The sequence below is a fragment of the Deinococcus depolymerans genome (assembly GCF_039522025.1).
Lineage (GTDB): Bacteria > Deinococcota > Deinococci > Deinococcales > Deinococcaceae > Deinococcus > Deinococcus depolymerans.
The window spans coordinates 168,661-225,633 of record NZ_BAAADB010000030.1; the positions used below are offsets into that span (position 1 = coordinate 168,661).

Here is a 56,973-nt window from a genome sequence, read left to right on the forward strand (position 1 = left end):
CGCCGGGCCGCACGGCCGCCACGGCCGCCTGCTCGGCTTCCAGCACCGCGCGGTACACGCGGCGCATCTCGTCGCTGGGCGTGCCCACCGCGACCGTGCGGGTCATGTCGCTGTTGTACCCGTTCAGGCGCGCCCCCATGTCCACCGTGACCAGCTCGCCGTCCCCGATCACCCGCCCGGACGCGACGCCGTGCGGCATCGCCCCGCGCGGCCCGCTCGCCACGATGATGTCGAAGGCACTCTCGGCCCCGGCGCGGCGCAGCAGCGTCTCGATCTCGACGGCCACGTCCAGTTCCCGCACGCCCGCACGGATCATGGGACGCACCTGCGTGAACACCCGGTCCGCCAGCGCCTGCGCTTCCCGCACGGCCCGCACCTCGTCCGGCGTCTTCACCGTGCGCAGGTCGGCCAGCAGGCCCGCCGTGCTCACCAGGGTCGCGCCGGCCCAGCAGGCGCGCAGCTGCTCCAGGTCCGCCACGCTCAGGCTCTCGGCCTCGAAGCCCACGCGCAGGTCCCGCAGGGCCGGCGCGGCGTGCTCCAGGGTGGCGGGGGGGCGCGCGATGAAGAACGGCAGGCGGGACTCCTCCTGCGCCTGCACCGCGTAGCGCGCGTCGGTGTACAGCGTCTCGCCCTGTGGCGTGATGAGCACCTTGCCGTCCTTGCCTCCGGTGAAGCCGCTCACGTAGCGCACGTTCGCCGCCTCGCTGATCCACAGGGCGTCCACTCCGGCGCGGCGCATCGAGGCCCGCAACTGCTCAAGCTGAGTCATGAACGGAAAGGTAACACGCGCCCCCCCACCCCGTCCTCCCGGGGCGGGGGAGCGCACCCGCCAGGCGGCGCGCCCACCACCCCGGCTGTCCCCGTCCCGGAGACAGGGTGGCCGGGATACGCCACGCTGCGCTTATACTCCTCTATCGGGACAATCGACACGGCCTTTTTCAGGTCTGAAAGCCCCCCAAGGAGGGATCACCGTGAAACTTCACGAGTATCAGGGTAAGGAAATTCTGCGCCAATTCGGCGTCAACGTTCAGGACGGCAAGGTCGCCCGCACCCCCGACGAGGTGCGCCAGATCGCCCGCGAGTACGGTCAGCCCGTCGTCGTCAAGGCCCAGGTTCACGTGGGCGGACGCGGCAAGGCCGGCGGCGTGAAGTTCAGCCCCACCGAAGACAAGGCCTTCGAGAACGGCGAGAAGATCCTCGGCATGGACATCAAGGGCCTGACCGTCAACAAGGTCCTGGTCACCAAGGCCGTCGACATCGACGCCGGCGTCGAGTACTACGTCGGCATGATCGTGGACCGCAACGTGCAGAGCTACACCCTGATGGCCAGCGCCGAGGGTGGCATGGAAATCGAGGAAGTGGCCGCCGCCACCCCCGAGAAGATCATCAAGCACCGCGTCGATCCCGTCGCGGGCCTGCGCCCCTACGAGGCCCGTGAAGTCGCCATCAAGGCCGGCTTCAAGGGCAACCTGAACAAGATCGCCGACATGATGGTCAAGATGAGCAAGGCCGCGCTGGAGCGCGACGCCGTCCTCGTCGAGATCAACCCGCTGTTCGTCGGTCCCGACGGCATCCCGCTCGCGCTCGACACCAAGTTCGAGATCGACGACAACGCCATGTACCGTCACCAGGACCTCGCCGACTGGCGTGAACTGGAAGCCGAGCACCCCCTCGAGATCGAGGCCAGCAAGTACGGCTTCGCCTACGTGAAACTCGACGACGGCAACGTCGGCGTGCTGGGCAACGGCGCCGGGATCGTCATGACCAGCCTCGACGTGGTCAACCGCGCCGGCGCCAAACCCGCCAACTTCCTCGACATCGGCGGCGGCGCCAAGGCCGAGGTCGTGTACAACGCGGTCAAACTGGTCAGCAAGGACACCGACGTCAAGGCCATCTTCATCAACATCTTCGGCGGCATCACCCGCGCCGACGAGGTCGCCAAGGGCGTCATCCAGGCCCTCAAGGACGGCATCCTGACCAAGCCCGTGCGCATGCGCATTGCCGGCACGGCCGAGGATGAGGCCAAGGCGCTGCTCGCCGAGGTGGGCAGCCCCCTGATCCAGATGTACCCCACCATGTTCGAGGCCGCCGACGAGGCCGCCAAGGACGCCAACGCCGCGGAGGGCAAGTAATGGGCATTCTCGTTGACAACAACAGCCGCGTCATCGTGCAGGGCATGACCGGCCGCGAAGGCGCGAGCCACAGCCGCGCCATGAAGGAATTCGGCACGCAGGTCGTCGCGGGCGTCACGCCCGGCAAGGGCGGCACCGACTTCGAAGGCTGGCCCGTGTACAACAGCGTCGCCGAGGCGAAAGCCGCGCACGACGCGAACGTCAGCATCATCTTCGTGCCCCCGGCCGGCGCCGCGGACGCCGTGCTGGAAGCCGCGCACGCCGGCATGCCCCTGATCGTCCTGATCACCGAGGGCGTGCCCACCGTCGACATGATGAAGGCCGTGCAGGAAGTCAAGGCGCTCGACGCGGTCAGCCGCGCCGAGGGCGGCCAGGGCATCCGACTGATCGGTGGCAACTGCCCCGGTCTGGTCACCAACGGTCAGGCGAAGGTCGGCATCATGCCGAACAAGATCTACACCAACCCCGGCCGCATCGGCCTGATCAGCCGCTCCGGCACCCTGACCTACGAGGCCGCCAAGCTGCTGAACGACGCGGGCATGGGCACCAGCACCACCGTCGGCATCGGCGGCGACCCCGTGATCGGCACGACCTTCGCGGACGTGCTGCCCCTGTTCGAGGCTGACCCCGACACCGACGCCATCGTCGTGATCGGCGAGATCGGCGGCGCGGACGAGGAAGCCGCCGCCGAGTACATCGCCAAGCACATGAAGAAGCCCGTCGTGGCCTTCATCAGCGGCCGCTCGGCTCCCAAGGGCAAGCGCATGGGTCACGCCGGCGCGATCATCATGGGCGACGTGGGCACCCCGGAAAGCAAGCTGGCGGCCTTCGCCGCCGCGAACGTCCCGGTCGCCGACACCATGCCCGAGATCATCGAGCTGGTCAAGAAGGCCCTGAACAAGTAATCCGGCTGCGGGTGAGGCGGGCAGGCGAGCCGCGGCTTCCGGACGTGTTGACCCCCCGGCGTTCCGGCGGAGTGTGAACGCACCAGACGGAATCCGTCGCAGCCCCCCCCTCTCACAGTCAGCGGCCCGGCTTCACCTTCGTGGTGGGTCGGGCCGCTGACTGTGCCGGCGGATGTGCCGAGCATGAACGTCCACCTGACCTGCGGTCACACCGGCGTCAGCCTCGCGGGTAGACTGGGGGCATGAATCCCCGATCCTTCCTGACCACGATCGCCCTGCTGTCCGCCGGACAGTCGCTGGGCCTGACCATCCGGGGCAGCGTGGAGGGTGGCGGCGGCGCGGAGCTGCGTGTGGCCGGCTTCGTGGTGTCGCCGTTCGGGCAGGCGGTGGAGGAGATCAGCAGCGTGCCGGTCGAGGGCGGACGGTTCGTGCTCGAACTGCCGTTGACCCCCCCGACCGCGCGGGCGCAGGTGGACCTGACGCCGCAGAATGTCACGTGGCCGGGCGTGATCGATCCGGTGAAGGTCTCCGGGGCCGCGCGGGTGGCGGAGATGAAGTTCTTCGTGTACCGCGACGCCAACGGCAACGGTCGCCGCGACGATGCCGAGCCGCTGCGGGACGTCATGCCGAACGTGGACCGCGCCACGCTGTTCGTGGCCTGGGTGAACACCGACGTGACCGTCAAGGCCAGCAAGGGGTACGAGGCGACCCTGAAGCGGGGCTGGAACGCCCTGATCGTGGATGTGGGGCGCGCGGTGCGGGTGCAGCCCTTCGCCGACACGACCGTCGTCACGGTCCACCTGTCCCGCTGACCGCCGGGCCGGTGCGGCGCCTCCGCCTGGACCGGGTGGAGGCGCCCGCCCGACCCGGTTCCGGTTTGTGGACCCCGTCCGGGCCTGTGCGGGCAAACGGACCGAATCTGAAGACAATAAAACTGTCACGATCTGGCAAAATCGTGAAACTATTCACTTGGCTTGACTGATCGTCGTGGCCTCCAACCAGCTGGAAGCGGAAAGACCTGCCTATCACCCCCTCGGCGCACAGCCCCGGAGTGGTTCGCTCCGGGCCCGGCCCACCTTCAGGTCGTCAAGTCGTCAAGCCGAGCGCCGTGCGTTCGTAGGCGCGGATGTACTGCGGCACGATCCGGCTGGGATGAAACCGCCCCACCGCCGCCGCCCGGCCCGCCGCGCCCATCTGCAGGTACAGGTCCCGGTTGCGCAGGATCCGCAGCGCCGCGTCCGCCATGGTGTCCACGTCCCCCACGTCCGCCATGAACCCCGTCACGCCCTCCTCGACGACCTCGGGAATGCCCCCCGCGTTCGACGAAACCACCGGCACCTCGCAGCTCATGGCTTCCAGCGCGGCCAGGCCGAAACTCTCCTGCCGGCTGGGCAGCAGGAACAGGTCGCTGATGCCCAGGACCGTCTCCACGTCCGGGAACGATCCCAGGAAGTGCGTGCGGCCGATCACGCCGAGCTGCTGCGCCAGTTCCACGGCGCGCGGCCGCTCCGGACCGTCCCCGATCATCAGCAGCCGCGCCGGGATCTCACTGGCCACCCGCGCGAACACCTGCACCACATCCTCCGGGCGTTTCACCGGCCGGAAGTTACTCACGTGCACCAGCAGCGCCTCGTCCGGATGCGCGAACCGCGCCCGCACCGCCGGATCCGTCACCCGCACGAAGCGGTCACTGTCCACGAAATTGTGAATCACCTCGATCTCGCGCTCCACGCCGAACACCTCCCGCGTGTGCTGCGCCAGATACCGGGACACGGCCGTCACGTGGTCACTCTTCTCGATGGCGTGCCGGGTCGTGTGCCGGAAGGCGGGTTCCAGCCCCACCAGCGTGACGTCCGTGCCGTGCAACGTGGTCATCACCCGCGTCCGGCCCGTGATGGCCCGCGCGTGAATGGCCGCCGTGGCGTGCGGAATGGCGTAGTGCGCGTGCGACAGTTCCACTCCCTGCTCCAGGATCACCTCGGTCAGGGTGTTCGCGGCCGCCAGCTCCGGGTACGGCTGATCGAACAGCGCGTACGCGTAGGCGCTCACCTGATGAAAGTACGGGCCGCGCATGCCGCCGTGCCCACCCAGCCGGAACGGCTGCGCCGAGCCCACGAAATGCACCTCGTGCCCCGCGCGGGCCACCTGCAGGCCCAGTTCGGTCGCCACCACACCCGACCCGCCCGCGCTGGCGTGACACAGCACCGCGACCTTCATGCCCGCCTCCCGCGAATTCCACTGCTGTCATCCTGGTTCATGACTGCGGAGTATAGAGGCCCGGCGTCGGGGAAAAAGTCGCTCCCGGTGCCATTCGGCACCCTGCCCGGCAACCTTGCGTAACCCTGACAATTCCATGTATGAAGGGAGACTTCCCCCGTCAAGCCGAAAAAATCACAGAGACGCCTTCGCGAAACGCTTAGAACACGCTCATATGATTGCCGTTGTCACCGACTCAACCTGCGACCTGCACCCCGACAGTGCCCGGCAACTCGGCATTCACGTCGTTCCGCTCCAGGTACAGCTGCGTGAACGCACCCTGCTCGACTGGCAGGAAATCGACCCGGACGCCGTCTACGACCACATGCGTGCCGGCGGCAGCGTCACCACCAGCCCCATCTCTGCCGAGACGTTCGCCGCCCGCTACCGCGAACTGCTGGCCACCCACGACCAGATCCTGAGCGTGCACCTGTCCGGTAAGCTCTCCGAGACCTTCCGCAACGCCCAGCGCGCCGCCGAGAGCACGGGCGAGGGCCGCCGCATTCTCGTCGTGGACAGCGAACTCGCCAGCGGCCCGCTGGCCGAGGCGGTCATGGCCGCCCGCGACGCCGTCTGGGCTGGCGCGGACCTCCAGGCGGCCGCGCAGGCTCTCCACGCGGCCCGCGCCCGGATGCACTCGGAACTCAGCGTCGCGTCACTCGACTACCTGCGCCGCAGCGGCCGCATCAGCCGCGCCCAGGCCTTCCTGGGCAGCGTTCTGAGCGTGCGCCCCGTCCTGAACTTCGAGAACGGAGAACTCAAGGCCGTGCGGCGCGTCCGGGTCGATCAGGCCGCCAGCGACATGCTCGCCAACCTCCGCACCCGTTTCGGCACGATGCCCCTGAGCGTCACGATCATGCACGCCGGCCGCGACGCCGCCCGCATCAACGCCCTGCGCGAGGCCATGAACGCCAGCGGCCTGAACGTCCAGAAAGGCCGCGTGCAACTCATGGGACCCGTCATCGGCGCGCACGTCGGACCGGGCACCTACGGATTCACGGCCATACCCCTGGAGAACTGACCCGGACGGCCGCCTGTACCGTTGACAGATCGGACCTTCACCGGGTTGCCAACGCCACGCCCGGAACCCGCTTTGCTCTTCCCACTGCGCAGCGGCGCTCCGGGTCGCATCCGCTCCGGTTGGAAGGTTCTGCAGACCTTCCAACCCGAGTCCGGATCAGTTGTGACTGGTGGTCGCCAGGCGTTCCAGGTACGCCTTCCCGCCTTCCACGTCCGCCTCGAAGCCGCCGGCCGCGCCGAAGACCAGCGTCTCGGCGAGCGTCTCGCTCATCAGGTATTCCTGCCACGCCTCGGCGGCCTCGCGGGCGTCGCCCTGCAGGTCGAGGTGGAGGGCGATGCGGTCCTGCACCTCGAAGCCGGCCTTCTTGCGGGCGTCCTGCACGCCGCGCACGAGGTCGCGGGCGAGACCCTCGAGTTCCAGTTCGCGGGTGAGGGTGGTGTCGAACGCGACGAGGTACCCGGCTTCCTCCTGCGCGGCGAAGCCTTCGGGGGACTGGGCGTCCACGAGGACCTCGTCCGGCCCGAGTTCGAAGCGTTCACCGGTCGGTGCCACGACCTCGAACTGCTTGCCGTCGCGCACCGCGCGGGCGACCTCGCTGGCGTCGGCGGCGGCCAGCGCGGCGCGCACCTGCGGGACGGCCTTCCCGAACTTCTTGCCCAGCACCGGGAGGTTGGGGCGCAGCACGTAGCTGACGAGTTCCGCGTACTGGTCGATCAGTTCGACCTCCTTGACGTTCAGTTCCTCCTTGAGCTGCTCGGCGAAGCGGCCCAGCGCCTGGGTCTGGTCGGCGGTGCGGGCGCGGACCATGACCTTCGGGAGCGGCTGACGCTGACGCATGCCGGTCTGTCCGCGGACGGCGCGGCCCAGGCTGACGACGCGCAGCACGGCGTCCATCTCGCCCACCAGGGTCGGCGCGGCCAGCGCCTCGTCCACCTTCGGCCAGGGGGTGAGGTGCACGCTGTCGGGCGCGTCCGGGACCAGCGAGCGCACGAGGTTCCCGTACAGCGTCTCGGCGAGGAACGGCGTGAACGGCGCGGTGAGCTGCGTGACGGTCACGAGCGCGTAGTGCAGCGTGGCGTACGCGTCATTGTCCGCGCCGTCGTCCCCGGCCCAGAAGCGGCGGCGGTTGCGGCGCACGTACCAGTTGCTCAGGTCCTCGGTCACGAAGTCCTGCAGGGCGCGGCTGGCCCCGGTCGGGTCGTAGTTCTCCAGGGCGGTCGTGACCGTGGCGATCAGGGCCTGCACCTTGGCGAGCAGCCAGCGGTCCACCTCGGGGCGCTCCCCCGCGGGCGCGGCGGCCTTCAGGTCCGGCTGGTCGAGGTTCGCGTACAGCACGAAGAACGAGTAGGTGTTCCACAGCGTCAGGAAGTAGCTGCGGAACGCCTCGCCGACGAGGTTCATGCCGAAGCGGCGGCTCAGTTCGGGCGGCGCGCTGACGTACATGTACCAGCGGGCGGCGTCCGCGCCGTACTGCTCGAACACGTCCCAGGGGTTCACGACGTTCCCCTTGCTCTTGCTCATCTTCGCGCCCTTCTCGTCCAGGATGTGCCCGGAGCAGATGACGCTCTTGTACGCCACGGAGTCGAACACCATCGTGCCGATCTGGTGCAGGCTGTTGAACCAGCCGCGCGTCTGGTCGATGGCCTCCGCGATGAAGTCGGCCGGGAAGCCCCCGTTCTCGAACTTCTCCCTGTTCTCGAAGGGATAGTGGTGCTGCGCGAACGGCATGGAACCGCTGTCGTACCAGACGTCCATCACGTACGGCACGCGCCGGAAGGTCTTCCCGCCGTCCTCGAAGGTGATGTCGTCCACAAAGGGCCGGTGCGGGTCGAAGTCCGGGCCCGTCAGTTCGGGGCGGCCGCTCAGTTCGGCCAGTTCGGCGTAGCTGCCGATCACGCGGTACTCGCCGTCCTCGGCCTCCCACACGGGCAGCGGCGTGCCCCAGTAGCGGCTGCGGGACAGGTTCCAGTCGATCAGGTTCTCCAGCCACCCGCCGTAGCGGCCGTTCTTGATGTGCGGCGGGTGCCAGTCGATCGTCTGGTTCAGTTCGATCAGGCGCTCCTTGAGGCGGGTGTTGTTCAGGTACCAGCTCTCGGTGGCGTAGTACATCAGCGGGGTGCCGCAGCGCCAGCAGTGCGGGTAGGCGTGCAGGAAGTTCTTTTCCTTCCACATCAGGCCGCGTGCGCGCAGGTCACGGACGATCTCGGTGTTCGCGTCGCGGAAGAACACGCCCTGCCACGGCCCGAAGCGGTGCTTGCCCTCGCCGTCCACGCCCACGATCACCGGGAAGCCGTAGTTGCGGGCCAGACGCATGTCGTCCTCACCGAACGCGGGCGCGGTGTGCACGATGCCGGTGCCGTCACTGTCGGACACGTAGGTGTCCAGACCTGACATCCACACGGGCTTGCCCTCACCCTCGGCCTCGTAGGCTTCCGTGAAGAGGGGCTGGTACGCCACGCGTTCCAGTTCGCTGCCCTTGAAGGTCCTGACGACCTCGGCGTCCTCGCCCAGCACCTCGGTCTTCAGGCTGGCGGCCAGGATCAGCACGTTGCCGTCCCTGTCGCGCGCGGCCACGTACTCGAAGTCCGGGTGGATGGCGACGCCCACGTTGTACGGCAGCGTCCAGGGCGTGGTCGTCCACACCAGGAACGCCGCGCCGTCCTCCAGGCCCAGGCTGGCCGGGTCGGTCAGGCGGAACGGCACATACACGCTGGGATCCTGGATGTCCTTGTAGCCCTCGCTGACCTCGGCGTTGCTCAGGGTCGTGCCGTCCTTCGGGCAGTACGGCGCGACGCGGAAGCCCTTGTACAGCAGGCCCTTCTCACTGAGGTTCTTGACGCTCCACCAGATGCTCTCGATGTAGTCCTTGTGCAGCGTCATGTACGCGTCGTCCAGGTCCACCCAGTAGCCCATGCGCTCGGTGAATTTGCGCCACTCGGCCTCGTACTCGAACACGCTGGCGCGGCACTCGGCGTTGAACTTGTCGATGCCGTACGCCTCGACCTCACGTTTACTGTTCAGGCCGAGTTTCTTCTCGACGCCCAGCTCGACCGGCAGGCCGTGCGTGTCCCAGCCGGCCTTGCGCGGCACGTGGAAGCCCTGCATGGTCCGGAAGCGCGGGAAGAGGTCCTTGAACGAGCGGGCCTGGACGTGGTGCACGCCGGGCTGCCCGTTCGCGGTGGGCGGGCCCTCGAAGAACGTGAACACGGGGCCGCCCCGCGTCTGCTCCAGCGAGCGTTCGAACACGCGTTCGCGCTTCCAGAAGTCGAGGATGCCCTGCTCCAGCGCGGGGAAGTTCGGGTTGCCCTGCACGGGCGTGAAGAGGGTCTGCTTGTCGGTCATGGGATCTCCAGTTGGGATGGGGTGGGGGCTGTGGGTCGGGCGTGGGAGGCGGGGGTCACCCGCATCCGAATCGGCCGTCCGGGCCGGGCGGGGCAGGGGAGCAGAGGGCGGAACAGTCGGGTGCGGGGCATGGTCACGTCCGGGGTGCGGGTCGGGATGGGGGCTAGTCGACGATGAACAGCGTGGCCCCCACGGCGGTACTCGACCGGTGCGCTTCGGCGTGGTCGGCCACCTGGTACGACTCGCCGGGCCGCAGGGTGAAGGTGCGCCCGTCGACCAGTTCGGTGTCCAGCTGCCCGGCCAGCACGAGCAGGACGTGGCCCTTCTCGCACCAGTGGTCGGCCAGATACCCGGGGGAGTATTCGACCATCCGCACGCGCACGGGTCCACCCGGCCCGGTGCCGAACTGCTGCGTGCGCCACACGGCCACGCCGCGCTCGCCGGGGTGTTCGGTGGCGGGCACGTCGGCCCAGGTGGTCACCCCGAAGGGAATGTCGCTCAGGTGCATGGTTCGGGCCTCCGGGAGACAGGAAACGGCGGAATGGAAGAAGGGGGCGGCGGGTCTCAGCGGTCACGCCCCCGTGCGGGGGACGGTGCTGGGACGCGCCGCCCCCCTGTGGGGAGCTGGTGCGTGGTACCACCCAACTTCACCGGACGCAGGGTCCGGCCTTCGTTGCGGCCCTCTGACGGGGGGCGTCCGGACGGGTCTAGTCGGCCTGTGGGCCTTTCTTCCGTCAGCGCGGGAGGTGATGTTCGGCCGGCGCGGCCCGCGTCAGGCTCTCACCGTCCCTGACTCGCTCGTGCGTTCCGCTGCTGCCCGCGTACTGTCCTCTCGTTCGCTGCGTGGTTGTCTCACCCCAGTGTGGGGCTGCGCTCATGGTAGAGCGGCAGGCTACGTCGGTCAACGTGGGCAGAGCGCGTGGACGCCGGCGGGGTATGCTGAGACCCGCTCCGTTCCATTCCGTCCTCTCAAAGCGATCTGCGCGTCACCTCCGTGAGCCTGCAGGTGTTTACAATGACTGCCAGGGAGAACCTTAATGAAACTCTGTATCCATACCCTCATCACCCGGCCCGGCGGCACGCGACCCTGCGTGGCGTTCCTGGCCGCCGGGCGTGAGGTCCGCGCGTGACGGACCCCACCCTGCACAGCCTGCCGTTCCATGAACTGCAGCAGAAGATCCTGCCCGAACTGCACCTGATCGCGGCCGGGTACGGCATCGAGAACTACCGCAAACTGAAGAAAGACGCCCTGGCGCTCGCCATCATGGAGCACCAGGCGGACGCCGAGGGGCAGCTGCTGGCGCGCGGATTCCTGGAGATCAGCGCCGACGGGTACGGCTTCTTGCAGGCCGACCTGCTCGACCCGAACAGCCGCACGGTGCTGATCACCGCCGGCCTGATCAAGCAGTTCCACCTGCGGACCGGTGACGAGATCATCGGCCGGGCCCGCAAACCCCGCGAGAACGAACGCTTCGGGTCGCTCGTGCAGGTGGAGGCCGTGAACGGACTCGATCCGGAAACGGCGCGCCGCCGCCCGCGCTTCGACGACCTGACCCCCACCTTCCCGGACGCGCAACTGGTCCTGGAAGACCCCACCATGGACGACGGCCTGAGCCTGCGCGTCGTGGACCTGCTCGTTCCCATCGGGCGGGGTCAGCGCGCCCTGATCGTCGCGCCGCCCAAGGCCGGGAAGACCAGCCTGCTGAAGAAGATCGCGAACTCCATCGTGAAGAACTACCCGGACGTGACCGTCATGGTCCTGCTCGTCGACGAGCGCCCGGAGGAGGTCACGGACTTCCGCGAGAGCGTGCAGGGCGCGCAGGTCATCGCCAGTACCTTCGACGAGCCGCCCCAGCATCACGTGCGCGTCGCGGAGTTCGTGCACGAACGCGCCCGCCGCATCGTGGAGGAAGGCGGTCATGTGGTGATCCTGCTGGACTCGATCACCCGACTCGCCCGCGCGAACAACCTCGTGACCCCACCCACCGGCCGCACGCTCTCGGGCGGTCTGGACAGCAACGCGCTGCACTGGCCCAAACGCTTCCTGGGTGCGGCCCGCAACATCCGCGAGGGCGGCAGCCTGACCATCCTGGCCACCGCGCTCGTCGAGACCGGCAGCCGCATGGACGACGTGATCTTCGAGGAATTCAAGGGCACCGGCAACGCGGAACTCGTGCTGTCGCGCCGCCTCGAGGAGCGCCGCATCTTCCCGGCGCTGGACATCCTGAAGTCCGGCACGCGCCGCGAGGAACTGCTGCTGCAACCCGAGGTGCTGCGCAAGATGTGGCTGCTGCGCAAGGTGATCAGCGATATGGACCCGGCCGACGCCATGGAAATGCTGCTGTCGCGCATGGGTAAAACCCGGAACAACGTCGAATTCCTTCAGGGGCTCGCTGGCGGTTGACGTTGTCTATTCTCGTTTCTGGAGTTCACACTTGTCCTTTCCCTTTCCCCGCGGCCTGACCTTCCGGGCTGCCGTCACTGCCGCGCTGCTGCTGGCCGCTCAGGCCGGCGCGCAGCAGGCCACTCCCCTCGAACAGCTCACCGCGCCGCTGCAACCCAACCTGCAGGCCCCGGCGGACCTGGTGCTCGACCGCGTGCCGGGCCGCGTGCTGGAGGTCGTCACGGACGGCCGCACCTCGCCGGGTGACGTGGCCCGCCGTTACGGCGTCACGCCGGGCGCCGTGCGCGTCCTGGAACGACGGGACGGACTGCGGCTGCTGCAGCTGTCCCTGCCGGCCCGCGAGGCCGCCGCGCGGCCCCAGCGGCCCGCGTCGGTCCGCACGTACGTCGTGCGTGCCGGTGACACCATGGGGCGCGTCGCGCGCCGGTTCGGGCTGACGCTGGTGGACCTGCTGAGCGTGAACCTGGACCGCACCAGCCTCGACGACCTGCCGGTGGGGTCCACCCTGAACGTGCCCACGGGCCAGCCGGGGCTGCTGGTGCGCATCAAGCCCGGTCAGTCGGCGCTGTCGCTGATCGCCGGGTACGGCGCGGACCTCGTGGAGACCGCCCGCGCCAATGACGTGCTGCCCACGCAGCTGCAGGTCGGTGACGAGCTGCTGCTGCCGGGCATCCGCGCCGAGAGCTTCGTGGAGGTCCTCGCGCAGCGGCGGGAGGCCGAGCGGCAGGCGCGTCTGGCGCAGCAGCGGCAGCTGAAGTACGAGCGGTTCCTGGCCTGGAAGAAACAGAAGGAACGGGAGCGGCTGGAGGCGAAGTACGAGGCGCAGGCCCGCTACGAGAAGTTCCTGGCCTGGAAGAACAGCCCGGAACGCCGCGCGCAGGTCGAGGCCTACGAGCGGCAGGCGCAGTTCGAGGCGGCGCAGGCGGCTGCCCGGGCGCGTCAGACGGCGTCCGCGCAGCGGACCTCCATCCGGGCGGCCAGCGCCTCGGATGGCGGGCGTTCCGGGCTGGCGTGGCCGATGCGCAGCTACCGCCTGACCAGCCGCTTCGCAGAGCGTGATATCGCGTTCCACCAGCAGGTGTTCCACGGTGGGATCGACCTGGCCGCCCCGTACGGCACGCCGATCTACTCGGCGTCGGCGGGAACGGTCACGCAGAGCGGGTACGGTGCGTTCGGCCTGAACGTCTGGACGACCGGTGGGAACTCCACCCTGATCTACGGGCACATGAGCCGCGCGGCGGTGTCGGTCGGTCAGCGGGTCGAGCAGGGCCAGCTGCTGGGGTACGTGGGCTGCACCGGCGTGTGTACCGGCCCGCACCTGCACTTCGAGGTCCGGATCGGCGGCGAGCCGGTCGATCCGCTGGGGCTGCTGCCGTGACCTATCCCGGGGCGCGCCTGAACCTGCTGGTGGTGGACGACGAGGAGCAGATCCTTGAGCTGCTTGACCTGACGCTGAGCATGCAGGGGTTTCAGGTGTTCCCGGCCGCCAACGGGCCGGCTGCCCTCGCGCAGCTGGCCCGTCATCCGGTGGACGTGATCGTCATGGACGTCCTGATGGCCCCCTGGGACGGGTTTGACACGGTGCGGCGCATGTACGATGTGCGCGGGGCGACCCTGCCGCCCGTGGTGTTCCTTTCCGGGCTGGCGCGTCCGGCGGTCATGCCGGAACTGGGCGACGGGGTGGTCAGCGAGTACGTCGTCAAGCCGTTCCGGCCGTCGCAGCTGGTCGAGGTGATCGAGCGGGTGCACCTGCGGGCGCAGGGCGGGAGCGGCTGACCCGGCCTGCCGGTCTGACCCCATCAACTTCACGAATCTGACCCTTTAACTGGGGTCAGATTTCTTCTATGGTGCGGCCATGAGTGAAGTCACGACCGGAACCCCCGCCCTGAAGCAGGGCTTCGCCGAAATGTTCAAGGGCGGCGTCATCATGGACGTCGTCACCGCCGAGCAGGCGCGCATCGCCGAAGCGGCCGGCGCGACCGCCGTGATGGCCCTCGAGCGCGTACCCGCCGACATCCGCAAGGACGGCGGCGTGGCCCGCATGAGCGACCCCAAGATGATCAAGGAGATCATCGGCGCCGTCAGCATCCCGGTGATGGCCAAGGTCCGCATCGGCCACATCGTGGAGGCGCAGATCCTGCAGGCGCTCGGCGTGGACTTCATCGACGAGTCCGAGGTCCTGACCCCCGCCGACGATCAGTACCACATCCTGAAAACTGACTTCAAGGTCCCGTTCGTGTGCGGCGCCAAGAACCTCGGCGAGGCGCTGCGCCGCGTCGGTGAGGGTGCCAGCATGATCCGCACCAAGGGCGAGGCCGGCACCGGCAACGTCATCGAGGCCGTCCGTCACGCCCGCACCGTCCTGGGTGAGATCCGCGCCATCCAGGCCCGCCCGGCCGAGGAACTCATGACCGTCGCCCGCGACCTCCAGGCGCCGTACGAACTGGTGCGCTACGTGCACGAGCACGGCAAGCTGCCGGTCGTGAACTTCGCTGCGGGTGGCGTCGCCACGCCCGCCGACGCCGCTCTGATGATGCACCTCGGCCTCGACGGCGTGTTCGTCGGCAGCGGGATCTTCAAGAGTGACAACCCGGAGCGCCGCGCTCGCGCCATCGTGAAGGCCGTCACCCACTACCAGAACCCGGAGGTGCTGGCCGAGATCAGCGAGGACCTGGGCGCGCCCATGACCGGCATCAACATCGACGACCTGATTCCGGCCGAGCGTCTCGCCAGCCGGGGCTGGTAAGCCGTGCGTGCGCCCCGCATCGGCGTGCTGGCGCTGCAGGGCGCGTTCCGTGAGCACCGCCAGCGCCTGGAAAGCCTGGGCGCGGCTGTCACGGAAGTCCGCCTGGGCAGCGACCTGGAGGGCCTGCACGGCCTGATCCTGCCCGGAGGGGAGAGCACCACCATGGCCCGCCTGATGACCGAGTACGCCCTGTGGGAGCCCGTGCGTGCCTTCCACGCCGCGGGCGGTCACCTGTGGGGGACCTGCGCCGGCGCGATCCTGCTGTCCCGCGACGTGCTGGGTGCGCCCCCGCAGTTCGGGCGTCAGGACAGCCTGAACCTGCTGGACGTGACGGTGCAGCGCAATGCCTTCGGCCGACAGATCGATTCGTTCACGACGGACCTGGCGGTGCGCGGCCTGGAGGGTGTGTTCCCGGCGGTGTTCATCCGCGCGCCGGCCTTCACGCGGGTCGGTGGGGGCGTCGAGGTCCTGGCCGGGTACCGGGGACAGGCGGTGATGGTGCAGGCGGACCGCGTGCTGGCCAGCGCCTTCCATCCCGAACTGACCGGGGATACCCGGCTGCACGCCCTGTTCGTGCGGCAGTGTGCGGTGGTGTCGGCCTGATACGGACCCCGATCGAGTCGTTTCTGCAAACCATGTCGTGCGGCGGGGGTCGGAGGGGAAGGGTTCCCTCTGTGACCCCCGCGCTCCTGTGGCCGGGTCTGGAGATTGACATCCAGCACGAAAATTCAATAAGCATTTCACGATCTGATTTAATCGTGAATACTTTCACTTATGGATCTGCGTAGTCCCAGATCCCCCAGGGTTCCCGAAAGGTCCGCCCAATGCGCCCGGCAGCCCACTCACCTATGCTGCTCAGGTGAGTTCCAGTACTTTCAAGCAGGGCGACCGATACCTGCATGTGACCGCCAGCGGCGAGGGCCCGCCTGTGGTCCTCGTCCACGGCCTGAGCGGCTCGCGTGGCTGGTGGCGTTACAACATCCCGGCGTTACGGCCTTCGCACCGGGTGTACAGTCTCGAACTCAGCGGGTACGGGTACGCGCGACGGCAACGTTCGCTGGGCGTGCGGGACATGGCGGGCCTGATCACCGCATGGATGGACGCCGAACAGCTGCAGGACGTCACGCTCGTCGGCCACTCCATGGGCGGACACATCTGCATGCACGTGGCGGCCATGGCCCCCGGGCGCGTCCGGAACCTGGTCCTGGTGTGCGCGAGCGGACTGCTGCGCGCGCAGTCCTACCGGACAGCCCTGCACCTGCCGCGCGCCGCCCTGATCGGCCGGAAGGGCTTCCTGGGCCGGGTCCTCACGGACGCCGTGCGCGCCGGCCCGCGTAACCTGTGGCGGAACGCCGTGGATCTGCTGAGTGACTCCGTGCAGGACAGCCTTCCCCGCATCCGGGCGCGGACCCTGATCATCTGGGGTGAGCGGGACGTGCTCGTGCCACTCACGCTGGGGCAACTGCTGCATGCGTCGATTCCGCACTCCCGGCTGGAAGTGATCAGCCGGGCCGGCCACATCGTGATGGTGGACGCCCCGCGCCGCTTCAACGCGCTGTTGCTCGAGTTCATGGCGGCCACGCCGGACGGAACCGCCCGTGGGTAGGGTGCCGCCCGCAGCCGCTCATGCCTCGTACCTGCCGGTCCGGGGACTGAGCACCCACGCCTGGATTCGCGGGCAGGGGAGACCGCTGGTCATCGTGCCGGGCTTGGGCTGCGCGTCGTGGATGTACGCCCGGCTGGGCCGCGAACTGGCTCGGGAACGGCGGGTGTTCGTGTACGATCCGCCGGGCCACGGGTTCAGTGAGGGGCGCCCGGCGTATCCGGCCTGCATCTCGCACCTGACCGATCACCTCGCGGCGTGGCTGGAGCGGGCGGGTCTGGTGGGCGTGCCGGTGCTGGGTCACTCGCTGGGGGGAGAGGTGATCATCGACCTCGCCGCGCGTTATCCGTCGCACGTGTCGGCGTTGATCGCGTGTGCGCCGACCGGGATCCCGGAGAACCCCAGTGTGCGGATGCAGCTGCTGCGGCTGTTGCGGGACCTGCCGCGCGAGCGACTGGCGTTGCTGTGGCCGGGCCTGCGGGCGTACTGGCGGTGTGGGGGTGTCTGCATGGTACGGCTGGCCCGCGACCAGGAGGCCCACATGACCGGCCCGCTGCTGGGGCAGGTGAGGGTGCCGACCCTGCTGCTCGACGGTCTGGCGGATCCGGTGATCCGGTCGTGGACGGTCCGCCGGATTCAGGAGGTCCTGCCGGACGCGGTTGTGCGGCAGATTCCTGACGCTCCCCATGCCCTGACGGATACCCACCCGCGGGCAGTCGCGGCGTACACCCTGAATTTCCTGAAGGACCTTGATCTGTAGGACCCTGACCTTTGTGAGACTGGGCAGGAAAGCGATTTTTCACGACCAAGGCAAATCGTGAATGATTTCACTAGCGCTGAATAGTCTCCATTTACCCTCGGATCCCTTCTCCCTGATTGATGGGGGGATGGCTGGAACGAGTATCACAGCCATCCCCCCCCACGCCGCGCGATTTCGATCAGGCTGTCGGGTCCGCCGCCTGCGTTGCCAGGTCCAGGCCCACCTCGGCCAGCTGCGCGGCGTCGACGGGGGAGGGGGCCTGGGCCATCAGGTCCACCCCGCGGTTGTTTTTCGGGAAGGCGATGACCTCGCGGATGCTGCTGGCGCCGCTCATGACCATGATCAGACGGTCGAAGCCCCAGGCGATGCCGCCGTGCGGGGGCGTGCCGTACTCGAGGGCGTCCATGAAGAACCCGAACTTGTCGCGGGCCTGCTCCTCGCTGAAGCCGATCGCGGCGAACATCTTCGCCTGCACGGCCGGGTCGTGAATCCGGACGCTGCCGCCGCCGATCTCGAAGCCGTTGAGGACGAGGTCGTAGGCCTGTGCGCGGATCTCGCCCTGACGGTCCGTGCCGAAGAGGGCCAGGTCGTCCGGGTGGGGGGCGGTGAAGGGGTGGTGCATGTACGTCCAGGTGCCGCTGTCCTCGTCGAATTCCAGTTGCGGGAAGTCCGTGACCCAGGAGATGTGGAACTGCGGGCCGCCAGCGGTCAGGTCGAACAGGTCGCGCAGGGCGAGGCGGACGGCGCCGAGGGCCGAGACGGCCTTCTTCCAGTCGCCGGCGGCGAACAGCAGGGTGCCGCCCTGGCCGACGCCGGTGCGGGCGAGCAGTTCGGCCCCCACAGCGGTCACGAACTTGCTGATCCCGCCGGTGAAGCCGTCGCCGTCGCGTTTGAGCCACGCGAGGCCGCGCGCGCCGTTCTGCTTGGCGACACGTTCGAGTTCGTCGATCTGTTTGCGGGTCAGTTCCGGCGCGGCGATGACCTTGACCGTCTGGGCGTCCGCGAAGGCCTTGAAATCCCCACCCTGGAACAGGTCGGTCACGTCCACGAATTTATGGTCGAACCGCAGATCCGGCTTGTCGCTGCCGTAGTCGTTCATGGCGTCGAAGTACGGCAGGCGCGGGAACGGCACGGGCAGTTCCACGCCCAGCGTCTCGCGGAACACGTGCGCCATCAGCTGCTCCTGGATGGCGAGCACGTCGTCCTGCTCCACGAAGCTCAGTTCCATGTCCAGCTGCGTGAAGTCCGGCTGACGGTCGGCACGCAGGTCCTCGTCACGGAAGCAGCGGGCCAGCTGGTAGTAGCGGTCGTACCCGGCGATCATCAGCATCTGCTTGAACAGCTGCGGGCTCTGCGGCAGCGCGTAGAACTCGCCGGGGTTCTGGCGGCTGGGCACCAGGAAGTCGCGGGCGCCTTCCGGCGTGGACTTGGTGAGCATGGGCGTCTCGACCTGCACGAAACCCTCGCGGTCCAGGAAGGCCGTGACGGCCGCCACGGCGCGGCTGCGGAGCATGAGGTTGCGCTGCATCTCGGGTCGGCGCAGGTCCAGGTACCGGAACTTCATGCGGATGTCCTCGGAGACGCTGTCTCCCTTGTCCAGCTCGAAGGGCGGGGTCTTGGCGGTGTTCAGGACGCGCACGCGGGTGGCGATCACCTCGAAGTCGGCGGCGCCGCCCTTGCGCTGCGCTTCCGGGCGGGGCTGGTACGTGCCCTCGATCTCCGCGACGTACTCGGCGCGCAGGCGGTCGGCTTCCGCGAAGGCCGGGGAGTCGGGTTCGACCTGCACCTGCACCAGTCCGCTGCGGTCGCGCAGTTCCAGGAAGATCAGGCCGCCCAGGTCGCGGCGGCGGTTCACCCAGCCCTGCAGCGTGACGGTCTGGTGGGCGTGCGTGTCGTTCAGGTGGCCGATCAGGGCGGTGCGTTTCATGCGTTCTCCAGAGGGGTCAGGTGCGCCCGCTCCTGCTCGTGCAGGAAGGCGGGCAGGTCGGACAGCAGGACCGTGAACTGCTCGGCGCTGCGGAGGTTCTTCAGCTGCACGGTGCCGGCCCCGGCCTCGTCGGACCCGATCAGGCCCGCGAACAGCGCGCCGCGCCGCTCGGCGTCCCGGAAGGCGGTTCCGGGTTTCAGGGCGCGGTACGCGAACTCGGCCCGCACCGTCGTGCGCGCGGCCAGGGCGGCCGCGGCCGCTGCCGGCACGAGGCTCTCCTCGAGCGCCGCGAGGTACACGACCGGTCCCGCCTGGGCGGGCAGGGCGCGGCCCTCGGCTTCCAGCGCGATCAGCAGGCGCTCCACGCCGAACGCCCAGCCGATGCCCGGCACGGCCTGCGCGCCGATCTGCTCGGCCAGTCCGTCGTAGCGGCCCCCGCCGCCCAGCGCGGATTTCGCGCCGACACCCTCGTGGTGCAGTTCCCAGGCGGTGCGGCGGTAGTAGTCCAGGCCGCGCACGATGCTGGGGTCCACGTCGAATTCCACGCCCCAGTCGCGCAGGTGGCCCTGTACCGCGTCGAAGTTCGCGCGGGCCTCGTCACCCAGGAAGTCCAGCATGGGTTTCACGTTCAGCTGCGCGATCAGGGTCTGGTCGTCCTCGCTCTTGCTGTCCAGGATCCGCATGGGGTTGCGGGTCAGGCGGTCGCGGGAATCGTCGCTCAGGCGCTCCAGGTGCGGCGTGAACAGCTCGCGCAGGTACGTGTTGTACGCCTCGCGGTCCTCGGGGTCGCCGATGCTGCCCAGTTTCACGCGCACGCCCGTCAGGCCCAGTTCCCGCACGACGCCCACCATCAGGGCGATCGCCTCGGCGTCCACCAGGGCGTCCGAGCTGCCCAGCACCTCATAATCCACCTGATGGAACTGCCGCAACCGCCCGCGCTGCTGCCGCTCGGCGCGGAACATCGGACCGTGCGTCCACAGTTTCAGCGGAGAGGGCAGCTGCTTGAGGCCGTTCTGCAGGAACGCACGCACGATGCTCGCCGTGCCCTCGGGCCGCAGGATGTACCCGCCGTGATCCCCGAAGTAGTACACCGTGAACATCTCCTTGCGGACGATGTCGGTGCTGCCGCCCACGCCGCGCTTCACGAGGTCCGCTTCCTCGAACAGCGGCGTGTCGATCCGCTGCGCGCCCGCGCGTTCCAGCACGCGCCGCGCCGTCTCCACCACCCAGCCGTGCGCCTGCGCCGAAACGTCCAGCGTGAGTTTCGGACTGCCGGCCGGCAGGTGGTCCTCTGTGCCCTTGGGGCGCTTAATCGCCATAACCCGAGGAGTTTACAGCATTCCCCCCGCGGCCCTCACCGTGCCGAACGGCAAAAACCGGCGATCAGGACAGCTGAACGCCCCGCCCCGTCGGAACGGACAGGGGAGGGGGCAGTCCGCCAGCGACGGACTGCCCCCTCCGGAAAGCCCCGGCCGTTACTGACGGACGCTGTACGGCAGGCCGGTGGACTGACGGCCCGCGACCTCCACGAACAGCCAGCTCGCACCGACCGGCGCGTCGGAAGGCACGGTCAGCACAATCTGACTGTCCGTCCACGACTGCACCGCCGACGCCGGGAACAGGAACCCTCCCTGGCCGCGCTCGTCCGCCCCCAGACGCACCCGGCCCGTGGCGGGTCCGCCCAGGTAGCGGCCCTGAATGGTGACGGTCCCGCCACGCGCGGCGGCCTCCGACACCTTGATCAACACGGGGGTGACCGTCACCATCCGCTCGGAACCCTGCTGGGCTGGCGCGCAGGACGCCAGAACCCCTGACAACAGTAAAGAAGCAACCAAGAAACGCCGCATAGCCAAAGCCTCCGTGCCGGCAGTCTAATGCATTTGATGACCGCCGACCCCCGCACCACCAGCGCCCCCCAGGACACCCATCGCCTGAACGGAAAACGCATTCTCGTCATCTTCAATCCCAAGAGCGGCAGCGGTGACAGTGAACTCCCGGAGTTCCTGCGCCTGCTGCGGGACGCCGGGGCCGAGGTCACGGAACGCGAACTGCAGAAGGACACACCCATGTCCGACTACGTGCGTGACCTTGACCACTACCAGTACCTCGTCGGGGCCGGCGGGGACGGCACGGTCAGCAGCCTCGCGTACGCCGCGCGTTACCGGAACGTGCCCATGCTGGCCTTCCCGGCCGGGACCGCCAACCTGATCGCGCAGAACCTGGACCTGCCCACGGACGCCGCCTCGCTGCTGCGCGTCGTGGAGGAAGGACACAGCCTGCGCCTCGACATGGGCGAGGTGGAAGTGAAAGGCGAGACCAGCGGCTTCTGCATGCTCGCCGGCGCCGGGGCGGACGCCACCATGATCCGGGACAGCGAGGAACTCAAGGGCCGTTTCGGGGCGATGGCCTACGTCATGAGCGCCATGAAGCAACTCAACCCCAAGAAGACCACCTTCCACCTGACCATCGACGGGCAGCCGCGCGAATTCGAGGGGATCGGCGTGATGGTCGCGAACTTCGGCATGGCCAACTACCGCCTGCCCATCACCAGTGACATCAGCCCCAGCGACGGGCGCTTCACGGTCATCCTGATGAAGGCCGGGAACCTCGTGCGGCTCATTCCCAACCTGATCGATTCCGTGCGTGCCAAGCTCAATCTGGGCGACCCGATGTTCAGCGGTAACCTGGAGACCCTCGAGGCCCGCACAGTCACCGTGGACGCCGTCGACCCGTTCCCCCTGCAGTACGACGGTGAACTGCACGTCGAGACGACCCCGTTCGAGGCGCGCATCCTGCCCGGCGCGGTGAGGTTCCTGACTGCCGCGAAGAAAGACGACGTCGAAACCTGAACCCACCGCTCCCCGCAACCGCCAGCGCACCTGTGCTGGCGGTCATTTGGTGCATGCGAAAAAACGCTGTCCAGCACGCACAAAATCACACAAGCCCACAGGAGCGCCAGGAAGGGGCCAGCAACGCGCGCCGAGGGGGTGGTATACCTGCCCCTGAGGACTGCCTAGCGGAACCCCTCGACCACATCATCAAGGTCATCCTCCGGCAACTCCACGTACCGCCGTGTCGTGTCCACCTGCTCGTGCCCCAGGAACCCCGCCACCCGCGTGAAATCCTTGACGGCCGCGTACAGCTGAGTCCCGGCGTACTTCCGCCCGGCATGAAATCCCCGGAACTCCTGCACCATCCCGCACCGCAGCGCCAGCCGCTGCAGCCGCTCGTACGCCGTCGAGTACGCCCGGAACGACAGTACCCGGCCCGACTCCGGTGCGACCACCCGCTCGGCCTGTAACGCCCCCAGCGCCTCCCGCAGCCGCGCACTGAGCGGCACGATCCGAGCCTTGTCACCCTTACCGTGCGCGACGAGCAGTCGCCGCCGCCCCAGGTCCACGTGCGCCCACTCGACCGCCAGCGCCTCCGCGATCCGCAGCCCGGCGTGCGTGAGCAGCAGCAGCAGCACCTGCTCCTGCACGTCTGCCTCCGCCAGCATCGCCTGCACGAAGTCCGCCCGGTACGGTGGGTTCTTCACCACGCCCTTCGTGCGGTCCTTCGGGCGTTTCACGTCCGCGAACGGATCGGCGTCGGTCGCGCCGGCCCAGCGCAGCGCCCGGTACAGCGCGCCCGCCGCTGCCACCCGCGCCTGCACCGTCGCCGGTTTCAGGCCCGAGGCGGTCAGGGACGCCACGAACAGCGACGGTTCACGCCGCCCGGGATGCAGCAGATTCCAGGCGTTCGTGCCCGCGTGCTCGACCAGCACCTGCACGCCCTTACGGTAGGCGCGCAGCGTGTGCGGGCTGAGTTTCACGCCGGCGCTGGTGTCGCTGCTGAGGTACGCGAGCGTGAGTGCCCACAGGTCCTCGAAGGCCTTGTCGCGCGCGGCGGTGATGGCGCGGACACGCAGGGCCTCGTCGGTCAGGCCGGCGAGGGCGCGGGCCTGGGTGAGGCGGTCGCCGGTGTACGCCTGGATGTTCTGGGTCATGTGCGCCGATGATAACATGCATTATCAACGGATGCCGATCTGAGGATCAAAGCCGCAGTGCCTGCGCCCCCAGCCGGGTATTCAACTCGGGCGGTCGTTCCGGCGACGGTCCTGCCGGACCCCGTACGCCACCATCAGCGCCGCCAGCGCCAGCGCGGGCCAGTCTCCCAGGCGCATGTAGACGGTGGTGCCGGTCAGGAGTTTCGGGCGGACGTCGAGTGCCTGGAGTTCCTGGCCGCTGTCCACGGTCTGCGCGGGTTGCCCGAGGTCGTTCACGGTCCCGGCGACGCCGAGGTTCACGCTGCGCACCACCCAGCGGCGCGTTTCGATGGCGCGGACGCGGCCCATGTTGAAGTGCTGCTGCACGCCCCATCCCTGGTACCAGCCGTCGTTGCTGGGGTTCACGAGCACCTGCGCACCCTGGTTTGCCAGCGCACGGGCGACCCAGGGGAACACGCTGTCGTAGCAGATGTACGCGCCGTACAGCACGCCGTTCAGGGTGAGCGGCGTGGGCCTGGGGTTGGGGGTCATGCGGGCCAGCGTGAAGCCGAGCGAGGTTTCGATAAGGCGGTAGACGGGGTCGAGGATGGGCCGGAACGGGAATTCCTCGCCGAACGGGACGAGGCGGGCCTTGGCGTTCACGCTCTGGACGGTGCCGGCGGCGTCCAGGCTGGTGACCGTGTTGATTTCCTGGTAGGTGGCGGGTTGCCGGATGGGGTCCGGGCCGGGCGGGGTGAGTTGCTCGTACCCGCCGACGCCGCTGATGCCGGGGCCGGGGAACGCGGGGATGGTCTGGCCGGGGGTGGGCCGGGTGCCGCGTGAGCTGATGGCACCCTCGCTCCAGACGATGACGCTGCCGGGTGGGCGGTTCAGGCTGGCGGCGGTCTGCGCGGCCAACTGCTTCTGGGAGGTCAGGTCGCCGCTGGCACGTTCGAACGCGTCGAAGGTGACGCGCAGGACGCGCATGGGTTGTTCGGGGCCGTCGCCGGGCGTGCGGGTGACGCCGTAGCCGAGCGCGGCGGCCCAGGCGACGGCGGCCAGGACGGCCGGGGCGAGGGGGCGTCTCCCCTGCTCCTGCCGGTTCAGTGAGTGTCGGTTGGTCCAGGCGTGGGCGAGACTGGCGGCGGTGAACGTGACGAGTACGCTGCCGAGCAGCACGCCGCCCAGGTCCGCGATCTGAATGGCGGGCGTGGGCAGCAGCGTGTATCCCAGGGTGGGCCACGGGAATGCGAGCGGCCCGAGGAAACGCAGCCATTCCAGGATGACCCACCCGCCGGCGAGGGCCCAGATGCGGCCGGTGGGCGTGCGGGTCAGGGTCACGGCGATGGTGGCCATGCCGGCCAGGAACGCGGCTTCCAGCGCGTAGAGGACGGTGACCAGCGGCGCCGCCCCGAGCAGATGGTGCAGGAACGCGCCGAGCCACCACAGGTGCAGTGCGAAGTACCCGAACCCGGCCCAGAACAGGCGGGCCGTCACAGCCCGGCGGGTGGGTGCGGCGGCGGCGTGCGCGAGGATGGCGGCCAGCGGCAGGGCGGACAGGAAACTCCACGGGAGTGGCAGGCCGCACGCGGCGAGGGTCAGTCCGAGCAGGGCGGCTATGGCGGGGGCGGGCATCCGGCCCATGATAGGGGGGTTGCGGGTACGGCGGGCGGGGTTTTGCTCTAGGATGGTGGGACCTTGCGACTGGCCTTCATCAGCGATCTTCATGGGAACGTTCACGCCTTGACTGCGGTCAAGCGTTTTCTGTCGGAACACATCGTCAATCAGGTGATCGTGGTGGGCGACCTCGTCGGGTACGGCGCGAGTCCGGGTCCGGTCATCGATTTCGTGAAACGCGAGGGCTGGGTGACGGGCCTGGGATCCAGTGACATGCGCGTGGCGATGGAACTCGGGGACCGCGCCGACCGCAAGGGCGTGGCGGATCAGGTGCTGGGCTGGACGAAGAAGATGTTGACGCCCGAGCAGGTGGATTTCCTGCGTCGCCTGCCGCCGGGCGGGCGGATCGTCACGCCGATCGGGCGGGTGAGGTACTTCCACGGCAGTCCGCACGATCCGGAGGCGCGGCTGGACCTGATGGCGCAGGAACGGGAACTCGAGGCGCTGGCCGAGACGCTGGGCGCGCGGGTGGTCGTGGTGGGCGGGTCGCACGTGCCGTTCGTGCGGGTGGTCGGCGAGACGACGTTCGTGGATCCCGGCAGCGTGGGCCTGACCCTGAACCACGAGCCGGGCGCGGACGTGGCGATCGTGGACTGCGTGGGCCGGAAGCCGAAGGTGTCGCTGCACAAGGTCACGTACGACTTCGCGTCCTCTGCGTTTGACATCATGGCGTGGAACCTGCCGCCCGTGATCGCGGACGTGATCCGGACCGGCCGCATGGGCTGAAGCGGGCGTCCGGATGGACGGAAGGCGGGGAACCCCATATGAGGTTCCCCGCCTTCCTGCTGCCGTGTGCCGTCGTGCTCGGTGCGTTCAGGCGGGAACGGGTTCCAGTGCCTCGTTGAAGCGTTCGGTCAGGCCCTGCACGCCGAGCAGGTCTTCCAGGGCGTTCATCAGGGCGCGGTAGGGGGCGGGGCGGGCCGTTTCGCCCATCAGGCCCAGTCGCCAGATCAGTCCGGCGGTCGCCCCGAGGCCACCCGTGACGCTGATCTGCCGCTGGCGCAGCGCGTGGCGGACGCCCGCGTCGTCGAAGCCGTCCGGGAGGCGCAGCGCGAGGACGGTGGGCAGGCGGTCTTCGGGGCGTTGCACGTACGGCGTGAAGCCCAGCGGGGCCAGCGCCGTCTGGATGGCCTGCCCGACGTGTTGCACGCGGGCCTTGCGGTTCAGCATGCCCTCGTCCAGTGCGGCGCGCAGGGCGGCGTGCAGGGCGTAGTGCAGGTTCACGGGGACGGTGTGGTGGTAGGTGTGGCGTTCCCAGTAGTCACGCAGGCCCTCGAAATCGCAGTACCACAGGGGGGTGGGGGTGCGGCGGGCGTGGTAGCGGGCCATGGCGCGGTCGCTGATGGCGACGGGGGCCAGGCCGGGGGGGGCGCTGAGGCACTTCTGCGCGCCGGTGTAGGCATAGTCCACGCCCCACTCGGCCATGTGGAAGGGTTCCATCCCGGCGGTGGTGACGGCGTCCACGGTCAGCAGGGCGCCGTGCTGCCGGGCAATCTGCGCGATCTGCGGGACGGGGTTCAGGACGCCGGTGCTGGTCTCGCCGTGGACGACGGCGACCATCTGCACGCCGTTCATCTGCGCGGCCACGTCGTCGGGGTTGATGGCCTCGCCGAGCGGGGCGGTGACGAGGCGGACGTTGGCGCCGTAGCGGGCGGCCATGTCGGCCATGCGCCGCCCGAACGAGCCGTTGGCGCACACCAGGACCTCGTCGCCGCTCTCGACGAGGTTGGCGAAGCCGGCTTCCATGCCGAGGCTGCCGGTTCCGGCGAGCAGGGCGGTGAAGGTGGTGTCGGTCGTGCCGTACATGGCGCGCAGGTCCGCCTGGATTTCGGTGTTCAGTGCGAAGATTTCGGGGTCCATGTGGCCGAGCATGGGTCGCATGAGGGCCTGCTGGGCGCGGGGGTGGATGGGGGTGGGGCCGGGCGTCAGCAGGACGTGCTCGGTGTAGGGGTCCTCGAACATGCGCTCAGCCTAGCGCAGGACCACGGGTTTAGCAATCCTGTTGCGCCTACCTGCCACGGACGAGGCTAGACACGCTAATTATTGCTCGTATTTTCAGACTGGGCACTTTGATTGCGCGGAATCGCCCGAAGCCTTGGTTTCCGTTCAGGCTCCCCCCTGCCTGCCGCAAGGCCCAGCGTTCACGCCGGCCCCGCACACCGTCACGTTCTTCCGCCCCTCAGGGCCTAGCATGTCCGGCATGACCAGTCAGCCCCCGCTGCGCGCCGTTCTGTTCGACCGGGACGACACCATCGCCTACACCGACCCCGGCGTGTACCGCGAGGCCGCCCTGTGGGCCGCCCAGACCTTCGGCCTCGACCCGCGCGAGGTCGGCGCGGGCATGCAGGCCCAGTGGCAGGAACGGGCCTTCACGTGGTGGCACCTGCGCACCCAGGCGCAGGAGGACGCCTTCTGGCAGGAGTACAGCCTCGAACTGGCCGACCGGCTGAACCTCACGCACGCCCAGGCCGCGCAACTCTCGGACCGCTACCCGTACGAGGCGTTCATGAAACCCGTCCCGGCCGCCCGCGCCGTCCTGACCGAACTGCGCGGCCGCGGCCTGCGCCTGGGCGTGCTGAGCAACACCCTGCCCAGCATCGACCGCACCCTGGCATTCCTGGGCCTGCACGACCTGATCGACGTGGCCGTCGCCACCTGCACGGTCGGCATTCACAAACCCGAACCCGGCGCGTACCGGCACGCCCTCGGCGCCCTGGGCCTGGACGCCCCCGAGGTCCTGTTCATCGACGACAAGCAGGAGAACGTGGACGCCGCCCTCGCCCTGGGCATGCACGCCGCGCTGATCGACCTGAGCGGCGAAACCCCGGACGCCCTGCACGACCTCGGCGACGTGCTCGGACTGGTGGACCGCCTCGGCGTCGCCTCTCCGGCCGGGGTCCCGTGACAGTGACAGGCAGGCACCTGCTGATCGACGGGCACCTGGATCTCGCCATGAACGCCCTGGACGGCCGCGACCTCACCCTCCCCCTGGACGCCCTGCGCGCCGCCGACCCCGTGCCGGACCAGACGGCCAACGTGACCCTGCCGGAACTGAGGGACGCGCAGGTCCGCGTGTGCTTCGGCACGCTGTTCGCCCTGCCCCGCAGCCCTGACACGCCCGGCGGGTACACCGACCACGCGGGCGCCCGCGCGCAGGCCCTGGCGCAACTGGACGAGTACCACCGCCTGCAGGACGCCGGGCACCTGACGCTGCTCACCTCGGCCGCCGGGGTGACGGCACACCTCGACTCCCCGGACGCGCCGCTGGGCGTGGTCCTGCTGATGGAAGGCGCCGACCCCATCCGCGACGCCGCCGACCTGCCCTTCTGGGTCGAGCGGGGCGTGCGCGTCATCGGCCCGGCCTGGGGCCGCACCCGCTACGCCGGAGGCACCGACGCGCCCGGACCACTCACGCCCGCCGGAGTGGACCTCGTGACCGCCATGCGGGACCTGAACGTCACGCTGGACGCCTCGCACCTCGACGATCACGCCTTCTGGGACGCCACGCAGATCGGGCCGCGACTGATCGCCACGCACGCCAACAGCCGCGCCGTGGTGCCCGGCAACCGCCACCTGACCGACGACATGGCCCGCGCCATCGCCGCAGCGGACGGCGTGATCGGACTGGTCCTCCTGAACCGCTTCATCCGCCCACTCCCGGAAGGCAGCCTGGACCGCGTGCCCCTGACCGCGCTGGCCGACCACGCCCGCCACTACGCCGACCTGATCGGCTGGGACCGCGTGGCCCTCGGCACCGACCTGGACGGAGGCTTCGGCGCCGAGAAGACCCCCGCCGGTATCGACCGCTACGCGCACGTGCCCCGGGTGCTGGACGAACTGCCCGCCGGGGTCCGTCAGGGCGTGGCGTGGGAGAACTGGGCGCGCTGGCTCACCACGCACCTGTAGGCACTGGCCTGCACCACCTGCGCCCCTGTGGGCGTGTTGGGGGCTTAGGCTGTGGGGCGTGAGTCCCACTGATGTCGTTCTGGATGCGCGTGTGCACGCGTTCGATCCGGCCATGCGCGTGGCCGAGGAGGCCCTGCGGGGCCAGCTGGAGGGAGCCGGGTGGCGGTTCGTGCAGCCGGTGGCGGCCGTGACGGGCCGCTCGCGCCTGAGCCTGCGCGCGGCTCCCGACGCCGATTCGGCGCAGGTGAGCGAGGCCCTGCCGGGCGAGCTGCTGGAGTTGCTGTGGGAGGACGGGACCGGCTGGGCGCGCGTGCGGACCGTACATGACGGCTACCTGGGTTGGGCGCGGGCGGACGGATTACTGCCGCGCGGGCCGTCCGGCAATGGCGAGTTGACGGTCACGGCGCTGCGGGCACATGCTTTCGCGGGGCCGCGCATCAGCCGGCCGGTCCTGACGGAACTGGCGCTGGGGGCGCGTCTCACGCGGGCGTTCGGGGAGGTCGTCGAGGAGGAGCACCGCCGCTGGGTGCCGGTGTTGCTGCCGGATGGGCAGGACGCCTGGGTGCAGGAGGTGGCCCTGAGCGCCCGGCCGGACGTGGACGTGGCCGAACTGGCGCTGCGGTTCGTGGAGACGCCGTACCTGTGGGGCGGCCGCAGTGCATGGGGGCTGGACTGCTCGGGCCTGACGCAACTCGTGTACGGCGCGTTCGGGCGGGCCCTGCCGCGTGACGCGGACCAGCAGCAGGCGGCCCTGACGCCCGTGCAGACGGCGCGGCGCGGCGATCTGGTGTTCTTCCCCGGTCACGTTGGCCTGATGCTGGACGACCGTACGCTGGTCCACGCGAACGCCACGCACATGCGCGTGACCGTCGAGACGCTCGGCGAGGGCGAGTACGGCACGCGGCTCCAGGCGGACCTGAGCGGTTTCGGGCGGTGGACGCAGTGACCTCCGCCCACCTGACCGCCCCCACCCTGACCTGGGAGACGCTGGACCTGCACACGGCGCAGCCGTTCGGGATTGCCCGCTGGACGCACAGCACGTACCCGCGCACCTTCGTCACGCTGACGCACGCGGGCCTGACCGGGCAGGGCGAGGCCGCCCCGAACGCCTTCTACGGCGAGACGCGCGGCACGGTCGAGGCCGTCCTGCCGCTCCTCGCGGACGCCCTGACCGACCCGTGGGACTGGGACGGTCTGCACGCCCGACTGTCCGCGCGGATGCCGCACGACCACCCCAGCGTGAAGTGCGCGCTGGAGATGGCGGCCGTCGAGTGGTGCGCGCAGGCGGCGGGCGTCCCGGTCTGGCGGCTGCTGGGCCTGAGCCCCGCGCCGCTGCCCGAGAGCAGTTACACGGTCAGCATCGCCGATACCGCTGCCATGCGCGAGCAGGCGCGGGACGCCGTGGCACGCGGGCACGGCGTCCTGAAGGTCAAGCTCGGCACGGACCGCGACGAGGCGATCCTCGAGGCGCTGCGCGAGGAAGCGCCGCACGTCGCGCTGCGCGTGGACGCGAACGCCGCCTGGACGCGCACGCAGGCCCGCCGGATGCTGGGCGTGCTGGACGCCGCCCGCGTGGAATTCGTGGAGCAACCCCTGGCCGCCGGGGACCTCGACGGGCACGCGGCGCTGCGGGCCGTGTCCACCGTGCCCATCGTCGCGGACGAGAGCCTGCACCACGTCCCGGACGTGATCGCGCTGGCCCGCGCGTTCGACGGCGTGAACCTGAAACTCGCCAAGCTGGGCGGCCCCCTCCAGGCGCTCGCGGCCATGCGTCTGGCGCGCGCGCACGGCCTTCAGGTCATGATGGGCTGCATGATCGAGAGCAGCCTCGGCATCGCCGCCGCCGCGCACCTCGCCGGAGCGTGCGACTGGGCCGACCTGGACGGCGCACTCCTGCTGGCCGACGACCCCTTCACGGGACTGGACTGGCAGGCCGGGCACCTGACCCGCCCGCAGGAAAGCGGCTGGGGCGTGCGCCGCACATGAAGCCCGTACGCGTGGCGATCATCGGTTGCGGAAACCGGGGTGCGGACGTGTACGCCCGGTATCTGTCCGCGCAGGGCGCCGTGATCACGCACGTGGTCGAACCGCACCCTGCGCGCCTCGCGGAGGTCGCCGCGCGCCACGCCCTGCCAAGAGAAGCGCAGTTCACTCACTGGGACGCCTTCCTCGCGCAGGGACGCGTGACCGACGCCGTCGTGATCGCCACGCCCGACCACGACCACGTGCGCCCCTGCCTGCAGGCCCTCGCCCTCGGGTACGACGTGCTGCTGGAAAAACCCATCTGCCTGCACCCCCACGAACTCGACCTGCTCCTGACCGCCGAGGCCGCCTCGACCGGCACCGTCACCGTCTGCCACGTCCTGCGTACCGCGCCGTTCTTCCAGGAGGTCCTGCGCGTCCGGGACAGCGGCCGCCTCGGCACCCTGATCGGCGTCCAGCACGCCGAGAACGTCGCCCACTGGCACTACGCGCACTCGTACGTGCGCGGTAACTGGCGCGCCAGCCCGCCCGCCGCGCCGTTCCTGCTCGCCAAGAGCTGCCACGACCTCGACCTGCTCCGCGCCCTGGCCGCCAGTCCACCGGACCGCGTGAGCAGCGAGGGCGGCCTGCATCATTTCCGGCCCGAACACGCCCCGCCCGGCGCGACCGAACGCTGCGTCACCTGCCCCGTCCAGGGGTGCCCGTCCGACGCGCGCCGCATCTACCGTACCCGCGACCCTCACCGCTGGCCCGTCACGGTCCTCACCGCTGGTGGCGACACCCTCGACGAGGCCCTGCGGGTCGGCCCCTACGGTGAGTGCGTGTACCTGGGCCGCAACAACGTCGCCGACCACCAGGCCGTCACCATCGGATTCCGGGGAGGCGTGACCGCCCAGCTGACGGTCAGCGCGTTCACGCACAACAACACCCGCACCCTGAAAATCCTCGGCACGCACGGCGAACTGCGCGCCCACATGGAACGCGGCGAACTGGAACTCCACGACTTCCGCACCGGCCACAGCGAACGCTGGACGGTCGCCGCCGCCGGCAACCACGGCGGCGGCGACCAGGGCCTCGTGCAGGGCTGGCTGGCGTTCCTGCGCGGCCAGTCTCCCCCACCCACCCCGCTCGCCGAGTCGCTCGACTCTCACCGCCTGGCGTTCGCCGCCGAGGAGTCCCGCCGGACGGGGCGGACCGTGGTGTTCTGACCCTCTGCCCCGACTCGTATCGGCGCGGATGGAACGGTAGCTGATCCGATATCGGAATGTAAGTGAATAGTTTCACGATCTAACCAACTCGTGAAAAGGTTGTTTGCTTTGCCGGACAGACTGTGCCCCCGCGCCTGCGGAAGAGTCCCCGCCCAGCTCAGCCGGCGACGGTCGCCGCCCTCCGCTCGGCCCGCCAGCCTCCCGCGCTCCGCTCCAGCACGGTGTAATCGGTGTTCCCGTGAACCAGCTGCCCCCCCGCCCACACCGCCCCGATGTCCAGGCCCAGCAGCGCCGCCAGCCCGATTCGGATGATCCCGCCATGAGACACCAGCGCGGCGTCCGTGCCGTCCGGCAGGGCATTCACGTCCGAGGCGAAGCGGGCGGCGATCCCGTCGAAGGTCTCCCCTCCGGTGAAGCCCAGGCGTCCGCCGGGCAGACGCAGCTTCTCCGGGTGGGCGTTCAGGGCCGAGTACGGCTGCCCGGCCCAGTCGCCGCAGTCCACCTCGTGAATACCGTTCAGGACCTGAACCGGCACGCCCAGCGCCTCTGCCAGGGGCGCGGCGGTCTGCTGCGCGCGCCGGTAACGGCTGGCGTACACCGCCTGCGGACGCTGCGGCTGGCGTAGCAGGTGCGCGGCCAGCGCGCGGGCCTGCGCGTGCCCGGTGTCGTTCAGTTCGTCGTCCGCGCTGACCGGTCCGCGCAGGATGCCCGCCTCGTTCCCGCTGGTTTCACCGTGCCGGATGATCCATACCCGCGCGCCGCGCTTCGTGCCTGTCATGCCCGGCAGTGTAGCGACCCCGGCCACGGTCCCGGGGTTGAATTCAGCCGTTCAGGGCTTCCGCGACCGACGAGCTGACCGGCGTGGTGGGGCGGCCGATCAGGGTGGTCAGGTCGCGGCTGGCGCTGAACAGTTCGCCGCGCGCGATGCCGGTGTCCACGTCGGCCAGGGTGTGCGCGAATCCTTCCGGAACACCGAAGCTCTGCAGGGTCGCGGCGTACTCTGCCTGCGGCAGGTCGTGGTACTCGACGGGCTGGCCGCTCTGCCGGGCGTACTCGGCGGCCAGGTCGCGCATGGTCACGCTCTCATCCCCGGCGAGTTCGTAGGCGCGGCCACTCTGCCCGACCGGGATGTGCCCGTCGGTGGCGAGGACGGCGGCGGCCGCCTCGGCGTAGTCGCGGCGCGCGGCGAGGTTCAGCTGGCCGGTGCCGGCCGCGCCGAGCAGCGCGCCGCTCTGGATGGCCTGCGCGGCGCTGCCGGTGTAGTTCTCGGTGTACCAGCCGTTGCGCAGCAGGATGAACGGCAGGCCGGAGTCCCGCAGGACCTGCTCGGTCACCTGGTGGTCGGCGGCCAGTCCGAAGGTGGCGGTGTCGGCGTTCAGGATGCTGGTGTACGCGACCTGTTTCACGCCTGCGGTGCGGGCGGCGTTGATGACGTTGCGGTGCTGGCCGACGCGGTCGTCGAAGTCGTTGCTGGAGATCAGAAGGAGTTTCTCGACGCCCTGCAACGCGGTGCCCAGGGTGTCGGGCTGGTGGTAGTCGGCGTGGCGGACCTGCACGCCCTGCGCGGCGAGTGCGGCGGCCTTCGCGGGGGTGCGGACCAGCGCGGCGATCTGGGTGGCGGGCACGCCCCGGTCGAGGAGGGCCTGGATGACGAGCTGGCCGAGCTGGCCGGTGGCGGCGGTGATTCCGATCATGGTGGGTCTCCTGCGTGGAATGAGGGTGGGCGAGGCTGCCTGTCACTGTTTTACTGACATGTCAGGGAAAAAAATGGGTCGATTCCTACCCGGCGCGCGAGACGAGGTCCGACGTCACGTCGGCCAGGGTCGTGCGGGCCAGTTCGGCCTCCATGGCCGCCTGCGCGCGGCCGAACCGGGCTTCCAGCGTCGCCTGGATGTTCGCGCCGACCGGGCAGTTCGGGTGCGGCCGCTCGTGCAGGCGGAACACACTGTCCTCGCCGTTCACGGCGCGGTACACGTCCAGCAGGGTGATCTGGTCGGCGGGGCGGGTCAGGCTCGCGCCCGCCACGCCCTGCCGCGTGCAGATCAGCCCGGCGCGGCGCAACTGCCCCGCGACGGTGCGGATCACGACCGGGTTCGTGCCGACGCTGGCGGCCATGTCGGCGGAACTGCTGTGCTCCGGGAACCGACTGATCAGGGACAGCACATGCACAGCCACGGCGTACTGGCTGTTCATGCGACCCACCCTTCTCTCGACATGTAAGGAGTCTAGTGACAGGCCGGGGCAGGTGTCAAGGCCGCGGGCAGACAGCGCCTCCCGTCACGGAACACGCCGCTCCTCTCCCCTATGCTGGGCAGGTGCATCCAGACGACCTGCCCGTGCTGCCCACCACGCCCGGCGTGTACATCTTCCGCAAGGGGGGCACGCCCATCTACATCGGGAAGGCCAAGAACCTGCGCAGCCGGGTCGGACAGCACTTCAAGGCCGGCGGCAAGAGCGGCAAATTCACGGCGCTGGCCGACACGCTGGAATTCATCACGGCCCGCAACGAGGTCGAGGCGCTCGTCCTCGAAGCGAACCTCATCAAGCAGCACCGCCCGCACTACAACGTCACCCTCAAAGACGACAAGCACTACCCGTTCCTGAAACTCACCAACGAGGCCTTCCCGATGCTGGTCGTCACGCGGCGCGTCATCAAGGACGGCGGCCGGTACTACGGACCGTACCCGGACTCGTCGGCGGTGCGGCGCGTGAAGAACCTGATCGACACCATGTTCCCGCTGCGCAAGAACAGCGGCCTGCCCATGCAGAAGAAGGCGCGGCCCTGCCTGAACTTCCACATGAATCGCTGCCTGGGCCCCTGCGTGGACCGCGCCGACCCCGGCGAGTACGCCCGCACGGTCGAGGACGTGACCAGCCTGCTGGAGGGCCGCGCCGCGCCCGTCATCGCCCGGCTGAAGGGAGACATGAAAGTCGCCGCGCAGGGCCAGGACTTCGAGCAGGCCGCCCGCGTGCGCGACCGCGTGCAGGCCGTCGAGAAACTGTTCGGCACCGAACAGCACGCCTTCGTCAGCGACGAGACCGACCTGGACTTCCTGGGCGCCGCGCAGGCCGGCGAGTACGCCATGGTGCAACTGTTCCGCATGCGCGGCGGGCGCGTCGTGGGCCGCGACAAACGCTTCCTGACCGGCACCGAGGACGCCCCGCTCGGCGAGATCGTGGAGGCGTTCGTGCAGGACTACTACACGCAGGCCACGCACGTCCCCCCGCTGATCCTGCTGCCCGCCGACTTCGACGACGCGCCGGTCTGGAGCGAGTTCCTCTCGGAGAAGGCCGGGCGGCGCATCGAGATGCGCACCCCCAAACGCGGCGACAAGGTCGACCTGATCGACATGGCGCAGCGCAACGCGCAGAACGGCCTGGACTCCGAGATGGCGCTGCTGGAACGCCGCGGCGACCACCCGGGCCTGGACGCCCTGCGGGAAGTGCTGGCCCTCGGGGACCGCCCGTGGCGCATCGAGGGATACGACAACAGCAACCTGTTCGGCACGAACATCGTGTCCGGCATGGTCGTGTTCGAGGGCGGCCGCGCCCGCCGCGGCGAGCACCGCCGCTTCAAGGTGCGCGGCCTGGACCACCCGGACGACTACACCAGCATGAAACAGACCATCGTGCGCCGCTTCACCGGCAGCCTCTCGGACAAGCTGCCGCTCCCGGACCTGCTGTTGATCGACGGGGGACGCGGACAGGTGAACGCCGCGCTGGACGCCCTGAAGGAGGCGGACGTGCGCGTGCCCGTCGTGGGCCTCGCCAAGCGCGAGGAACGCCTGATCCTGCCCGGCCGCTACGGCGCGCAGTGGTGGCTGGACACCGGCACCGAGGTCGGCGTGGACCGCGAACTGCTGCTGCCGCACACGCACCCGGCCCTGCGGATGCTGATCGGTGTGCGCGACGAGGTGCACAACTACGCCGTCACGTACCACCGCAAACTGCGCGGCGAATCCATGCTGCGCAGCGTGTTCGACGACCTGCCGGGCATCGGGCAGAAACGCCGGGACGCGCTTCTGGAGCACTTCACCAGCCTCGAGGACCTGGGCAGCGCCCCGGTCGAGCAGATCGCCGCGGTGCCCGGCATGAACACCCGCGCCGCGCAGAGCGTCAAGGATTTCCTCGCGCAGCGCGAGGCGAACAGCCAGCCCGTCACCGGCTGACGCTGGCCCACGCAAGGCGCCGCTCCCGGTTCAGGAAGCGGCGCTGTTCTGTTCGGCGGACGGAATCCGGGATTGAACGCCGGGGCCCGTGGTATCGCCCGGACTCACGCGAGGTGCAGTCGGCGCAGGGCCAGCCGGAAGAGGTTCAGGCGGTCCGGGTTCGGGTGCAGCCCAGCCTGGGCGCGTGCGGCGGCCTGCGCGAGCCGGACCTGCCGGGCCTGCGCGGCCTCGTTCAGGAGGGCCTGGGCGCGGACTGCGCCGGGATGGGCGGGAAGGTGTTGCATGTCGGTCTCCGGGCAGGTGCGCCGCCGCCCCACTGGCAGCCCGTACTGGCGATCCTGACGCCCCCATGGTGCGCCCGGAGCCCCGGTGAGCACATGCGGCACGTGGCGCACCCGCCCCTCCGCCATTGCACCTACGGCCCGCCGTCCGTTCAGCGGGTGTCCCGGACCCCGCCGGGCGATTTGCGCAGGTTCGGCCAGCGGCGCTGCATGACGACGTGCAGTCCGTACACCCACGCGGTGCTCGACAGGAACCCGACCAGCACGTCCGACGGGTAGTGCACGCCCAGGTAGTTGCGACTGACGCCGACGGTCACGCCCCACAGAATGCCGAACACGGCGACGGGCCACCCGGCGCGGGAACGCCAGAACACCAGCGCCAGCGCGAGACCGAAGGCGGCGTTCGCCATGGCGTGCCCACTGGGGAAACTGAAGCCGGGCTCGGCCAGGACGGCGAGCAGCTCGTCCGGACGGGGACGCTGGAACACGACCTTCGCGGCCACGTTCAGGAGCGTGGCGCCCGCCACGCCCAAGATCAGGAACCAGCCGTGCGCGCGGGCGTGCGCGCGGGCCAGCAGCAGCGCGATGACGGCCGTGACGACCGGCAGCACGAGCGGGCCGCCCAGCGTGGCCAGGGTCCGGGCCGTGGCGGTCAGGGCCGGGGTGCGGCGCGCGCGGTACCAGTCGAGGATCGCCTGATCCCAGGCATACCCCCCCTCCCGGAAGATCTCATGCGTGAAGTGCGTGACCAGCAGCAGGGGAATCAGGACGCTGAGACTCAGCAGCAGCAGCGAGCGCCAGTGGTCCCGGACGAAGGGCAGGAATTCCTGACGTGAACGCGGAAACATCCTCTCATTACACGCGCTGTGCGATCGGCGCGTCAGCGGGGCCACTTGCTGTTCACTTAACGTCCACCAGTCGCCGGGCGGAGGGAAGAATCATTAAGTGAAATGATTCACGATTACGCCGGATTGTGAAATTCAGATCCTCTCTTCTCGACGATCACTGGCTCCCGCCTGTCTCCAGGTCCCAGGTGTGGCCGGCCCGCACCGGCCCACCGGGCGGGGGTCAACGCCACGCCCGGAACCCGTTGCGCTCCGACGCTGCGGCGCAGCTCTCCGGGTCGCCTCCGCTCGGACTGAACGGTTGGGGCAACCCGTTCAGTCCGGGTCCGGATCAGGCGTCGCCGGCCGTCTCGCCCAGGCGGAACGCCGCGTGAACCGCGCGGGTCGCGTCGTCCACATGCTCGGCCTCGACCGCCACGCTGACGTTCAGCTCGCTGCTGCCCTGCGAGATCATCAGGATGTTCACGTCCTGCGCCGCGAGCGCGGTGAACATCCGCGCCGACACGCCCTTCTGCCCGCGCATCCCGCTTCCCACGATGGCCAGCACCGCCACGTTGTCCTGCTGCTCGACCTTCAGTTCCAGGCTCACCCCGGCCCGCAGGGCGTTCAGGGTGCGTTCGGCGTCGGTCGTCTGCACCGCCAGCGACACGTTGCTCATGCTGGAACTCTGCGACACCATCAGCAGCGTCACGTTCTCACGGGCAATCGCGTCGAACACGCTGGCGATCACCTCCGGGATGCCCAGCACGCCCGCACCGCTCACGTTGATGATGCTGACGTTGCGGATGGCCGTCACGGCCTTGACCGGGTGCCCGGCCTCGTCGCGCGGCTCGGCCTGCACCAGCGTCCCCGGGAAGTCCGGGTCGGCGGAGTTCTTCAGGCGCAGCGGAATGCCGCTCTCCTGCAGCGGCGTCACGGCCAGCGGGTGCAGGACCTTCGCGCCGAAGTACGCGAGTTCCATGACCTCGCCGTAACTCAGGACGTCCACGTTACGGGCGTCCTTCACGACGCGCGGGTCGGCGCTCATGACGCCGTCCACGTCCTTCCAGCCCCAGACCTCGGTGGCGTTCAGGGCCTTGCCGATGATGGTGGCGCTGAAATCCGTGCCGCCGCGCCCGAGGGTCGTGATCGCGCCCTTCTCGGTCTCACCCATGAAGCCCGCCACGACCGGCGTGACCCCGGCGTTCAGCAGGCCGCTGAGGCGGTCCTTGATGCGTTCGTACGTGCCCGGTAGCGGGCGGGCGTTCCCGAAGTGCGTGTCGGTCACGATGCCGGCCTCGCCGCCGGAGAGGTGATGGGCGCGCAGGCCGTCCTGTTCGAGGGCCAGTTTCATCAGCGGCGCGGAGAGCCGCTCGCCGAACGCGACGATCAGGTCGCGGCTGCGGGGCGTCAGTTCGCGCAGCAGGTACACGCCGTACACGGCCTGCCGGAGCGTCTCGTGCATCTCGCGGATCTCGCGGACGGTGTCGCTGTCGGGCGCCGCGCCGAGTTCCTGCGCGGCCGTGAAGTGCCGGGTGCGCATGGCGGCAATCTCGTCGTTCGCGCTGGCGATGTCCCCGGACTGCGCGGCGTCCGCGAGTTTCAGCAGCTGGTTGGTGACGCCCGCCATGGCCGACACGACCACCACGACCTTCACGCCCTCGCGCAGGCTGCGGGCGGCCAGGGACGCGCTGTGGCGGACGGCGCGGGCATCCTGCATGTTCGTCCCGCCGAATTTCATGACCAGAAGCGACTCGTTCATGCCTGCAAGTATGCCGCGCCGCCGGCGGAGCTGCCTCCCGGCCGTCTGAGCAGGTCCTCACCGCCGGCCGGGTCACCGCCGGCGGGGCGGTTCATGCCGGCTTCACACCGGGGCCGCATGATGGTCGCATGAACAGGTCTTCCCGGATCGGCGGCCCGGCCGCCGCGCGCCAGCTCCTGTGGGTCGCCACGCTGGGCCTGACCGCCACCGGCGCGGGGCAGGCAGCCGCCTACCGCGCCTCGGAGGGCACGGCGACCTTCAGTTACCGCGTGACGGTGGTGACCGTGAACGGCAACATGAATGGCGTCACGGCCAGCGTCACGCTGGACCCGCAGGACCTCGCGGCGACCACCGGCACGGTCACGGTGCCGGTGTCGACCCTGAAGACCGGGATCACGCTGCGCGATACGCACGCCAAGGGCGCCGAGGCGCTGGGAACTGCGAAATTCCCGAACGCCACCTTCGAACTGACGGCCCTGACCGGCGGGAAGCTGGTCGAGGGGCAGACCGTGGCGACCACCGCGACCGGGCGGCTCACGGTGAAAGGCGCCACGAAGACCGTCACCGCGCCGATCAAGGCGACGCTTCGGGACGGGAAGGTGAACGTGAGCACGCAGTTCAAGTTCAATCCGTACGACTTCAACGTGCGCTATCCGGGTGGCGCGACCAGTGTCACCGTGGACGTTGCATTCGTCCTGACGGGCAGCTGAACCGCCACGCGGCCGCCGCGGTCCACGGGTAGAAAAGCCCGGCTGGACCGCCCTTGCCGCATCTTCCCTCTCCGCCTGCCTGGCGTTTGGACTCGGTACATCCAGGCCTTGGTGTGCAGAGGACACGAAGTCAGCGCTTGACAGGACGGGTTACACTGCGACATGCGAGGTGACCCCCCCCACCCGTGGGGGGCCCTCAAGACTGGAGGCACAGCATGAAAGTAGGGATTAACGGCTTCGGCCGCATCGGTCGTCTGGTGTTCCGTGTTCTGGAAGCTCGCGGCGTTGAAGTGGTCGCCATCAACGACCTCACCGACAACAAGACGCTCGCCACCCTCCTGAAGTACGACAGCACCGCCGGACGCTTCGGCGGCACCGTCGAATTCGACGACAACAGCCTCACCGTGAACGGCAAGAAGATCCACGCGCTCGCCGAACGCGACCCCGCCGCCATCAAGTGGGGCGAGATGGGCGTGGACATCGTCATCGAATCCACCGGCATCTTCACCACCCGCGAGGGCGCCGGCAAGCACCTCGAGGGCGGCGCGAAGAAGGTCATCATCACCGCCCCCGCCAAGAACGAGGACATCAGCATCGTCCTGGGCGTCAACGAGCAGGACTACGACCCCGCCAAGCACCACATCATCAGCAACGCCAGCTGCACCACCAACAGCCTCGGCGCGCCCATGAAACTGCTCGACGAGGCCTTCGGCATCGAGAAGGCCATCATGACCACCGTGCACTCCTACACGAACGACCAGCGCGTTCTGGACCTGCCGCACAGCGACCTGCGCCGCGCCCGCGCCGCCGCCGTGAACATCATCCCCACCAGCACCGGCGCCGCCAAGGCCGTCTCGCAGGTGTACCCCGCCCTGAAAGGCAAGTTCGACGGCACCAGCCTGCGCGTGCCCACCCCGGTCGGCAGCATCAGCGACGTGGTCGTCATCCTGGGCCGCGACGTGACGGTCGAGGAAGTCAACGACGTGTTCCGCAAGGCCGCCGAGGGCAGCCACAAGGGCATCATCAGCTACACCGAGGATCCCATCGTCCTGCAGGACATCGTCGGCGACCCGCACAGCGCGATCATCGACGGCGGCCTGACCATGGCCATGGGCAGCCTCGTGAAGTTCTTCAGCTGGTACGACAACGAGTGGGGCTACAGCAACCGCATCGCGGACCTGACCCAGCTCGTGCAAGCCAAGGGCTGAACACCGCCCGCTGATGGTTGATGGTTGATGGTTTCCCGACTGTCGACCATCAACCATCACTTTTGCCTGCCCTTTTCACCTGCCTTTGCCCTGGAGGAATCATGCAGAACCTGAACTCACTGAATGTCAGCGGAAAGCGCGTGCTGGTGCGCGTGGACTACAACGTGCCGGTCAAGGATGGCGTCGTGCAGGACGATACGCGCGTCACGGCCAGCCTGCCGACCATCCGCGCGCTGCTGGACGCCGGCGCGCGCAACGTGATCCTGATGAGCCACTTCGGCCGCCCGAAGAACGGCCCCGAGGAGAAGTACTCCCTGAAACCCGTCGCGCCCGTGCTCGAAGGCGTGCTGGGGCAGCCCGTGACGTTCATCGCGGGCACCGCCGACAGCGACGAGACCCTGGCGGCCGTGCAGGCGCTCCCGGAGGGTGCCGTGGCCCTGCTGGAGAACGTGCGGTTCAGCGCGGGCGAGGAGAAGAACGACGCGGACCTGAACGCCCGCCTCGCGCGGCTGGGCGACGCGTTCGTGCTGGACGCCTTCGGCAGCGCGCACCGCGCGCACAGTAGCGTGAGCGGCGTGGCGGGCCTGCTGCCGCACGCGGGCGGCCTGCTGCTGGAAGCCGAGGTGACGGCCCTCGGGAAACTGCTGAACAACCCCGAACACCCGTACGTGGTGATCATCGGCGGCGCGAAGGTCAGCGACAAGCTGCTGGTCATCGAGAACCTGCTGCCCACCGTGGACCGCATGCTGATCGGCGGCGGCATGGCCTACACCTTCGTGAAGGCCCAGGGCGGGAAGATCGGCAGGAGCATCCACGAGGACGACTTCCTCGACAAGGCCCGCGAACTGCTCGCGAAGTACGGCGAGAAGATCGTGCTGCCCACCGACACCCTGATCGCCGACGCCTTCAGCGCCCAGGCGAACACCCGCGTGGTCCCCACCGCCGAGATTCCCGACGACTGGGAAGGCCTGGACATCGGCCCGGACAGCCAGAAGGCCTTCACGCAGGCCCTGGCCGGCGCGAAGACCGTGTTCTGGAACGGCCCGATGGGCGTGTTCGAGTTCGAGAAGTTCGCGGGCGGCACGAACGCCATCGCCAGGGCCGTCGCGGACCTCGGCGCGGGCACGTACAGCGTGATCGGCGGCGGCGACAGCGTCAGCGCCATCAACAAGAGCGGACAGGCGGACCGCGTGTCTCACATCAGCACGGGCGGCGGCGCCAGCCTGGAACTGCTCGAAGGCAAGGCGCTGCCCGGCGTGGAGGCCATGAAATGAAGAACCTGCTGGCCCTGAACTGGAAGATGAACAAGACGCCCAGCGAGGCGCAGGCCTGGGCGCAGGAACTCGCGGCGGGCCTGACCCCCGGCGAGGCGCAACTGGCCGTCATGGCGCCCGCCATCATGCTGCCCGCCCTGGCCGCGAACCTCCCGGCCGGCGTGGCCTTCGGCGGGCAGGACGTCTCCGCGCACGAATCCGGCGCGTACACCGGCGAGATCAGCGCCGCGATGCTGGCCGACGTGGGCGCCCGTTACGCCGTCGTGGGTCACAGCGAACGCCGCGAGTACCACGGCGAGACGGACGCCACCGTCGCCGCCAAGGCGCGGCAGGCGCAGGCGCACGGCCTGACGCCCATCGTGTGCGTCGGCGAGGGCCTGGACGTGCGCGAGAAGGGCCAGCACGTGCCCTACACCCTCGCGCAGCTGGAAGGCAGCCTTGAGGGCGTCGGACCGGACGTGGTCATCGCGTACGAACCCGTGTGGGCCATCGGCACCGGCAAGACCGCCACCGCCGACGACGCCGAGGAACTCGCCCTGGCCATCCGCGAGGCCCTCACCGTCCGTTACGGCAGCGACGCCGCCAGCATCCAGGTGCTGTACGGCGGCAGCGTCAAACCCGACAACATCGCCAGCATCTGCGCCAAACCCAACGTGAACGGCGCGCTGGTCGGCGGCGCGAGCCTCAAGGTCGCCGACGTGATCGGTATGAACGACGCCCTGAAGTAACGCGGGACGGAACAGGAGCAGCGGCCGGGAAACTGGCCGCTGCTCCTGTTGATGGTTGATGGTTGATGGCGGATGGTCAACAGCGTGTGGGCGGCACCTGCGCCCGCGTCAACCCCGCCCCACTTCCCACTCCCTGCCGTCCATTCACAGCACGGTGAAGATCAGCACGGCGAGCGCGAAGCCGATCACGCCGATCAGGGTTTCCATGACGGTCCAGGTCTTGAAGGTGGTGGGAATGTCGAGGTTCAGGAGGCGGCCGACCAGCCAGAAGCCGGAGTCGTTGACGTGCGACACGACGACGGACCCGGCGGCGGCAGCGACGACGATGGCGGCCACGTCGGTGCCCGCGTACCCGGCGGCGGCCACGGCGGGCTGGATGAGGCCGGCGGCGGTCAGCAGGGCGACGGTGGCGCTGCCCTGCGCGATGCGGAGGATGGCGGCGATCAGGAAGGCGGCGGCGATGACGGGCACGCCCAGGTCGGCGAGACTGCCGGACACGGCGTCCCCGATGCCGCTGGCGCGCAGGACCGCGCCGAACATCCCGCCCGCCCCGGTGATCAGGACGACAGAAGCGATGGGCCCCAGGGAGGAATCGAGGAGTTTCTCGATGGTGACGGGGTCACGGCCCCGGCGGGCGCCGAGGACGACAGCGGCGACCAGGACGGAGATCAGCAGGGCGACGGGCGTGTTCCCGAACAGGCGGATCAGGACGACGGCCGGGTTGGCGGCGTCGAGGCTGCCGGCGGTCGCGAGGGCGTTCAGGCCGGTGTTCCCGAAGATCAGGATCAGGGGCAGCAGCAGCGTGGCGATCACGGTGGTGGCGCCGGGCGGGTTGCTGGGCGCCTCGACGCTGAGGGCGCCGCCGCTGAGGAGTTCCGGGACGGGGTTCGGGTAGCGTTTCCCGGCCCACAGGCCGAACAGGTACGCGGCGAGGAACCAGGTGGGCAGCGCGACGAGCAGGCCCACGCCGATCAGGGTGCCCATGTCGGCCTTCAGCAGGTCGGCGGCGGCGACCGCGCCGGGGTGCGGCGGGACGAACACGTGCATGACGGAGAACGCCCCGGCGGCGGGCAGCCCGAAGCGCAGGACCGGCTGGTTCAGGCGGCGGGCGACGGCGAACACGACGGGCAGCATGACGATCAGTCCGGCGTCGAAGAAGATCGGGAAGCCGAACAGCAGTGAGGCCACACCCAGCGCGAGCGGGGCGCGGTGCTCGCCGAAGCGGGTGACCAGCGTGTCCGCCAGGACTTTCGCGCCGCCGCTGGTTTCCACGAGGCGGCCCAGCATGGCACCCAGACCGACGAGCAGGGCGACGCTGCCGAGGGTGCTGCCGAAGCCGTCGGTGAGGACTTTCACGATCTCGCCGTTGGGCAGGCCGGTGGCGAAGGCGGTGATCAGGCTGATCAGGATCAGCGCGACGAAGGCGTGCAGTCGCAGCGCCATGATCAGGAACAGCAGGGCGGCCACGGCGGCGGCGGCAATGCCGAGCAGCGTGGGGGCGGACAGGGTCTGAACGAAGGTATCCATGAGGCTCCGGGGACGCGTTACAGGGCGCGCAGTTCGTGCGTGAGGGTCTGGAGGGCGAGGGCAGCGTGCCGGTACTTCCGGCCGAGGGTGGCGTACAGCGGGGCGTCGGTGTCGGGTTCGACCGCGTGGAAGGTCAGGGTGTGCGGGAGGTCCAGTCCGGCGCTGCGGGCGGCGATCAGGGCCGCGCCGAAGGCGCTGCCCTCGAACAGGTCGGCGCCGTCGGGGATGAGGACGGGGGCGTTCAGGGCGTTCGCCAGGACGCGCAGCCACGCGCGCGAGCGGGTCAGGCCGCCGGTCGCGCGGTACTCGCGCAGGGGTTGCGTGCCGCTGGCGAGCAGGTCGGACAGCCACGCGAGGTGCAGGGCAACGCCTTCCATGCCGGCGCGGGCGATGTCGCCCTGGGAGTGGTGCAGGCCCAGGCCCAGCAGGCTGCCGCTGACGTGCGGGTCCCACAGCGGGGCACGTTCGCCGCTCAGGGCGGGCAGGAACAGCAGCCCCCGTGCGCCGGGCGTGGTGGCGTGCAACAGGTCGTCGAGGTCCTGGGGGATGTTCAGCTGGTCGCGCAGCCAGTTCAGGACGATGCCGGCGTTGTTGCTGGGGCCGCCGGTCAGGTAGCGTTCCTGGCCGCCCTGGTCGGCGCGGTAGCTGAACAGGTGGGCGTGCGGGTCGGCGGCGGGGCGGGGCGTGAAGGTACGCACGGCGCTGCTGGTCCCGACGGACAGGGCCGCCTGGTCGGGGCGGGTGATGCCGAGGCCCTCGGTGGCGGTCACGCCGTCGCTGGCGCCGATGGCCCAGTGGGCGGCGGCGAGGCGTGGGTGGCGGGCGCGGTAGGGGGGTTGCAGGGGCGGCAGCGGCGTCTCGATGGGGTGCACGGTGGGCAGTTGCGCGGCGGTGACGCCGGCCTGCGCGAGGGCCTGCGGGTCGTAGGTGCCGCCGCGTCCCAGCAGGCCGGTGGCGGAGGCGGTGCTCTGGTCGGTCCAGTACACGCCGAAGAAGCGGCGCAGCAGTTCTTCCTTCACGCCACTGACGCGTTCCACGTCGTGCAGTTGCCCGGCGGCGTGCAGCGCGGCGAGTTTCGCGGCCGGGGTCATGGGGTGCCAGGGCACGCCGGTCTGCGCGTGCAGGTGCGTGACGGGGTGGCCGCCGGTGCCGGCGCGCAGGTCCGCGAAGGTGAACACGTCGGACGGACCGCCGGGGCGGATCAGGGTCAGGGTGTGCATGGCGCTGCTGAATCCGGCGGCCTGCGGGGTCAGGTCGTGGCGGGTCAGGTACTCTTCCATGCCGCCGAGGGCGAGCGTGAATGCCTGCATCAGGTCCGGGAGGCGCTGGGTGGCCTGTCCGGGCTGCTCGGCGTGCAGGGGGTAGGGGAACTGCAGGCGGTGGCGTTCGGTGCGGCCGTGGAACAGGACGGCTTTCAGGGCGGTGGTGCCGAGGTCGAAGGCGACCACCAGCGGCGGGCTGGGTGGGGGGTGGGTGGGGTTCGGCATGGGTCTCCGGCGCGCTCTGTTAGCGCTAACAGGGTGGTGCAGTTGAGATACGGCAAGTTAGGCCTCACCGCAGCGGAAGTCAAGCGCCCCGTCCCGGCACCGGCCCGGTCAGGTCGTCTGCCGCTGGCGGAGTTCGCAGGGGAAGGTGACCAGGCCGCCCTTCAGGGTGGGGGCGTTCAGGCGGCGGGCGACCTCCGCGCCGATCTCCTCGCGGGGCGTGAAGACGGTACTCAGGGCCGGGTGCACGTGCGCGGAGATGCTCATGTCGTTGTGCCCCAGGATCGCCACGCGGCCCGGCACGCTCAGACCCTGGCGCAGGCACTCGAACAGCGCCCCGGCCGCCACGTCGTCGTTCGAGAAGTAGATGGCGTCCACGCCGGGCTCGCGGGTCAGCAGGCGGCGCAGCAGGGTCACGCCCACCTCGATCGAGGAGGGTTCCTCGACGTTCTCGGCGGCGCAGGGCACGCCGCAGCGTTCCGCCTCGGCACGGAAGGCCTGCATCCGGCGAGCGTTGCGGGCGTCCCCGACGCCCAGGCAGCTGGCGTACGCGAGGTGCCGGTACCCGCGTTCGATCAGGTGCCGGGCCGCCATGGTCCCGGCCTGCGCGTGGTCGTACCCGATCAGCAGGTCCGCCGGATCCGGCCGGGCGTCCATGACCTCGATGATCCGCACGCCGAAGCGCCGCAGGGCGGGCAGCACGCGCGGGTCGTGATCCGTGCCCGCCAGGACCATCACGTCGGGGCGCAGGGACAGGAACTGCTGCGCGGCGCGCCACTCGCGCTGCGGGTCGTACTCGGTCAGGTCGATCGCCAGTTGCCAGCCCGGCTGGGTCAGGCCGCGCTGCACGCCCTCCAGGAACGGCACGTACACGCTGTGGTGCAGGGTCGGCAGGACCATCGGCAGCAGGCGCACGGGGCCGCCGCCGGCCAGCGTGCCGGCCATGCGGTTCGGGATGTACCCCAGGGCGTCCACGGCGGCCTGCACGCGCTCCCGGACCTGTGCGGTCACGATGTCCGGGCGGTTCAGGGCGCGGCTGACGGTCATGCTGCTCACGCCGGCCTCGCGAGCCACGTCGGCCAGCGTCACGCCCTTCCCGGTTCCCTTCATGCGCCGGAGCATAGCGCGCGGCCCGTATAATACGGACTCCGGTTGAAAGGTTTGCAAAAGCTTTCAACCCGAGCGGAGCGAGTAGGAGCAGGGCGGGTTCCGGGCGTGGAGTTGGTAACCCGGTGTCCTTCCGGGTTGTCAACGGAACAGACGGAATCCGTATAATTCCGCTCATGGCTTCAACCAGCATCCAGAACCTGAAAGCCCACGTGGGCGAGACGGTCACGCTGCACGCGTGGCTGACGGACAAGAGCGGCAAGGGCAAGATCCAGTTCCTGAAACTCCGGGACGGCAGCGGGTTCGTGCAGGCGACCGTGTTCAAGACCGACGTGCCCGAGGACGTGTTCGAACTCGCCAAACGCCTGACACAGGAGCAGGCGGTCACCGTGACCGGCGAGGTCCGCGCGGACGACCGCGCGCCGGGCGGCGTGGAACTCAGCGTGCGGGACCTCTCCCCCATCAGCGAGAACCACGGCGAGTACCCCATCACGCCCAAGGAGCACGGCATCGAGTTCCTGATGGACCACCGGCACGTGTGGCTGCGTCACCGCCGCCCGTGGGCGATCATGCGGGTCCGGGACTGCGTGCAGCGCGCCATCGTGGATTTCTTCCACGGTGAGGGTTTCATCCGCTTCGACGCGCCGTTCTTCACGCCGAACGCCGCCGAGGGCACCACGGAACTGTTCGAGATCGACCTGTTCGGTGAGGACAAGGCGTACCTGAGCCAGACCGGGCAGCTGCACGCCGAGGCGGGCGCGTTCGCGTTCGGGAAGGTGTACACCTTCGGCCCGACCTTCCGCGCCGAGAAGAGCAAGACGCGGCGTCACCTGCTGGAATTCTGGATGATCGAACCCGAGGTGGTGCCCAGCAACCACACCGAGAACATGAACCTGCAGGAGCGCATGGTGAGCTTCATCGTGCGCCGGGTCCTGGAGGAGTGCCGCGCGGAACTGGACCTGCTGGGCCGCGACGTGAGCAAACTGGCGGGCGCGGCGGAAGGCAACTACCCGCGCGTCACGTACACCGAGGCGCTGGAGATCATCCGCAAACACATCGAGGACCGCGACCTGCCCCCGAACGTGCAGGAGGACGTGCAGCCCGTCGAGTGGGGTGACGACCTGGGCGCACCGCACGAGACGATCCTGGGGCATCACTTCGACCGGCCCGTGATCATCGAGCGGTACCCGGCGGCCATCAAGGCGTTCTACATGCAGCCGGACCCCGAGGACCCCCGCGTGGCGCTGTGCGACGACATGATCGCCCCGGACGGCTACGGCGAGATCATAGGCGGCAGCGAACGCATTCATGATTACGACCTGCTCAAGTCCCGCATCGAGCACGAGGGCCTGCCGCTGGAAGCCTTCGAGTGGTACCTGGACCTGCGCCGCACGGGCAGCATGCCGCACGCCGGGTACGGCATGGGCCTGGAACGCGTGATCGCGTGGATCACCGGCATCGACCACATCCGCGAGGCGATTCCGTTCCCGCGCATGCTGACCCGTATGCGTCCCTGAAGACCGGTCGAGTGGGGCGGGGTGAGCCGGAGACGGCCTGCCTCGCCCCTCTCTGTTGACGGTGTGAGGTGATGGAGAACAGGGGCAAAGCAAGTGAATATATTCACGATTATCCCAGGTCGTGAAAGAATTGTTGCATTGACCAGGTCGATCAAGAGGATCCGTCCATCCGCCCCGACCCACGCTCGGGGAGGCCGATCACGCCGCTTCTGGCCGCACCCCGACTCCCGGAACGCCCCGCCCGATGCGGTAGACTGACCCCATGATCGCGTATTGCGAGGTGAGTGCCTTCACCGACACACCCGGCCACGGCAACCGTGCCGGGGTGGTGCTGGACGCCGCTCACCTGACCCGGCAGGACATGCAGGCACTGGCCGCCATGCTGGACGCCCCGGAAACCGTGTTCGTCCTGGGACACGCGGACGGACTGGCGCGCGTGCGGTACTTCACGCCCACCCAGGAGGTCGACTTCTGCGGGCACGCGACCGTCGCGCTCGGCCTCACGCTGGCGCAGGCGGGCCTGTGGCGCGGCGAGGCCCTGGCCCTCGACACGCTGGCCGGGCGCATCCCGCTGCGACTGGAATGCCGTGCGGGCGTGCCGTGGCGCGTGTGGATGCAGCAGCCCGCGCCGCAGTACCGCGTCGTCCCCCCCACGCTGCGAGGCGAGCTGGCCGACTCGCTGGGCATCGACGCCCGCATGATCCACCGGGGCCTGCCCATGGCCGCCGCCAGCACCGGCCTGTGGAGCGTGTTCGTGCCGCTGCTCGACGCCCTGATCCTGGACGGCCTGGAACCGGACTTCCCGCGCATCCACGCGCTGACCGAGGCGCTGGGCGTGGGCAGCATCTACGCCTACGCCCCGATGGGCGTCAACCGCTTCGCCGCGCGGGACTTCGCGCCGGCACTGGGCATCCCGGAAGACCCGGTGACCGGCAGCAGCGGCGGCGCACTCATGGCGCTGCTCGCCAGTCAGGGCCGCCTGCCGGTCCGGCAGGGCCGCGCCTGCGGCATGATCTACCAGGGACACGCGCTCGGCACGCCCGGCGAGATCGAGGTCGAACTGGAACTCACGGGCGAGAAGGTCACGGCCGTCCACGTGGGTGGGCAGGCCACGCTGGAACGCGAGGGGCAGTGGACGCCCCGCCGGTCCGGCGTGCGCAGCTGAGCTGAACCCCCCCGCCTCTCCGGCCAGACCGCCCACCTGTCCACCCCACCGGGCCTTGCGCTGACGGTCCGGGCCTATAGTGCCCGGATGCTTGGATTGATCTGTGTGGATGTGGACGGCACCCTGGTCGGCACCGGGAACGTGATTCGGGACGACGTGTGGGCCGCGCTGGCCGACGCCCGCGAGAAGGGCGTGCACATCGCGCTGTGCTCGGGGCGGCCCGCCATCGGGAACGCCCGCGCGTACGCGCAGAGGCTGGACCCGGACGGCTGGCACGTGTTCCAGAACGGCGCGAGCGTCGTGAAGGTCAGCAGCGGCGAGAGCCTCAGCGAGGCGTTCCCGCCGCAGGCCCTGCCGCAACTGATCGGGCGGGCGCACGAGGCAGGCCGCCTGCTGGAGGTGTACACGGACCTGGAATTCGCAATCACGCACCCCGGGGACCTCGCCGAGCGGCACGCGGCGCTGCTGGGCGTCCCGTACGAGGCCCGCACCCCGGACAGCCTGGACGGCACGGTCGTGCGCGTGCAGTGGGTCGTGCCGCGCACCGACGAGCCCGCCGTCGTGAACGAACCGCACGACGGCCTGGACCTGCACCCGGCAGGCAGCCCGGTCATGCCGGAAGTGTCGTTCATCAGCGTGACCCGCGCGGGCGTCAGCAAGGGCAGCGCCATCGAACGCATCGCCGCGCACTACGGCGTGCCCATGGACCGCGTGATGATGGTCGGCGACGGCGAGAACGACGTGACCGCCATGCGCGTCGTCGGGCACCCGGTCGCCATGGGGAACGCCGACCCGCCCGCCGTGGCCGCCTCCCGCTACCGCGTGGCGCACGTGGACGACGGCGGCCTGCGCGAGGCGGTCGAACTGGCCCTCACGCTGTAAGCGCGCGGGGTTGATGGCTGAGGGTGGACGGTTGATGGAGAACAGGTGGCTGTTCCATCAACCGTCCACCGTTTACCGCTGCCCGCGCCCGTGGCAGGCTGGGGCGTATGCCTGAACTGGTGAAAGTCTGGACGGAGTACGTGGCGCTGGGGGTGGAACTCACGGCGGCCGTCATCATTGGGGTGGCGGCGCTGGTGGGCGCGGTTCGGGCGCTGCTGGCGTTCGTGCGGCCCAGCGGCGCACCGGACGCTCAGAAGGAGAGCCTGCGGCTGGAACTGGCGCGCTGGCTGGCGGTGGCGCTGGAGTTCACGCTGGCCGCCGACATCCTGCGGACCGCGATCGCCCCCACCTGGGACGACATCGGCAAGCTGGCGGCGATCGCCACGCTGCGCACGTTGCTGAACTACTTCCTGCAACGCGAGATCGACGGACACCACGCCCGGCAGGAGGGCGCAGCCCAGGACGCGGTCACTCGCCCGTGACGCCGCCCTCCGTGACGCTGCGGATGGCCTGCACGATGCGCTCGCCGTAGTTCTCCAGTCGTTTGGGACCCAGGCCGGGAATGTCGGCCAGTGCCGCCACCGATTGCGGCTGACGGTCGGCCAGGGCGTCCAGGGTGGCGTTCGTGAACACCACGTAGGCGCTCAGGCCGGTCTCGCGGGTCAGGTCGCGGCGCAGGTCGCGCAGGGCGTCGGCGACGCGGTCCGTGAGGTCCGGGCGGGCCGTGGCAGACAGGGTGGGCGGGGCGTCCAGCAGGGCCGGGGTGCTGGGAACCGGAGTGCCCGGGCGCGGGGCGCTGGGAACAGCGCCGCGCAGGACGCCCAGCACGGCGCTGTTCTCGCGCACGCCGCGCTCCTGCGGGCTGGCCTGCGGGGCGGGCGTGCCGGTCAGGTGGTCACGGACGATCTGCACGACCTCGTCGCCGTAATCGGCGAGTTTGCGCTGCCCGACGCCGCTGACGGTGCCCAGCAGGGCGTGACTGGTGGGTTTCAGGTCGCAGACGGCTTTCAGGGTGGCGTCCGTGAACACCACGTACGGCGGGACGCCCTGCGCGCGGGCGCGTTCCAGCCTCCAGGCGCGCAGGGCCTCGAACAGCGGCTGGTCGGCGGCCGCGACGGGTGCGCGGCCCGGCCCGCTCCTGGCGCGGTCGCGGTCGCGTTTGCTGGGGCGGGGGGCCAGGGTGTCCTCGCGCAGGGCGAGGGTCTGCTCGCCTTTCAGGATGGCGCGGGCCTTGCCGGTGGCGCTCAGGCCGTGGTGTTCCCCGGCGGCGAGGTACCCGAGGCTCACGAGTTGCCGCAGCAGGCCGCGCCAGTACTTCTCGTCGTGCGCGGCGCCGACCGCGAAGGTGGGCAGCTGGTGGTGCCCGAGGCTGACGACGCGTTCGGTGGCGTGGCCCATCAGCACGTCGGTCAGGTGGGCGGCGCCGAAGCGGTTGCCGGTGCGGATCACGGCGGACAGTGCCATCTGCGCCTCGCGGGTCGCGTCGCGCACGCTGGGCGGGTTCAGGCAGGTGTCGCAGTTCCCGCAGGGAGCCGGCAGTTCCTCGCCGAAGTACGACAGCAGCACCTGTCTACGGCAGGTGGCAGCCTCGCAGTACGTGAGCAGCGCGTCGAGTTTCGCCGCCTCCACGCGCTTGACCTCCTCGGGCGCGTCGCTGGAGGCCAGCATGCGGCGCACGTTCACCACGTCCGCCAGGCCGTACACCATCCAGGCGGTGCTGGGCAGCCCGTCACGTCCGGCGCGACCGGTTTCCTGGTAGTAGCCTTCCATGCTCTTGGGTAGGTCCAGGTGCGCCACGAAGCGCACGTTGGGTTTGTCGATGCCCATGCCGAAGGCGACGGTGGCGACCACGACCAGTCCCTCCTCGTTCAGGAAGCGTTCCTGGGCGCTGTTGCGTTCGCGTGGCGGGAGGCCCGCGTGGTAGGCGACGGCGTCCACGCCCTGCGTCTGGAGCCAGCGGGCGGTCTCCTCGACACTCTTGCGCGACAGGCAGTACACGATGCCGGCGTCGCCGCGGTGCTCGGCGTTGATGAAGTCCAGCAGCTGCGTCTTGGGGCCTTCCTTGTTCGCCACGCGGTACTGGATGTTCGGGCGGTCGAAGGAACTGATGAACTGCGGCGCGCCGCCCAGCTGCAGGACGTTCAGGATGTCGGCGCGGGTGCGGTCGTCGGCCGTGGCGGTCAGCGCGAGGCGCGGAATGTGCGGGTAGCGGTCGGGCAGCACGTTCAGGCCCTGGTACTCGGGCCGGAAGTCGTGCCCCCACTGGGAGACGCAGTGCGCCTCGTCCACCGCGAACAGCGCGACGGGTGCGCGGTCGAGCAGGTCCAGCGTGCGCGGCAGCAGCAGGCGTTCCGGCGCGACGTACAGCAGGTCCAGGTCGCCGCGCATGAGGGCCGATTCGACCTCGCGCACGCCGTCCAGGGACAGGGTGGAGTTCAGGAACGCGGCCCGCACGCCGAGCGCCCGCAGGGTGTCCACCTGGTCCTTCATCAGCGCGATCAGCGGCGAGACGATCACGCCCACGCCGGGGCGCAGCAGGCTGGGCACCTGGTAGCACAGGCTCTTGCCGCCGCCGGTGGGCATGAGGACCAGGGCGTTGCCGCCGCCCGCGACCGTGCGGACGATGTCGGCCTGCACGCCCCGGAAGGCGTCGTAGCCCCACACGCGCTTGAGGACGTTCAGGGCGGCGGTGTCGTGGGTGGTGGACGCGGCAGGAGCAGACATTCCCCTCCAGCATAGCGCGTTACGCACAGGACGTAACCGCGGGAGCTGCCGGAACCGGGCCCGGCACCGCGGGGGCAGCCCCGCCGGGAGTCAGCGATCAGCGAGACTTGATTTCAACCGGCACCCGCAGGTCCGCCCCCAGGTCCAGCGTGGGCTTCGCGAACCGGTCCCGCAGGAAGCGCCCGTGCGTCAGCAACTCCTGCCCGCCCGACTGAAGCGCCGAGTTCAGCACCTCCTGCACGCCACCCAGCAGCAATTCCAGCTGCTCGACCAGCAACGCTCGGCCGGTCTTGCCGTCCTGCAGGGGTGCGCTGTCCGCCAGGGTGCGCGGCAGCTTCAGGTACGCCTCCACCGCGTTCGGCGCGTACTCCTCACGCACGGCGCGGGTCAGGTACCCCGCCTCGCTGCCCTCCTGTCCCTGGCCGCGCAGCAGGTCCAGCGCCTCCCGCGTGCGGATGTTCAGGGCCGCCAGTTGCGCGCGCGCGTCGGCGGGCAGGCGGGCGTCCTGCACGTACCCGTTCAGGCGATCGTCCGGCGCGCTCTTGGCGAGCGACACGCCCGGCACCTGCGCCGGAAGTTCCGGGAGCTGCGCAGCCTCCGCCTGCGGCGCCCGCTCCCGCTGCCCGAACCCGCCCGACACCGCCCACGCCAGCCCCATGAAGAACAGAGGGTAGACCAACCACCCCGCCCCGAGCGCCATGAACACCACGGCCGCCAGCAGGGCCGCCGTCAGTCCCGGCTGCGCGGGCCGCCAGTTCCCGAACGCCCGCGACCCGAAGAACCCCAGCAGCATCCCGGCCGCCGGGTGAACCACCCACGCCGCGCCCAGCACCGCCAGCAGCGCAATGACCGCCGAGGCCCGCGCCACGCCCGCGAACGTCTTCCCTTCCCGCGAGAACACCGTCCGGGCGAAGAAGGCGATGGCGAACGCCGCCGCCACCTGCACCGTCCAGCCCAGCGGTCCCAGCAGGTCACCCAGGTCCATCACGCGCGTCCCTCCATGAATTCCAGCATGACTCAGGGTACACCCGCTTCCACCAGCGGCAGTTGCAGGAACACCAGGTCCAGCCAGCGCCCGAACTTGAACCCCACCTGCCGGAAGTGCGCCACCTGCCGGAACCCCAGTCCCTCGTGAAACGCGAGGCTCCCGGCGTTCCCGGCGTCCACGCCGCCGATCAGCGAGCGCAGCCCACGCTCCCGCGCCTGCGCGATCAACGCCAGTAGCAGCGCCCGGCCCAGACCAGCGCCCCGGCAGTCCTCCCGGACGTACACGGAATGCTCGGCCGTGAACCGGTACCCCGGCTTCTCCCGGAACGGCCCGAACGTCGCCCAGCCCGTCACCACTCCGTCACGGTCCGTCACCAGTACCGGCCAGCCATCCTGCACCTTGTGATCGAACCACGCCAGCCTCGATTCCAGACTCACCGGCTCCAGGTCGTAACTGGCCGTCGTGTGCAGCACCGCGTGATTGTAGATCTCCAGGATGGCCGGAACGTCTGCGCGGGTGGCAGGGCGGACAGTGGGCAGGTCGGCGGTAGGCAGGTCGGGCATGCACTGACCCTACCGCCAGCACGGGCCGCCCGCCTAGGCCACCTCTCCGAATGACAGCGTCTGGAGTCGTCCTTCGGGGAACGGCCGGGAACCTTCACGGGCAGGTATCACGGCCATCGAATTGCCAGGCACTGCGAAATTCCTGCGCGTCGAAGCGTTCCCTTGTGCAGGTGATCTTGCCCGCTGCACTCAGCTTCCTTGTGGTCAGACTTCCTGCAAAGCCGGAGAATACGTCCAGCGCCGCCTCATCCCGCAGCGTACCGGCTGTGGTTCGCAGCGGAAAGATCAGTGCCCGCAGTACGTTCGTTGACGGCTTCCAGCTGGCTGCCGACGTATCGGTTGCCTACCCGCACCACACAAGTGCCGCCTGACCCGACCTGATCTGAAAGGCCCAGGCGGCCCCTGCACTGAAGATGTACATCCGGTCTGCCCGGCCTGCCGGGAACGCCACAATGTCCGTGTGCCAGTCACCCCCGTTTGCAGCGCAGACATGCGTCGGGTGAAGCCTGGAATGCTCCTGCACGGCCTCTTTGCTGGCCATGCGCTGCGCCATCAGCGGGTCAGCGGCCAGCCCCTGAGAGAGCACTCCGTGAATGAGGACCGCGACTGAGGTGAGCAGCAGGCGGGACATGACACACGGTATAGCTGCAAGGGGTTGAAGTGGTGTGAGCACCGGATGGCGCGCCCCCACCGGGAAGACATAAGCAAACAGAAGGGCCGCCCTGTGAATCGGGCGGCCCTGTCCAGCTGCGTTACTTGCGGAGGCTGGGGTTCAGGATCTTCTTGCGCAGGCGGATGTTGTTGGGGGTGAGTTCCACGAGTTCGTCTTCGCTGATGTACTCGAGGGCGTCCTCGAGGCTCAGGCGGCGGATGGGCGTCAGGGTGAGGGCGTCGTCGGCGCCGCTGGAGCGGACGTTCGTGAGCTTCTTGTTCTTGCAGACGTTCACGTTCATGTCCTGCTCGCGGGCGTTCTCGCCGACGATCATGCCGACGTACACTTCCGCGCCGGCCTCGATGAAGAAGGAGCCGCGGTCCTGGAGTTTCCAGATGGAGTACGCGAAGGCCGGGCCGTCTTCCATGGAGACGAGGCTGCCGTTCTGGCGGCTCTTGATCTCGCCGGCCCAGGGGGCGTACCCGTCGAAGATGTGGCTCATGATGCCTTCGCCCTGCGTCATGCTCAGGAACTGGTTACGGAAGCCGAACAGCGCGCGGCTGGGGATCTTGAATTCCACGCGGACGCGGCTACCCATGGGTTCCATGTTGACCATCTGGCCCTTGCGGCTGCCCAGCACGCCGATGACGGCGCTGGAGAGGCTCTCGGGCATGTCGAGGACGAGGTGCTCGATGGGCTCGTGCTTCTCGCCGTCGATCTCGCGGATGATCACCTGGGGCGCGCCGACCTGCACTTCGTAGCCTTCGCGGCGCATGGTTTCGAGCAGGATCGAGAGGTGCAGTTCGCCGCGGCCGCTGACCTTGAATTCGTCGGGGCGGATCTCCTCGACTTTCAGGGACACGTTGGTCATGACTTCTTTCTTCAGGCGGTCGTTCAGGTGGCGGCTGGTGACGTACTTGCCGTCGCGGCCCGCGAAGGGGCTGGTGTTCGGCTGGAAGATCATGCTGACGGTGGGTTCGTCGACGGTGATGATCGGCAGCGCTTCGGGGTCGGCGAGGTCGGCGACGGTCTCACCGATCTGCGCGTCCTCGATGCCGGCCAGGGCGACGATGTCGCCGGCGCTGACAGAGTCGACTTCGATGCGGCGCAGGCCCATGTGCGTGAAGGGCTGCACGACACGGCTCTTGGTCATGGTGCCGTCTTTGTGCATCAGCTGGACGAACTCGCCCTTCTTGACGGTGCCGCGCTTGACGCGTCCCAGGACGATGCGGCCCAGGTACTCGTTGTAGTCGAGGTTCGTGACGAGCATCTGGAAGGGGGCGTCGACGTCGACGCTGGGGGCGGGGATGTGCTCGAGGACCATGTCGAACAGTTCGTGCATGTCGTCCTGGGGCTTGTCGAGTTCCTTGTAGGCCTTGCCGTCGCGGGCGATGGCGTACAGGATCGGGAAGTCCAGCTGGTCGTCGTTCGCACCGAGTTCGGCCATCAGGTCGAAGGTCAGGTTCACGACTTCTTCGGGGCGGGCGTCGTTGCGGTCGATCTTGTTGACGACCACGATGGGCTTGAGGCCCAGTTCGATGGCCTTGCGCAGCACGAAGCGGGTCTGGGGC

General features: G+C 69.6%; 51 protein-coding genes (2 of these 51 cut by a window edge). 27 read left to right on the top strand and 24 right to left on the bottom strand.

The features are described from left to right. On the bottom strand, positions 1-769 hold the 5' portion of the coding sequence (locus ABDZ66_RS15400) for a M24 family metallopeptidase (RefSeq protein WP_343760763.1). 281 nt of this gene lie to the left of the window's left edge; only the first 769 of its 1,050 coding nucleotides appear in the window; it begins with the start codon at positions 767-769; its stop codon lies off the left edge, out of view. Between the two features lie 202 nt (positions 770-971). Between ABDZ66_RS15400 and sucC the strand changes: the two genes are divergently transcribed. From sucC to ABDZ66_RS15415, 3 genes are all read left to right on the top strand, one after another. Next, on the top strand, positions 972-2,132 hold the full coding sequence (sucC, locus tag ABDZ66_RS15405; RefSeq protein WP_343760765.1) for an ADP-forming succinate--CoA ligase subunit beta: 1,161 nt from the start codon (positions 972-974) through the stop codon (positions 2,130-2,132). Next, positions 2,132-3,037: a succinate--CoA ligase subunit alpha gene (sucD, locus tag ABDZ66_RS15410; protein ID WP_343760767.1), complete on the top strand. Its 906-nt coding sequence runs from the start codon at positions 2,132-2,134 to the stop codon at positions 3,035-3,037. The genes sucC and sucD overlap by 1 nt, the downstream gene beginning before the upstream one ends. Positions 3,038-3,279: 242 nt before the next feature. Beyond that, on the top strand, positions 3,280-3,849 hold the full coding sequence (locus ABDZ66_RS15415) for a hypothetical protein (RefSeq protein ID WP_343760769.1): 570 nt from the start codon (positions 3,280-3,282) through the stop codon (positions 3,847-3,849). Between the two features lie 274 nt (positions 3,850-4,123). Here the strand turns inward: ABDZ66_RS15415 and bshA are convergent, their stop codons facing one another. Further along, positions 4,124-5,254 (bottom strand): N-acetyl-alpha-D-glucosaminyl L-malate synthase BshA, encoded by a 1,131-nt coding sequence (bshA, locus tag ABDZ66_RS15420; protein WP_343760772.1) that lies wholly within the window; start codon positions 5,252-5,254, stop codon positions 4,124-4,126. A 214-nt stretch (positions 5,255-5,468) separates the two neighbouring features. On the opposite strand from bshA, the gene ABDZ66_RS15425 reads away from it, so the two are divergent. Next, positions 5,469-6,314: a DegV family protein gene (locus ABDZ66_RS15425; protein ID WP_343760774.1), complete on the top strand. Its 846-nt coding sequence runs from the start codon at positions 5,469-5,471 to the stop codon at positions 6,312-6,314. A 156-nt stretch (positions 6,315-6,470) separates the two neighbouring features. On the opposite strand, the gene ileS is transcribed toward ABDZ66_RS15425, so the two are convergent. Both ileS and ABDZ66_RS15435 read right to left on the bottom strand, forming a co-directional pair. Then, a complete protein-coding gene (gene ileS, locus ABDZ66_RS15430; protein WP_343760776.1) occupies positions 6,471-9,656 on the bottom strand; it encodes an isoleucine--tRNA ligase in 3,186 nt (1,061 codons plus the stop codon). Between the two features lie 163 nt (positions 9,657-9,819). Then, complete coding sequence (locus ABDZ66_RS15435; RefSeq protein WP_343760778.1) at positions 9,820-10,164, bottom strand: DHCW motif cupin fold protein; 345 nt, start codon at positions 10,162-10,164, stop codon at positions 9,820-9,822. A gap of 618 nt (positions 10,165-10,782) precedes the next feature. Here ABDZ66_RS15435 and rho point away from each other — a divergent pair. The 7 genes from rho (at position 10,783) to ABDZ66_RS15470 (ending at position 17,169) form a co-directional block, all read left to right on the top strand. Then, the gene (gene rho / locus ABDZ66_RS15440) at positions 10,783-12,060 is read left to right on the top strand and encodes a transcription termination factor Rho (RefSeq protein WP_343760780.1); all 1,278 of its coding nucleotides are present in this window, start codon (positions 10,783-10,785) and stop codon (positions 12,058-12,060) included. A 31-nt stretch (positions 12,061-12,091) separates the two neighbouring features. Further along, positions 12,092-13,438, top strand: coding sequence for a peptidoglycan DD-metalloendopeptidase family protein (locus ABDZ66_RS15445; RefSeq protein ID WP_343760782.1), 1,347 nt, complete (start codon positions 12,092-12,094; stop codon positions 13,436-13,438). After that, complete coding sequence (locus tag ABDZ66_RS15450; RefSeq protein ID WP_343760784.1) at positions 13,435-13,836, top strand: response regulator; 402 nt, start codon at positions 13,435-13,437, stop codon at positions 13,834-13,836. Before ABDZ66_RS15445 ends, ABDZ66_RS15450 begins: the two co-directional genes overlap by 4 nt. Before the next feature lie 79 nt (positions 13,837-13,915). Further along, complete coding sequence (gene pdxS / locus ABDZ66_RS15455) at positions 13,916-14,806, top strand: pyridoxal 5'-phosphate synthase lyase subunit PdxS (RefSeq protein ID WP_343760786.1); 891 nt, start codon at positions 13,916-13,918, stop codon at positions 14,804-14,806. 3 nt (positions 14,807-14,809) lie between these two features. Continuing rightward, on the top strand, positions 14,810-15,409 hold the full coding sequence (gene pdxT / locus ABDZ66_RS15460) for a pyridoxal 5'-phosphate synthase glutaminase subunit PdxT (protein WP_343760788.1): 600 nt from the start codon (positions 14,810-14,812) through the stop codon (positions 15,407-15,409). Between the two features lie 256 nt (positions 15,410-15,665). After that, entirely contained in the window at positions 15,666-16,412 is a 747-nt protein-coding gene (locus tag ABDZ66_RS15465) for an alpha/beta fold hydrolase (RefSeq protein ID WP_343760790.1), read from the top strand. A gap of 1 nt (position 16,413) precedes the next feature. Beyond that, entirely contained in the window at positions 16,414-17,169 is a 756-nt protein-coding gene (locus ABDZ66_RS15470) for an alpha/beta fold hydrolase (RefSeq protein WP_343760792.1), read from the top strand. 178 nt (positions 17,170-17,347) lie between these two features. Here the strand turns inward: ABDZ66_RS15470 and aspS are convergent, their stop codons facing one another. The 3 genes from aspS to ABDZ66_RS15485 all read right to left on the bottom strand — a co-directional run bounded on the left by aspS (position 17,348) and on the right by ABDZ66_RS15485 (position 20,844). Continuing rightward, entirely contained in the window at positions 17,348-19,096 is a 1,749-nt protein-coding gene (aspS, locus tag ABDZ66_RS15475; RefSeq protein WP_343760794.1) for an aspartate--tRNA ligase, read from the bottom strand. Next, positions 19,093-20,415, bottom strand: coding sequence for a histidine--tRNA ligase (gene hisS / locus ABDZ66_RS15480; RefSeq protein WP_343760797.1), 1,323 nt, complete (start codon positions 20,413-20,415; stop codon positions 19,093-19,095). The genes aspS and hisS overlap by 4 nt, the downstream gene beginning before the upstream one ends. A 156-nt stretch (positions 20,416-20,571) precedes the next feature. Continuing rightward, entirely contained in the window at positions 20,572-20,844 is a 273-nt protein-coding gene (locus tag ABDZ66_RS15485) for an IPT/TIG domain-containing protein (protein ID WP_343760800.1), read from the bottom strand. A gap of 135 nt (positions 20,845-20,979) precedes the next feature. Between ABDZ66_RS15485 and ABDZ66_RS15490 the strand changes: the two genes are divergently transcribed. Further along, positions 20,980-21,945, top strand: coding sequence for a diacylglycerol/lipid kinase family protein (locus tag ABDZ66_RS15490; RefSeq protein WP_343760802.1), 966 nt, complete (start codon positions 20,980-20,982; stop codon positions 21,943-21,945). A gap of 164 nt (positions 21,946-22,109) precedes the next feature. On the opposite strand, the gene ABDZ66_RS15495 is transcribed toward ABDZ66_RS15490, so the two are convergent. Next, positions 22,110-23,084, bottom strand: a complete 975-nt coding sequence (locus ABDZ66_RS15495; protein ID WP_343760804.1) for a tyrosine-type recombinase/integrase — start codon at positions 23,082-23,084, stop codon at positions 22,110-22,112. 81 nt (positions 23,085-23,165) lie between these two features. After that, complete coding sequence (gene lnt / locus ABDZ66_RS15500; RefSeq protein WP_343760806.1) at positions 23,166-24,698, bottom strand: apolipoprotein N-acyltransferase; 1,533 nt, start codon at positions 24,696-24,698, stop codon at positions 23,166-23,168. Between the two features lie 63 nt (positions 24,699-24,761). Between lnt and ABDZ66_RS15505 the strand changes: the two genes are divergently transcribed. Continuing rightward, positions 24,762-25,466, top strand: a complete 705-nt coding sequence (locus tag ABDZ66_RS15505) for a metallophosphoesterase family protein (protein WP_343760808.1) — start codon at positions 24,762-24,764, stop codon at positions 25,464-25,466. 87 nt (positions 25,467-25,553) lie between these two features. Here ABDZ66_RS15505 and ABDZ66_RS15510 read toward each other — a convergent pair whose 3' ends face one another. Further along, positions 25,554-26,702, bottom strand: coding sequence for an alanine--glyoxylate aminotransferase family protein (locus ABDZ66_RS15510; RefSeq protein ID WP_343760810.1), 1,149 nt, complete (start codon positions 26,700-26,702; stop codon positions 25,554-25,556). Between the two features lie 238 nt (positions 26,703-26,940). Here ABDZ66_RS15510 and ABDZ66_RS15515 point away from each other — a divergent pair, with 238 nt between their 5' ends. The 5 genes from ABDZ66_RS15515 to ABDZ66_RS15535 are packed head-to-tail and all read left to right on the top strand — an operon-like array spanning position 26,941 to position 31,837. Continuing rightward, positions 26,941-27,645, top strand: a complete 705-nt coding sequence (locus ABDZ66_RS15515; protein ID WP_343760812.1) for an HAD family hydrolase — start codon at positions 26,941-26,943, stop codon at positions 27,643-27,645. A 2-nt stretch (positions 27,646-27,647) separates the two neighbouring features. Continuing rightward, positions 27,648-28,646: a dipeptidase gene (locus ABDZ66_RS15520; protein ID WP_425544448.1), complete on the top strand. Its 999-nt coding sequence runs from the start codon at positions 27,648-27,650 to the stop codon at positions 28,644-28,646. 58 nt (positions 28,647-28,704) lie between these two features. Further along, on the top strand, positions 28,705-29,592 hold the full coding sequence (locus tag ABDZ66_RS15525) for a C40 family peptidase (protein WP_343760817.1): 888 nt from the start codon (positions 28,705-28,707) through the stop codon (positions 29,590-29,592). Further along, positions 29,589-30,632, top strand: a complete 1,044-nt coding sequence (locus ABDZ66_RS15530) for a dipeptide epimerase (protein WP_343760819.1) — start codon at positions 29,589-29,591, stop codon at positions 30,630-30,632. The genes ABDZ66_RS15525 and ABDZ66_RS15530 overlap by 4 nt, the downstream gene beginning before the upstream one ends. Beyond that, positions 30,629-31,837 (top strand): Gfo/Idh/MocA family protein, encoded by a 1,209-nt coding sequence (locus ABDZ66_RS15535; RefSeq protein ID WP_343760821.1) that lies wholly within the window; start codon positions 30,629-30,631, stop codon positions 31,835-31,837. Before ABDZ66_RS15530 ends, ABDZ66_RS15535 begins: the two co-directional genes overlap by 4 nt. Before the next feature lie 157 nt (positions 31,838-31,994). Here the strand turns inward: ABDZ66_RS15535 and ABDZ66_RS15540 are convergent, their stop codons facing one another. From ABDZ66_RS15540 to ABDZ66_RS15550, 3 genes are all read right to left on the bottom strand, one after another. Continuing rightward, a complete protein-coding gene (locus ABDZ66_RS15540; RefSeq protein ID WP_343760823.1) occupies positions 31,995-32,615 on the bottom strand; it encodes a histidine phosphatase family protein in 621 nt (206 codons plus the stop codon). Positions 32,616-32,658: 43 nt separating this feature from the next. Then, positions 32,659-33,531: an SDR family oxidoreductase gene (locus ABDZ66_RS15545; protein ID WP_343760825.1), complete on the bottom strand. Its 873-nt coding sequence runs from the start codon at positions 33,529-33,531 to the stop codon at positions 32,659-32,661. A gap of 85 nt (positions 33,532-33,616) precedes the next feature. After that, the gene (locus ABDZ66_RS15550) at positions 33,617-34,030 is read right to left on the bottom strand and encodes an Rrf2 family transcriptional regulator (RefSeq protein WP_343760827.1); all 414 of its coding nucleotides are present in this window, start codon (positions 34,028-34,030) and stop codon (positions 33,617-33,619) included. Between the two features lie 122 nt (positions 34,031-34,152). Here ABDZ66_RS15550 and uvrC point away from each other — a divergent pair, with 122 nt between their 5' ends. After that, on the top strand, positions 34,153-36,006 hold the full coding sequence (uvrC, locus tag ABDZ66_RS15555) for an excinuclease ABC subunit UvrC (protein ID WP_343760829.1): 1,854 nt from the start codon (positions 34,153-34,155) through the stop codon (positions 36,004-36,006). A gap of 104 nt (positions 36,007-36,110) precedes the next feature. On the opposite strand, the gene ABDZ66_RS15560 is transcribed toward uvrC, so the two are convergent. The 3 genes from ABDZ66_RS15560 to ABDZ66_RS15570 form a co-directional block, all read right to left on the bottom strand. Continuing rightward, positions 36,111-36,290 (bottom strand): hypothetical protein, encoded by a 180-nt coding sequence (locus ABDZ66_RS15560; RefSeq protein ID WP_343760831.1) that lies wholly within the window; start codon positions 36,288-36,290, stop codon positions 36,111-36,113. 149 nt (positions 36,291-36,439) lie between these two features. Then, on the bottom strand, positions 36,440-37,135 hold the full coding sequence (locus ABDZ66_RS15565; RefSeq protein WP_343760838.1) for a phosphatase PAP2 family protein: 696 nt from the start codon (positions 37,133-37,135) through the stop codon (positions 36,440-36,442). 328 nt (positions 37,136-37,463) lie between these two features. After that, a complete protein-coding gene (locus ABDZ66_RS15570) occupies positions 37,464-38,873 on the bottom strand; it encodes an aspartate kinase (RefSeq protein WP_343760840.1) in 1,410 nt (469 codons plus the stop codon). Between the two features lie 128 nt (positions 38,874-39,001). Between ABDZ66_RS15570 and ABDZ66_RS15575 the strand changes: the two genes are divergently transcribed. From ABDZ66_RS15575 to tpiA, 4 genes are all read left to right on the top strand, one after another. Then, a complete protein-coding gene (locus tag ABDZ66_RS15575) occupies positions 39,002-39,583 on the top strand; it encodes a YceI family protein (RefSeq protein ID WP_343760842.1) in 582 nt (193 codons plus the stop codon). Between the two features lie 215 nt (positions 39,584-39,798). After that, positions 39,799-40,791 (top strand): type I glyceraldehyde-3-phosphate dehydrogenase, encoded by a 993-nt coding sequence (gene gap / locus ABDZ66_RS15580; protein WP_343760844.1) that lies wholly within the window; start codon positions 39,799-39,801, stop codon positions 40,789-40,791. A gap of 101 nt (positions 40,792-40,892) precedes the next feature. Beyond that, positions 40,893-42,065, top strand: a complete 1,173-nt coding sequence (locus ABDZ66_RS15585; RefSeq protein ID WP_343760846.1) for a phosphoglycerate kinase — start codon at positions 40,893-40,895, stop codon at positions 42,063-42,065. Further along, positions 42,062-42,793, top strand: coding sequence for a triose-phosphate isomerase (gene tpiA, locus ABDZ66_RS15590; protein WP_343760848.1), 732 nt, complete (start codon positions 42,062-42,064; stop codon positions 42,791-42,793). Before ABDZ66_RS15585 ends, tpiA begins: the two co-directional genes overlap by 4 nt. A 144-nt stretch (positions 42,794-42,937) precedes the next feature. On the opposite strand, the gene ABDZ66_RS15595 is transcribed toward tpiA, so the two are convergent. From ABDZ66_RS15595 to ABDZ66_RS15605, 3 genes are all read right to left on the bottom strand, one after another. Further along, the gene (locus ABDZ66_RS15595) at positions 42,938-44,320 is read right to left on the bottom strand and encodes a GntP family permease (protein WP_343760850.1); all 1,383 of its coding nucleotides are present in this window, start codon (positions 44,318-44,320) and stop codon (positions 42,938-42,940) included. Between the two features lie 17 nt (positions 44,321-44,337). Then, positions 44,338-45,807 carry an FGGY-family carbohydrate kinase gene (locus ABDZ66_RS15600; RefSeq protein ID WP_343760852.1) on the bottom strand — a complete coding sequence of 490 codons (1,470 nt, stop codon included), beginning with the start codon at positions 45,805-45,807 and terminating at the stop codon, positions 44,338-44,340. Between the two features lie 108 nt (positions 45,808-45,915). Then, entirely contained in the window at positions 45,916-46,914 is a 999-nt protein-coding gene (locus tag ABDZ66_RS15605; protein WP_343760854.1) for a LacI family DNA-binding transcriptional regulator, read from the bottom strand. A gap of 173 nt (positions 46,915-47,087) precedes the next feature. Between ABDZ66_RS15605 and asnS the strand changes: the two genes are divergently transcribed. The 4 genes from asnS to ABDZ66_RS15625 all read left to right on the top strand — a co-directional run bounded on the left by asnS (position 47,088) and on the right by ABDZ66_RS15625 (position 50,957). After that, on the top strand, positions 47,088-48,428 hold the full coding sequence (gene asnS / locus ABDZ66_RS15610) for an asparagine--tRNA ligase (RefSeq protein WP_343760856.1): 1,341 nt from the start codon (positions 47,088-47,090) through the stop codon (positions 48,426-48,428). Positions 48,429-48,690: 262 nt separating this feature from the next. Further along, positions 48,691-49,593 (top strand): PhzF family phenazine biosynthesis isomerase, encoded by a 903-nt coding sequence (locus ABDZ66_RS15615; protein WP_343760858.1) that lies wholly within the window; start codon positions 48,691-48,693, stop codon positions 49,591-49,593. A gap of 87 nt (positions 49,594-49,680) precedes the next feature. Then, complete coding sequence (locus ABDZ66_RS15620; RefSeq protein WP_343760860.1) at positions 49,681-50,475, top strand: Cof-type HAD-IIB family hydrolase; 795 nt, start codon at positions 49,681-49,683, stop codon at positions 50,473-50,475. Between the two features lie 107 nt (positions 50,476-50,582). Continuing rightward, positions 50,583-50,957, top strand: coding sequence for a DUF1622 domain-containing protein (locus ABDZ66_RS15625; RefSeq protein ID WP_343760862.1), 375 nt, complete (start codon positions 50,583-50,585; stop codon positions 50,955-50,957). Here the strand turns inward: ABDZ66_RS15625 and recQ are convergent. The 5 genes from recQ to typA form a co-directional block, all read right to left on the bottom strand. Further along, positions 50,944-53,199, bottom strand: a complete 2,256-nt coding sequence (recQ, locus tag ABDZ66_RS15630) for a DNA helicase RecQ (RefSeq protein ID WP_343760864.1) — start codon at positions 53,197-53,199, stop codon at positions 50,944-50,946. The genes ABDZ66_RS15625 and recQ overlap by 14 nt on opposite strands. 97 nt (positions 53,200-53,296) lie before the next feature. Then, positions 53,297-54,184: a hypothetical protein gene (locus ABDZ66_RS15635; RefSeq protein ID WP_343761068.1), complete on the bottom strand. Its 888-nt coding sequence runs from the start codon at positions 54,182-54,184 to the stop codon at positions 53,297-53,299. 32 nt (positions 54,185-54,216) lie between these two features. Continuing rightward, positions 54,217-54,750, bottom strand: a complete 534-nt coding sequence (locus tag ABDZ66_RS15640) for a GNAT family N-acetyltransferase (protein ID WP_343760866.1) — start codon at positions 54,748-54,750, stop codon at positions 54,217-54,219. A gap of 343 nt (positions 54,751-55,093) precedes the next feature. Beyond that, positions 55,094-55,381: a hypothetical protein gene (locus ABDZ66_RS15645; RefSeq protein ID WP_343760868.1), complete on the bottom strand. Its 288-nt coding sequence runs from the start codon at positions 55,379-55,381 to the stop codon at positions 55,094-55,096. Between the two features lie 121 nt (positions 55,382-55,502). Then, positions 55,503-56,973: the 3' portion of a translational GTPase TypA gene (typA, locus tag ABDZ66_RS15650; RefSeq protein ID WP_343760870.1), read on the bottom strand. It continues 311 nt past the right edge of the window; the window shows 1,471 of its 1,782 coding nt (coding positions 312-1,782); its start codon lies beyond the right edge, outside the window; its stop codon occupies positions 55,503-55,505.

Coding starts and splice junctions, on each gene's coding strand:
- ABDZ66_RS15495 (WP_343760804.1), bottom strand. CDS start 23,084: ATGACCCAGAACATCCAGGCGTACACCGGCGACCGCCTCACCCAGGCC.
- ABDZ66_RS15615 (WP_343760858.1), top strand. CDS start 48,691: ATGATCGCGTATTGCGAGGTGAGTGCCTTCACCGACACACCCGGCCAC.
- ABDZ66_RS15600 (WP_343760852.1), bottom strand. CDS start 45,807: ATGCCGAACCCCACCCACCCCCCACCCAGCCCGCCGCTGGTGGTCGCC.
- ABDZ66_RS15625 (WP_343760862.1), top strand. CDS start 50,583: ATGCCTGAACTGGTGAAAGTCTGGACGGAGTACGTGGCGCTGGGGGTG.
- ABDZ66_RS15560 (WP_343760831.1), bottom strand. CDS start 36,290: ATGCAACACCTTCCCGCCCATCCCGGCGCAGTCCGCGCCCAGGCCCTC.
- ABDZ66_RS15565 (WP_343760838.1), bottom strand. CDS start 37,135: ATGTTTCCGCGTTCACGTCAGGAATTCCTGCCCTTCGTCCGGGACCAC.
- tpiA (WP_343760848.1), top strand. CDS start 42,062: ATGAAGAACCTGCTGGCCCTGAACTGGAAGATGAACAAGACGCCCAGC.
- ABDZ66_RS15510 (WP_343760810.1), bottom strand. CDS start 26,702: ATGTTCGAGGACCCCTACACCGAGCACGTCCTGCTGACGCCCGGCCCC.
- ABDZ66_RS15645 (WP_343760868.1), bottom strand. CDS start 55,381: ATGTCCCGCCTGCTGCTCACCTCAGTCGCGGTCCTCATTCACGGAGTG.
- asnS (WP_343760856.1), top strand. CDS start 47,088: ATGGCTTCAACCAGCATCCAGAACCTGAAAGCCCACGTGGGCGAGACG.
- ABDZ66_RS15535 (WP_343760821.1), top strand. CDS start 30,629: ATGAAGCCCGTACGCGTGGCGATCATCGGTTGCGGAAACCGGGGTGCG.
- bshA (WP_343760772.1), bottom strand. CDS start 5,254: ATGAAGGTCGCGGTGCTGTGTCACGCCAGCGCGGGCGGGTCGGGTGTG.
- ABDZ66_RS15595 (WP_343760850.1), bottom strand. CDS start 44,320: ATGGATACCTTCGTTCAGACCCTGTCCGCCCCCACGCTGCTCGGCATT.
- ileS (WP_343760776.1), bottom strand. CDS start 9,656: ATGACCGACAAGCAGACCCTCTTCACGCCCGTGCAGGGCAACCCGAAC.
- recQ (WP_343760864.1), bottom strand. CDS start 53,199: ATGTCTGCTCCTGCCGCGTCCACCACCCACGACACCGCCGCCCTGAAC.
- aspS (WP_343760794.1), bottom strand. CDS start 19,096: ATGAAACGCACCGCCCTGATCGGCCACCTGAACGACACGCACGCCCAC.
- ABDZ66_RS15605 (WP_343760854.1), bottom strand. CDS start 46,914: ATGAAGGGAACCGGGAAGGGCGTGACGCTGGCCGACGTGGCTCGCGAG.
- ABDZ66_RS15550 (WP_343760827.1), bottom strand. CDS start 34,030: ATGAACAGCCAGTACGCCGTGGCTGTGCATGTGCTGTCCCTGATCAGT.
- ABDZ66_RS15515 (WP_343760812.1), top strand. CDS start 26,941: ATGACCAGTCAGCCCCCGCTGCGCGCCGTTCTGTTCGACCGGGACGAC.
- ABDZ66_RS15435 (WP_343760778.1), bottom strand. CDS start 10,164: ATGCACCTGAGCGACATTCCCTTCGGGGTGACCACCTGGGCCGACGTG.
- hisS (WP_343760797.1), bottom strand. CDS start 20,415: ATGGCGATTAAGCGCCCCAAGGGCACAGAGGACCACCTGCCGGCCGGC.
- ABDZ66_RS15635 (WP_343761068.1), bottom strand. CDS start 54,184: ATGGACCTGGGTGACCTGCTGGGACCGCTGGGCTGGACGGTGCAGGTG.
- ABDZ66_RS15425 (WP_343760774.1), top strand. CDS start 5,469: ATGATTGCCGTTGTCACCGACTCAACCTGCGACCTGCACCCCGACAGT.
- ABDZ66_RS15640 (WP_343760866.1), bottom strand. CDS start 54,750: ATGCCCGACCTGCCTACCGCCGACCTGCCCACTGTCCGCCCTGCCACC.
- pdxS (WP_343760786.1), top strand. CDS start 13,916: ATGAGTGAAGTCACGACCGGAACCCCCGCCCTGAAGCAGGGCTTCGCC.
- ABDZ66_RS15545 (WP_343760825.1), bottom strand. CDS start 33,531: ATGATCGGAATCACCGCCGCCACCGGCCAGCTCGGCCAGCTCGTCATC.
- ABDZ66_RS15540 (WP_343760823.1), bottom strand. CDS start 32,615: ATGACAGGCACGAAGCGCGGCGCGCGGGTATGGATCATCCGGCACGGT.
- ABDZ66_RS15585 (WP_343760846.1), top strand. CDS start 40,893: ATGCAGAACCTGAACTCACTGAATGTCAGCGGAAAGCGCGTGCTGGTG.
- gap (WP_343760844.1), top strand. CDS start 39,799: ATGAAAGTAGGGATTAACGGCTTCGGCCGCATCGGTCGTCTGGTGTTC.
- ABDZ66_RS15575 (WP_343760842.1), top strand. CDS start 39,002: ATGAACAGGTCTTCCCGGATCGGCGGCCCGGCCGCCGCGCGCCAGCTC.
- ABDZ66_RS15415 (WP_343760769.1), top strand. CDS start 3,280: ATGAATCCCCGATCCTTCCTGACCACGATCGCCCTGCTGTCCGCCGGA.
- ABDZ66_RS15620 (WP_343760860.1), top strand. CDS start 49,681: ATGCTTGGATTGATCTGTGTGGATGTGGACGGCACCCTGGTCGGCACC.
- lnt (WP_343760806.1), bottom strand. CDS start 24,698: ATGCCCGCCCCCGCCATAGCCGCCCTGCTCGGACTGACCCTCGCCGCG.
- sucD (WP_343760767.1), top strand. CDS start 2,132: ATGGGCATTCTCGTTGACAACAACAGCCGCGTCATCGTGCAGGGCATG.
- ABDZ66_RS15570 (WP_343760840.1), bottom strand. CDS start 38,873: ATGAACGAGTCGCTTCTGGTCATGAAATTCGGCGGGACGAACATGCAG.
- ABDZ66_RS15490 (WP_343760802.1), top strand. CDS start 20,980: ATGACCGCCGACCCCCGCACCACCAGCGCCCCCCAGGACACCCATCGC.